Annotated in this window: 62 protein-coding genes and 1 pseudogene (1 of these 63 cut by a window edge); 44 read left to right on the forward strand and 19 right to left on the reverse strand. The window is 50.3% G+C overall.

The window, feature by feature from the left end:
- Positions 1 to 49 carry the 3' end of a YjiH family protein gene (locus tag Q9M42_RS12500; RefSeq protein WP_322526802.1) on the forward strand. It extends 1,418 nt beyond the left edge of the window, so the window shows 49 of its 1,467 coding nt (coding positions 1,419-1,467); the start codon falls outside the window, past its left edge; it ends in the stop codon at positions 47 to 49.
- A gap of 45 nt (positions 50 to 94) precedes the next feature.
- Here Q9M42_RS12500 and Q9M42_RS12505 read toward each other — a convergent pair whose 3' ends face one another.
- On the reverse strand, positions 95 to 844 hold the full coding sequence (locus Q9M42_RS12505; protein WP_322526803.1) for a GNAT family N-acetyltransferase: 750 nt from the start codon (positions 842 to 844) through the stop codon (positions 95 to 97).
- Positions 845 to 1,563: 719 nt separating this feature from the next.
- On the opposite strand from Q9M42_RS12505, the gene Q9M42_RS12510 reads away from it, so the two are divergent.
- Positions 1,564 to 1,809 carry a hypothetical protein gene (locus Q9M42_RS12510; protein WP_322526804.1) on the forward strand — a complete coding sequence of 82 codons (246 nt, stop codon included), beginning with the start codon at positions 1,564 to 1,566 and terminating at the stop codon, positions 1,807 to 1,809.
- 57 nt (positions 1,810 to 1,866) lie between these two features.
- Here the strand turns inward: Q9M42_RS12510 and Q9M42_RS12515 are convergent, their stop codons facing one another.
- Entirely contained in the window at positions 1,867 to 2,493 is a 627-nt protein-coding gene (locus Q9M42_RS12515; protein WP_322526805.1) for a uracil-DNA glycosylase, read from the reverse strand.
- Between the two features lie 92 nt (positions 2,494 to 2,585).
- Here Q9M42_RS12515 and Q9M42_RS12520 point away from each other — a divergent pair, with 92 nt between their 5' ends.
- The 4 genes from Q9M42_RS12520 (at position 2,586) to Q9M42_RS12535 (ending at position 5,686) form a co-directional block, all read left to right on the forward strand.
- On the forward strand, positions 2,586 to 3,314 hold the full coding sequence (locus Q9M42_RS12520) for a VC0807 family protein (RefSeq protein WP_322526806.1): 729 nt from the start codon (positions 2,586 to 2,588) through the stop codon (positions 3,312 to 3,314).
- Positions 3,315 to 3,453: 139 nt separating this feature from the next.
- Positions 3,454 to 4,218, forward strand: a complete 765-nt coding sequence (locus Q9M42_RS12525) for a sulfite exporter TauE/SafE family protein (protein ID WP_322526807.1) — start codon at positions 3,454 to 3,456, stop codon at positions 4,216 to 4,218.
- A gap of 131 nt (positions 4,219 to 4,349) precedes the next feature.
- A complete protein-coding gene (locus tag Q9M42_RS12530) occupies positions 4,350 to 4,793 on the forward strand; it encodes a class F sortase (RefSeq protein WP_322526808.1) in 444 nt (147 codons plus the stop codon).
- A 257-nt stretch (positions 4,794 to 5,050) separates the two neighbouring features.
- On the forward strand, positions 5,051 to 5,686 hold the full coding sequence (locus Q9M42_RS12535) for an NAD(P)-dependent oxidoreductase (protein ID WP_322526809.1): 636 nt from the start codon (positions 5,051 to 5,053) through the stop codon (positions 5,684 to 5,686).
- A 53-nt stretch (positions 5,687 to 5,739) separates the two neighbouring features.
- Here the strand turns inward: Q9M42_RS12535 and Q9M42_RS12540 are convergent, their stop codons facing one another.
- From Q9M42_RS12540 to trhA, 3 genes are all read right to left on the reverse strand, one after another.
- Positions 5,740 to 6,858 carry a 5-methyltetrahydropteroyltriglutamate--homocysteine S-methyltransferase gene (locus Q9M42_RS12540; protein WP_322526810.1) on the reverse strand — a complete coding sequence of 373 codons (1,119 nt, stop codon included), beginning with the start codon at positions 6,856 to 6,858 and terminating at the stop codon, positions 5,740 to 5,742.
- 73 nt (positions 6,859 to 6,931) lie between these two features.
- Positions 6,932 to 7,228, reverse strand: coding sequence for a hypothetical protein (locus Q9M42_RS12545; protein ID WP_322526811.1), 297 nt, complete (start codon positions 7,226 to 7,228; stop codon positions 6,932 to 6,934).
- Between the two features lie 114 nt (positions 7,229 to 7,342).
- Complete coding sequence (gene trhA, locus Q9M42_RS12550; RefSeq protein WP_322526812.1) at positions 7,343 to 7,990, reverse strand: PAQR family membrane homeostasis protein TrhA; 648 nt, start codon at positions 7,988 to 7,990, stop codon at positions 7,343 to 7,345.
- 159 nt (positions 7,991 to 8,149) lie between these two features.
- Between trhA and Q9M42_RS12555 the strand changes: the two genes are divergently transcribed.
- Complete coding sequence (locus Q9M42_RS12555; RefSeq protein ID WP_322526813.1) at positions 8,150 to 9,166, forward strand: zinc-binding alcohol dehydrogenase family protein; 1,017 nt, start codon at positions 8,150 to 8,152, stop codon at positions 9,164 to 9,166.
- 47 nt (positions 9,167 to 9,213) lie between these two features.
- Here the strand turns inward: Q9M42_RS12555 and Q9M42_RS12560 are convergent.
- Positions 9,214 to 10,805, reverse strand: a pseudogene (locus Q9M42_RS12560) (solute:sodium symporter family transporter).
- A 340-nt stretch (positions 10,806 to 11,145) separates the two neighbouring features.
- On the opposite strand from Q9M42_RS12560, the gene Q9M42_RS12565 reads away from it, so the two are divergent.
- Entirely contained in the window at positions 11,146 to 12,363 is a 1,218-nt protein-coding gene (locus Q9M42_RS12565; RefSeq protein WP_322526814.1) for an MFS transporter, read from the forward strand.
- Between the two features lie 50 nt (positions 12,364 to 12,413).
- Here the strand turns inward: Q9M42_RS12565 and Q9M42_RS12570 are convergent, their stop codons facing one another.
- Entirely contained in the window at positions 12,414 to 13,412 is a 999-nt protein-coding gene (locus Q9M42_RS12570; RefSeq protein ID WP_322526815.1) for an LLM class flavin-dependent oxidoreductase, read from the reverse strand.
- Between the two features lie 94 nt (positions 13,413 to 13,506).
- Here Q9M42_RS12570 and Q9M42_RS12575 point away from each other — a divergent pair, with 94 nt between their 5' ends.
- Positions 13,507 to 14,406 carry a hypothetical protein gene (locus Q9M42_RS12575; RefSeq protein WP_322526816.1) on the forward strand — a complete coding sequence of 300 codons (900 nt, stop codon included), beginning with the start codon at positions 13,507 to 13,509 and terminating at the stop codon, positions 14,404 to 14,406.
- Between the two features lie 9 nt (positions 14,407 to 14,415).
- On the opposite strand, the gene Q9M42_RS12580 is transcribed toward Q9M42_RS12575, so the two are convergent.
- Positions 14,416 to 14,958 (reverse strand): GbsR/MarR family transcriptional regulator, encoded by a 543-nt coding sequence (locus Q9M42_RS12580; RefSeq protein ID WP_322526817.1) that lies wholly within the window; start codon positions 14,956 to 14,958, stop codon positions 14,416 to 14,418.
- 257 nt (positions 14,959 to 15,215) lie between these two features.
- On the opposite strand from Q9M42_RS12580, the gene Q9M42_RS12585 reads away from it, so the two are divergent.
- The 3 genes from Q9M42_RS12585 to Q9M42_RS12595 are packed head-to-tail and all read left to right on the forward strand — an operon-like array spanning position 15,216 to position 18,254.
- The gene (locus Q9M42_RS12585; protein ID WP_322526818.1) at positions 15,216 to 16,412 is read left to right on the forward strand and encodes a quaternary amine ABC transporter ATP-binding protein; all 1,197 of its coding nucleotides are present in this window, start codon (positions 15,216 to 15,218) and stop codon (positions 16,410 to 16,412) included.
- A complete protein-coding gene (locus Q9M42_RS12590; protein ID WP_322526819.1) occupies positions 16,405 to 17,244 on the forward strand; it encodes an ABC transporter permease in 840 nt (279 codons plus the stop codon). Before Q9M42_RS12585 ends, Q9M42_RS12590 begins: the two co-directional genes overlap by 8 nt.
- 59 nt (positions 17,245 to 17,303) lie before the next feature.
- On the forward strand, positions 17,304 to 18,254 hold the full coding sequence (locus tag Q9M42_RS12595; protein WP_322526820.1) for a glycine betaine ABC transporter substrate-binding protein: 951 nt from the start codon (positions 17,304 to 17,306) through the stop codon (positions 18,252 to 18,254).
- 253 nt (positions 18,255 to 18,507) lie between these two features.
- On the opposite strand, the gene Q9M42_RS12600 is transcribed toward Q9M42_RS12595, so the two are convergent.
- Positions 18,508 to 18,747, reverse strand: coding sequence for a DUF362 domain-containing protein (locus tag Q9M42_RS12600; RefSeq protein WP_022793374.1), 240 nt, complete (start codon positions 18,745 to 18,747; stop codon positions 18,508 to 18,510).
- Positions 18,748 to 18,972: 225 nt separating this feature from the next.
- Between Q9M42_RS12600 and Q9M42_RS12605 the strand changes: the two genes are divergently transcribed.
- Positions 18,973 to 20,751 (forward strand): SLC13 family permease, encoded by a 1,779-nt coding sequence (locus tag Q9M42_RS12605; RefSeq protein ID WP_322526821.1) that lies wholly within the window; start codon positions 18,973 to 18,975, stop codon positions 20,749 to 20,751.
- A gap of 62 nt (positions 20,752 to 20,813) precedes the next feature.
- Positions 20,814 to 21,329 carry a VanZ family protein gene (locus Q9M42_RS12610; RefSeq protein ID WP_322526822.1) on the forward strand — a complete coding sequence of 172 codons (516 nt, stop codon included), beginning with the start codon at positions 20,814 to 20,816 and terminating at the stop codon, positions 21,327 to 21,329.
- 81 nt (positions 21,330 to 21,410) lie between these two features.
- Here Q9M42_RS12610 and Q9M42_RS12615 read toward each other — a convergent pair whose 3' ends face one another.
- Together Q9M42_RS12615 and Q9M42_RS12620 are read right to left on the reverse strand one after the other, a co-directional pair.
- On the reverse strand, positions 21,411 to 21,797 hold the full coding sequence (locus Q9M42_RS12615) for a single-stranded DNA-binding protein (RefSeq protein ID WP_322526823.1): 387 nt from the start codon (positions 21,795 to 21,797) through the stop codon (positions 21,411 to 21,413).
- An 18-nt stretch (positions 21,798 to 21,815) separates the two neighbouring features.
- Entirely contained in the window at positions 21,816 to 22,382 is a 567-nt protein-coding gene (locus Q9M42_RS12620; protein WP_322526824.1) for a transposase, read from the reverse strand.
- Positions 22,383 to 22,727: 345 nt separating this feature from the next.
- On the opposite strand from Q9M42_RS12620, the gene galU reads away from it, so the two are divergent.
- Positions 22,728 to 23,615, forward strand: a complete 888-nt coding sequence (gene galU, locus Q9M42_RS12625) for a UTP--glucose-1-phosphate uridylyltransferase GalU (RefSeq protein WP_322526825.1) — start codon at positions 22,728 to 22,730, stop codon at positions 23,613 to 23,615.
- An 80-nt stretch (positions 23,616 to 23,695) separates the two neighbouring features.
- Here the strand turns inward: galU and Q9M42_RS12630 are convergent, their stop codons facing one another.
- Entirely contained in the window at positions 23,696 to 24,631 is a 936-nt protein-coding gene (locus Q9M42_RS12630; RefSeq protein WP_322526826.1) for an accessory Sec system S-layer assembly protein, read from the reverse strand.
- A gap of 220 nt (positions 24,632 to 24,851) precedes the next feature.
- Here Q9M42_RS12630 and Q9M42_RS12635 point away from each other — a divergent pair, with 220 nt between their 5' ends.
- From Q9M42_RS12635 to Q9M42_RS12645, 3 genes are all read left to right on the forward strand, one after another.
- The gene (locus tag Q9M42_RS12635; protein WP_322526827.1) at positions 24,852 to 25,970 is read left to right on the forward strand and encodes a CAP-associated domain-containing protein; all 1,119 of its coding nucleotides are present in this window, start codon (positions 24,852 to 24,854) and stop codon (positions 25,968 to 25,970) included.
- A 4-nt stretch (positions 25,971 to 25,974) separates the two neighbouring features.
- Complete coding sequence (rbsK, locus tag Q9M42_RS12640) at positions 25,975 to 26,853, forward strand: ribokinase (RefSeq protein WP_322526828.1); 879 nt, start codon at positions 25,975 to 25,977, stop codon at positions 26,851 to 26,853.
- Between the two features lie 135 nt (positions 26,854 to 26,988).
- Positions 26,989 to 28,290, forward strand: a complete 1,302-nt coding sequence (locus Q9M42_RS12645) for a UDP-glucose dehydrogenase family protein (protein ID WP_322526829.1) — start codon at positions 26,989 to 26,991, stop codon at positions 28,288 to 28,290.
- 64 nt (positions 28,291 to 28,354) lie between these two features.
- Here the strand turns inward: Q9M42_RS12645 and Q9M42_RS12650 are convergent, their stop codons facing one another.
- Both Q9M42_RS12650 and Q9M42_RS12655 read right to left on the reverse strand, forming a co-directional pair.
- Positions 28,355 to 29,695, reverse strand: a complete 1,341-nt coding sequence (locus tag Q9M42_RS12650; RefSeq protein WP_322526830.1) for an LCP family protein — start codon at positions 29,693 to 29,695, stop codon at positions 28,355 to 28,357.
- 245 nt (positions 29,696 to 29,940) lie between these two features.
- Complete coding sequence (locus Q9M42_RS12655) at positions 29,941 to 30,579, reverse strand: YigZ family protein (RefSeq protein ID WP_322526831.1); 639 nt, start codon at positions 30,577 to 30,579, stop codon at positions 29,941 to 29,943.
- Positions 30,580 to 30,809: 230 nt separating this feature from the next.
- On the opposite strand from Q9M42_RS12655, the gene Q9M42_RS12660 reads away from it, so the two are divergent.
- The 15 genes from Q9M42_RS12660 (at position 30,810) to Q9M42_RS12730 (ending at position 42,131) form a co-directional block, all read left to right on the forward strand.
- Positions 30,810 to 31,943: a sensor histidine kinase gene (locus tag Q9M42_RS12660; RefSeq protein WP_322526901.1), complete on the forward strand. Its 1,134-nt coding sequence runs from the start codon at positions 30,810 to 30,812 to the stop codon at positions 31,941 to 31,943.
- Between the two features lie 59 nt (positions 31,944 to 32,002).
- Entirely contained in the window at positions 32,003 to 32,719 is a 717-nt protein-coding gene (locus tag Q9M42_RS12665) for a response regulator transcription factor (RefSeq protein ID WP_322526832.1), read from the forward strand.
- Positions 32,720 to 32,850: 131 nt separating this feature from the next.
- Complete coding sequence (locus tag Q9M42_RS12670) at positions 32,851 to 33,708, forward strand: DegV family protein (RefSeq protein ID WP_322526833.1); 858 nt, start codon at positions 32,851 to 32,853, stop codon at positions 33,706 to 33,708.
- A gap of 59 nt (positions 33,709 to 33,767) precedes the next feature.
- The gene (locus Q9M42_RS12675) at positions 33,768 to 35,225 is read left to right on the forward strand and encodes a DEAD/DEAH box helicase (protein WP_322526834.1); all 1,458 of its coding nucleotides are present in this window, start codon (positions 33,768 to 33,770) and stop codon (positions 35,223 to 35,225) included.
- A complete protein-coding gene (locus Q9M42_RS12680; protein ID WP_322526835.1) occupies positions 35,218 to 35,940 on the forward strand; it encodes a ComF family protein in 723 nt (240 codons plus the stop codon). The genes Q9M42_RS12675 and Q9M42_RS12680 overlap by 8 nt, the downstream gene beginning before the upstream one ends.
- A 58-nt stretch (positions 35,941 to 35,998) precedes the next feature.
- Complete coding sequence (locus Q9M42_RS12685; protein WP_322526836.1) at positions 35,999 to 36,403, forward strand: TIGR03826 family flagellar region protein; 405 nt, start codon at positions 35,999 to 36,001, stop codon at positions 36,401 to 36,403.
- Positions 36,404 to 36,536: 133 nt separating this feature from the next.
- Entirely contained in the window at positions 36,537 to 36,803 is a 267-nt protein-coding gene (flgM, locus tag Q9M42_RS12690; RefSeq protein WP_322526837.1) for a flagellar biosynthesis anti-sigma factor FlgM, read from the forward strand.
- A gap of 48 nt (positions 36,804 to 36,851) precedes the next feature.
- Positions 36,852 to 37,337, forward strand: a complete 486-nt coding sequence (locus tag Q9M42_RS12695; protein ID WP_322526838.1) for a flagellar protein FlgN — start codon at positions 36,852 to 36,854, stop codon at positions 37,335 to 37,337.
- Positions 37,338 to 37,370: 33 nt separating this feature from the next.
- Positions 37,371 to 38,972 carry a flagellar hook-associated protein FlgK gene (flgK, locus tag Q9M42_RS12700; RefSeq protein ID WP_322526839.1) on the forward strand — a complete coding sequence of 534 codons (1,602 nt, stop codon included), beginning with the start codon at positions 37,371 to 37,373 and terminating at the stop codon, positions 38,970 to 38,972.
- An 18-nt stretch (positions 38,973 to 38,990) separates the two neighbouring features.
- Positions 38,991 to 39,890 carry a flagellar hook-associated protein FlgL gene (gene flgL / locus Q9M42_RS12705; protein ID WP_322526840.1) on the forward strand — a complete coding sequence of 300 codons (900 nt, stop codon included), beginning with the start codon at positions 38,991 to 38,993 and terminating at the stop codon, positions 39,888 to 39,890.
- Positions 39,891 to 40,003: 113 nt separating this feature from the next.
- The gene (fliW, locus tag Q9M42_RS12710; protein ID WP_322526841.1) at positions 40,004 to 40,456 is read left to right on the forward strand and encodes a flagellar assembly protein FliW; all 453 of its coding nucleotides are present in this window, start codon (positions 40,004 to 40,006) and stop codon (positions 40,454 to 40,456) included.
- A complete protein-coding gene (csrA, locus tag Q9M42_RS12715; RefSeq protein ID WP_322526842.1) occupies positions 40,450 to 40,677 on the forward strand; it encodes a carbon storage regulator CsrA in 228 nt (75 codons plus the stop codon). The genes fliW and csrA overlap by 7 nt, the downstream gene beginning before the upstream one ends.
- Before the next feature lie 350 nt (positions 40,678 to 41,027).
- Entirely contained in the window at positions 41,028 to 41,732 is a 705-nt protein-coding gene (locus tag Q9M42_RS12720; protein ID WP_322526843.1) for a response regulator transcription factor, read from the forward strand.
- A complete protein-coding gene (locus Q9M42_RS12725) occupies positions 41,729 to 41,920 on the forward strand; it encodes a hypothetical protein (protein ID WP_322526844.1) in 192 nt (63 codons plus the stop codon). Before Q9M42_RS12720 ends, Q9M42_RS12725 begins: the two co-directional genes overlap by 4 nt.
- Before the next feature lie 13 nt (positions 41,921 to 41,933).
- Positions 41,934 to 42,131, forward strand: a complete 198-nt coding sequence (locus Q9M42_RS12730) for a hypothetical protein (protein ID WP_322526845.1) — start codon at positions 41,934 to 41,936, stop codon at positions 42,129 to 42,131.
- A 254-nt stretch (positions 42,132 to 42,385) separates the two neighbouring features.
- Here the strand turns inward: Q9M42_RS12730 and Q9M42_RS12735 are convergent, their stop codons facing one another.
- Positions 42,386 to 42,853, reverse strand: a complete 468-nt coding sequence (locus Q9M42_RS12735) for a competence protein ComK (RefSeq protein WP_322526846.1) — start codon at positions 42,851 to 42,853, stop codon at positions 42,386 to 42,388.
- 268 nt (positions 42,854 to 43,121) lie between these two features.
- Here Q9M42_RS12735 and Q9M42_RS12740 point away from each other — a divergent pair, with 268 nt between their 5' ends.
- The 7 genes from Q9M42_RS12740 to Q9M42_RS12770 all read left to right on the forward strand — a co-directional run bounded on the left by Q9M42_RS12740 (position 43,122) and on the right by Q9M42_RS12770 (position 49,748).
- Entirely contained in the window at positions 43,122 to 44,306 is a 1,185-nt protein-coding gene (locus tag Q9M42_RS12740) for a flagellin N-terminal helical domain-containing protein (RefSeq protein ID WP_322526847.1), read from the forward strand.
- Between the two features lie 180 nt (positions 44,307 to 44,486).
- A complete protein-coding gene (locus tag Q9M42_RS12745; RefSeq protein WP_322526848.1) occupies positions 44,487 to 45,680 on the forward strand; it encodes a flagellin N-terminal helical domain-containing protein in 1,194 nt (397 codons plus the stop codon).
- A 389-nt stretch (positions 45,681 to 46,069) separates the two neighbouring features.
- Positions 46,070 to 47,662 carry a hypothetical protein gene (locus Q9M42_RS12750; protein ID WP_322526849.1) on the forward strand — a complete coding sequence of 531 codons (1,593 nt, stop codon included), beginning with the start codon at positions 46,070 to 46,072 and terminating at the stop codon, positions 47,660 to 47,662.
- Positions 47,663 to 47,754: 92 nt separating this feature from the next.
- A complete protein-coding gene (locus tag Q9M42_RS12755; RefSeq protein ID WP_322526850.1) occupies positions 47,755 to 48,126 on the forward strand; it encodes a hypothetical protein in 372 nt (123 codons plus the stop codon).
- Between the two features lie 145 nt (positions 48,127 to 48,271).
- Entirely contained in the window at positions 48,272 to 48,457 is a 186-nt protein-coding gene (locus tag Q9M42_RS12760; protein WP_322526851.1) for a putative motility protein, read from the forward strand.
- A gap of 29 nt (positions 48,458 to 48,486) precedes the next feature.
- A complete protein-coding gene (locus tag Q9M42_RS12765) occupies positions 48,487 to 48,840 on the forward strand; it encodes a flagellar protein FlaG (RefSeq protein WP_322526852.1) in 354 nt (117 codons plus the stop codon).
- 137 nt (positions 48,841 to 48,977) lie between these two features.
- Entirely contained in the window at positions 48,978 to 49,748 is a 771-nt protein-coding gene (locus Q9M42_RS12770; RefSeq protein ID WP_322526853.1) for an acetoin reductase, read from the forward strand.
- 47 nt (positions 49,749 to 49,795) lie between these two features.
- Here the strand turns inward: Q9M42_RS12770 and Q9M42_RS12775 are convergent, their stop codons facing one another.
- The gene (locus Q9M42_RS12775; RefSeq protein WP_322526854.1) at positions 49,796 to 50,011 is read right to left on the reverse strand and encodes a hypothetical protein; all 216 of its coding nucleotides are present in this window, start codon (positions 50,009 to 50,011) and stop codon (positions 49,796 to 49,798) included.
- A gap of 102 nt (positions 50,012 to 50,113) precedes the next feature.
- On the opposite strand from Q9M42_RS12775, the gene Q9M42_RS12780 reads away from it, so the two are divergent.
- From Q9M42_RS12780 to dgoD, 4 genes are all read left to right on the forward strand, one after another.
- Positions 50,114 to 50,872 carry an IclR family transcriptional regulator gene (locus tag Q9M42_RS12780; protein ID WP_322526855.1) on the forward strand — a complete coding sequence of 253 codons (759 nt, stop codon included), beginning with the start codon at positions 50,114 to 50,116 and terminating at the stop codon, positions 50,870 to 50,872.
- Between the two features lie 125 nt (positions 50,873 to 50,997).
- Entirely contained in the window at positions 50,998 to 51,636 is a 639-nt protein-coding gene (locus Q9M42_RS12785; RefSeq protein ID WP_322526856.1) for a bifunctional 4-hydroxy-2-oxoglutarate aldolase/2-dehydro-3-deoxy-phosphogluconate aldolase, read from the forward strand.
- Positions 51,633 to 52,580 (forward strand): 2-dehydro-3-deoxygalactonokinase, encoded by a 948-nt coding sequence (locus Q9M42_RS12790; RefSeq protein ID WP_322526857.1) that lies wholly within the window; start codon positions 51,633 to 51,635, stop codon positions 52,578 to 52,580. Before Q9M42_RS12785 ends, Q9M42_RS12790 begins: the two co-directional genes overlap by 4 nt.
- Entirely contained in the window at positions 52,577 to 53,725 is a 1,149-nt protein-coding gene (gene dgoD, locus Q9M42_RS12795) for a galactonate dehydratase (RefSeq protein ID WP_322526858.1), read from the forward strand. The genes Q9M42_RS12790 and dgoD overlap by 4 nt, the downstream gene beginning before the upstream one ends.
- A 44-nt stretch (positions 53,726 to 53,769) precedes the next feature.
- Here the strand turns inward: dgoD and Q9M42_RS12800 are convergent, their stop codons facing one another.
- Genes Q9M42_RS12800 through Q9M42_RS12810 form a run of 3 tightly spaced genes read right to left on the reverse strand, consistent with a single transcriptional unit; the run spans position 53,770 to position 55,609 of the window.
- Positions 53,770 to 54,594 (reverse strand): alpha/beta fold hydrolase, encoded by an 825-nt coding sequence (locus tag Q9M42_RS12800; RefSeq protein WP_322526859.1) that lies wholly within the window; start codon positions 54,592 to 54,594, stop codon positions 53,770 to 53,772.
- Between the two features lie 6 nt (positions 54,595 to 54,600).
- Entirely contained in the window at positions 54,601 to 54,897 is a 297-nt protein-coding gene (locus tag Q9M42_RS12805) for a hypothetical protein (protein ID WP_322526860.1), read from the reverse strand.
- Between the two features lie 19 nt (positions 54,898 to 54,916).
- Complete coding sequence (locus Q9M42_RS12810; RefSeq protein WP_322526861.1) at positions 54,917 to 55,609, reverse strand: aspartate/glutamate racemase family protein; 693 nt, start codon at positions 55,607 to 55,609, stop codon at positions 54,917 to 54,919.
- Positions 55,610 to 55,981: the final 372 nt, after the last annotated feature.

Below are 55,981 nucleotides of genomic sequence, written 5' to 3' on the forward strand. Positions count from 1 at the left end.
CTTAATCGCCATCCCCATTATTGCTTTGTTTATGCATATGATGTACTGATCAAAAAAGACGCCTTTTGCGGGCGTCTTTTCGCTTGCACTCACGTTATTGAAAAATAGCGGTGTACTGAAAGCCGAGCCGTTTGTAGTTCTGCCTTCGGTACATGTCACGCGGGGTATCCTCCTGGTCTGCGACGAGAAAGATCGCTTTATCCGGAAAAAGGTTCATGGCAAACTGCTGAAGGGCGTGGCCGATGCCTTTTCGCTGCAGTTCATCGTGTACAAACAGGTTATCCATTTCTACAGCATGGTCGCCGGCAATCAGTTCCACAAAGCCGGCAGGTCGTCCGTGGTGGTAGGCGATCAGCTGAATAAACGAAGCATCATAAAACTGCTGTTCGAGCATGTGCTGTTTCTGGGCCGCATACGCTTCGCCGAGAGGGAGGTCCTGCTCAAGCTGCATCGCGAGAAAAGCGGGCAGGTTTTCAACATCGACGCGCTGGATATCGCATCCTTCAGGGTCTTTTTTTCGCGGAAAGTCATCCGGCCGGATGGCGTACAGCTCCATGACGCTCACATCATACAGGGTGCTGTGCAGATACTGATTTAATGCCAGTGGGAGCTCTGTATTCGGCGGAAAATGAAATTTCAAATGCTTTTGGCCCCGGGCTCTGTGAAAATCGCGTAAGTAAGCTTCGATTTCCTGGAAGTAATCAGGAGCCGGCATCTGTTTAAATGAAATAAAATTGCTGTCGAAATGATCCTTCCATTCCATGGAATGGTAGTGCCGGTAATCGCGGTGGTTTTCGATGAGCGACCCCGGAGTATGCACATGGTGAAACGTAATGGGAATCACGGATATCAGGCCTTTCAGTGGTGTAATAAAGAAATGTTATTTTACGGGAGCTGTTACGATAATAATTGTACTTTTGTCTTTTTCAAAATTCCAGTCGATAAAAATATCTTCCACTTTCGCACCTAAAAGGCCGGTAAAAAAATCCTCCTCCATGAATATTTCCTTTTCGAGCTCGCGTTTGGCAATTTTTAAAACGTCCTCGTATCTAAGGACAATCAGCCTTTTTCAATGGGTACGAGTATGCCGGTCCGTACAATCAGTATCGCCCGGTTGTTCACCTGTACCGCGATGCTCCTCGATGGAAGACATGAATTCGCGAAGGAAAACAATGGCATAGGTTCCCCAGGTTCACATAGGCCGCCTGGGGCCCTTTTCCAAAAGAATCCCTGAGAAGACGTCCAACGTAGCTCGCAATATCCTTTTGTTTCGCTTGAATATCAATCACTGGAATTCCCCTTTATTGTTAATATTTTATAATATATATAATAAAAAAGGTAGATATTTCATTATTTATATGATAATTTAAATATATTGATCATAAGATTGTTGGAAATAATGCCGACGTTTCGTGACTTTTTCTTAAGTATCAGCAGTAATATAAAATGCCAGTATCATCGGCCGTATGAGAAAAGACAGAGTGCTTTTTCTTCACAGCCAGTATCAAGAGCTTTCTTGGTGCTGGCTTTTTAGTCCACTAACCTCTGGAGGAGATGGGTAATATGGAGCTTCGATACGCGTACTGGTGCGATAGAAAATTAAGTGAAGTCATTGTCGGAAGGGAAACGGATTTGGATTATTTAAAGAAAAAGGGATACATGATTTATTTCTGTCGTGACAATGCTGAACTGTACAATGCCGTAAAAAGCTACCGGATGCAGGAGTGGATCATCACCATAGTATCTGAATTACCTGAATTTTCCGAACTTCTCCATCATGAATACACACGGGAAAATATGCATGTGTAATGCATTATTCCACCCAGTCACTATAACATACAAGCAGAACACAGAGCATTCCAGACCCTACGTGAACCTGGCACAAAGGCCGGCAAGGGCATAGAAATGCTGTCGGATCAAAGGTTCAAGTGACCGGTTATACAGGCTCGCTGCCGGATGATACAGCGGGAAAATCATATAGTGCTCCCGGCTCCATATGTACTCCTCCGCTGTAGCGTTCATCTGCCGAATAGGGGACATGAAGTATTTGCCGGCCGTATCAGGCATGCGCGGTGAACGCCCGAACAGCCGCCAGTACGGGGTGCGCCCCATCGGACACAGAATCTTCGGCGAAGCCGAGCGGATCTCCCAATCGAGAAGCGGGGCATGGGCCATAATTTCCTTTTGGTTCGGTGTGCGGTTATATTTGCGCGGGGCACCGGACGGCGTTTTGCCCCAACGGTACGGACGGCTTTTAATCGTGCGGGTGACGTAAATGCCCTCCAACGGAAATGGCAGAGCCTCCAAATAGGACAGAAACTGCCTCCCGGCGCGTCCGTCGTAAGGGCCGCCGCCTGTAATTTCCGTTTCACCCGGAGCCTCGCCGATCATCATGACGACAGGATCGACCGGGTTTGGCCCGTTAAGAAAACCTTCACACCGATGTCCCTCCATTCTTTTTTTCGCTTCTTTCACTGCGGCTTCTGGCAGCATATGTATTCCCTCCTGCATACGTCCTGACTTTTCTATACCCGGGCGCGAAATATTCCATACTTGTGATAGGATATATGAAGGAGGTGGGGCGCGTGCAGCAGAAGCACATTATGTGGTTTGACATTATATTTTACGTCGTGTTTCCAATCTTTATCTGGAACATGGCGCGGGATTATACAGGTGATTATATAGCGATGCTTATATCCTCGGTACCGGGGATTATTTATACAGTGTACCGCTTCGTACTGCTGAAAAAGGTGAATACGTTCGGGATCTATATGATCGCTACCCTGATTATCGGCACCGTCCTCGATCTTATTGCCGGCGGCGGATTGCAGCTTTTGTGGAATAATATTTACTACGATTTTGTTATGGGTGCGTTTTTTATTTTAACCGTCATTTTCATGCGGCCGATCTGGCTCTTTTTCACCGTTGATTTTATGGAGCTGCAGGGCGGGGACCGCCAGCAGCTGAAAAAGCAGTTTTACGTGCGCAAATACTTATGGGTGTTTCAGGCGATCACGCTGTTTTTTGCCCTTCGGGAATTTATTCTCGCGTTCGTTAAAATCTGGCTTGTGCAAAGCTATGGCGTGGAAGCCTTCGACGAAGGTATTATTCTGCGGCAGGTGCTTTCGTGGACCATGAGCTTTATCGCGGTTGTCGGGTTTATCTTTATTGCCAAATGGCTGCATGAAGACGGTATCGACGCCGGGGAAATCACCAACAGCGGTCAAAATGCCGAAAACGAAGAGCAGGACGGAGAAAAAGAGGAAGAAACGCTGGAAAACGAGCGGAAAAAAACATCTGATCAACGAACGTAAACAAAAAGCAGCCGGCGCCGGCTGCTTTTTTAGGTTGTTGGGAGGCGGATGGGGAATGGAAACGGGTGGAAATGACAGCCGGAAATCGGTAAAATAGCAGGGACATGTTTGTTTTTTACAGAAAGCGGGCTGCATACATATGGATGAGTTTTCATTATCGGTATTATTGTTTTTAGTTTTGATCGGTTTTCTCGCCGCATTTGTGGATGCGGTAGTCGGCGGGGGCGGGCTGATTGCCATGCCGGCGCTTCTGTTTACGGGTATGTCGCCGCAGACGGCGCTTGGAACGAATAAGCTTGCAGGCACGATGGGCTCCGGGACGAGTATGATTTCGTTTCTCCGGCACGGCCAGATTAATAAGCGCCTCGTGTTTACGCTTTTCCCCCTGGCGTTTGTGGGTTCGGTCCTGGGTGTAATCGTCGTGCAGCGGATCCCGCCCGATATTCTGGAGCCGATCATTTTAATTCTGCTTGTCGTGGTGACGATCTATACGCTTGTGAACAAAAATCTGGGCAGCCTGTCCACGTTTCAGAGCATCACTCGGAAGGTGTGGATCGTTGGTGCGCTTGTTGCTGTGATCCTCGGATTTTATGACGGCTTTCTCGGACCGGGGACGGGCTCGTTTTTGCTGTTTGCCTTTATTTTTCTTGGCTTCAACTTTGTCGAAGCTGCCGGAAACGCCAAGGTGCTGAATTTTGCAAGTAACATTGGCGGGCTGCTCGCGTTTATCTGGTTTGATTCGATTCATTATGCGTACGGTCTGCCGATGGGGGCTGCGATGATTGCCGGTGCATACGTCGGCGCAAATGTCGCCATTAAAAAAGGCTCGGCCTACGTGAAGATGCTGTTTATCATCGTAACCATCGCTTTAATCGCTAAAAACGCCTGGGATTATTTAATGTAAGAAGTCTTCAAAAGAAGGCTTTTTTATTTTTCTTAAATTTTTTTAAATAAAAGTGATCCAATCAAAAACTTCGTGCGTAAACTGAGTAGTTCTTGCAAAAAAGCATCATGCAGGTAAAGAAGGCAGGCGGTATGAAGCATTGGATAGTAACGGTGCTTACAGCTGCTGTGATATCTATCGCCATTGGCTTCGGTGTCTACGCCCTCCTTCCTGTATTTTCTCCGCCGCCGGAAACGGAAGTACTTTCGGGGGAACCGGCGGGAGAGGAAAAAGCTTCAGAAACAGATACGACCGCTCCGGCAGAAAAAGAAAGCGTGACCGGGGTGGAGGAAGTGGCTGCTTCTGCAGAAAAAGAGGATATATCGCTCTCTGACCCTGAAGAGTTATCTGTTCCATCCATCGATGTCTCGGCTCCCTTAGAGCCGGTAGGGGTTTTGGACAATGGACAGATGGGCGTACCCTCGAGCGAAAAAGGAGTAGCCTGGTTCGAGCCGGGTCCGGAGCCGGGAGAGAAAGGCAATGCCGTGATGGCAGGCCACGTAGATAGCATTGACGGACCTTCTGTATTTTTCTGATCACCTGCACCGGCACGTTCGAACAGGAACATGGGACGCATGATGAACGGCTCGTCATTTATACGAAGCTTACAGAAGAAAGTGAACAGAGGCTTTTGGCAGCAGATTAACACATCGATGGATATAAAGGAGAGCGATTGAGCAACCGGGGCCTCAATCGCTCTCCTTTTATTTATGTTTTCCCGACTGTGTTTGGGTTTGCCCTCCATCTCCGGTACAATGGAAAAAGCAGTGTGAACAAACAGGAGGGGACCGAAATGAAAATAGTTGTATTTGGCGCGACCGGAAACACCGGAAAACGGTTTGTCCGCAAAGCATTAAAAGAGGGCAGTGAAGTAGTAGTATACGCCCGGCAGCCGGAAAAATTATTGATTGATAATGAAAATTTAACTGTTCATGAAGGAAAAATTACGAATTATCAAAACGTCTACGACTCCCTGAAGGGCGCCGATGCGGTAGTCAGCCTGCTCGGCCGCAAGGAAGCAGCGAAGGGCACACCGCTCAGCACAGGAATGTCCCACATTGTAAACGCGATGCAGGAGCGGGGCATCAGCCGTCTTGTGGCTGTGACGAGCTCGGATGTAAAAACCCCACAGGACGGCACGTCCAAGCGGTTCAGTCTGCTTACCACGGGCTGGAAAGTGGCGAAGTTTAAAGGCTCGAATGAAAATGCGAATGCCGCTGATATTATCCGCCAGTCAAATCTGGACTGGACGCTCGTCCGGGTGCCGGTGCTTTCCGATAAGCCTTCCGGCGAAAACGCGCCGACCGCAGGCTATCCCGGCCGGCATGACCTGAAAAACACTCTCTACCGCCAGACACTGGTGGATTTTCTGTACGAACAGCTTGAAACGAGTGACTTCTCCAGGGAAGCTCCTGTATTGAGCAACTAAATACGATAAAAAGCAGGACCGAAAATTTTCGGTCCTGCTTTTTTTATTCTGTATTAGTCCTGCCACACATCTTTTGCGATGGTGACAACGTGCTCGAGCTTTTTCCACTGTTCGTCCTCGGTCAGAACATTGCCTTCCTCGGTCGAAGCGAACCCGCACTGCGGGCTCAGGCAGAGCTGCTCAAGCGGCACATATTCGGACGCTTCCATGATTCTTGATTTTACATCCTCCGCGTTTTCAAGCTCTCCGCTTTTGGAGGTGATCAGGCCGAGCACGACCTGCACATCCTCGCGGTTAATGAAACGGAGCGGTTTGAAATCGCCGGCCCGGTCGCTGTCATACTCAAGGAAAAAGCCGTCTACATTGACGCTGCCAAATAAAATATCAGCTACAGGCTCGTAGCCGCCGGAAGAGATCCATGTAGAGCGGAAGTTACCGCGGCAGATGTGCATCGTAATTGTCATATCCTCCGGCTTGTAGGCGACGGCTTCATTGACCGCCCGGGCATGGCGTTCCACCAGGGAACGATGGTCGATGCCCTCCTGATTCATACGCTCCACCTGTTCCTCGGAGCACAAATACGCCCAGGACGTGTCGTCGAGCTGCAGGTAGCGGCAGCCGGCGTCATAAAACGCCTGAATCGCTTTTTGATACGTCTTCGCCAGGTCGTCGATCATGTCTCCCGGCCCGTTGTAAAGATCGGTCTCAATCTCGCTTCGAAGGTGCAGCATGTTCGGGCTTGGTATCGTAAACTTTGCTTCGGTGCTGCCGGTGACCTGATGAAGGTAACGGAAATCCTCCAGCATCGGGTGCTTATCGCTGAAGTCAATTTTTCCGGTCACCTTGATGCCGCGGGCCTTCGTCTGTACGCCTTCAAACTGGATGCCGGAGTCTTTATCGTAGGCCTCCACACCAATTAAATCTTCAAGAAAATCAAAATGCCACCAGGCACGGCGAAATTCGCCGTCTGTGACAGCCTGAAGCCCCGTTTCTTCTTGCTTTTGAACGATGCGCTCGATTTCCTTATCCTCTACACGGCGCAGCTCGTCCGCAGAAATGGCTCCATTCGCGTAGCGTTCACGTGCTTCTTTGATAGCGACAGTACGCAAAAGGCTTCCTACCTGATCTGCCCGGTAGGGAGCTTTTGTCCGCCAGGATGCTGATTGTGCCATACTCTCTCTCCTTTAAAAACCATTAGTGAAATATCTTGAAGCTTATCAAAATTTTGAATAGAAGTAAATTGCTTCAGAGGGAGACGAGCCTTGAAATAACATATAAAAACAGTAAAAACAGAAGAAATAGGGCGATGCTTCCGGCAATCAGGGAATAGAGGAAGCGTTTTTTATTTTTCACTTCGGTATAAACGATGAAATACCTCAAGCCTGCGACTGTGAGACCGACTGGAACGATTAAAACGAGCGGATGAGTGACATAGGCAAGAAGCTCGCTGGAGGTAAAAAATAGCCTGATGGTCAGCAGCGCGGCATAGACAGCCAGAACAGCGAGAGCAGAATTGATATAGGTATGAGCACGTGTCGGCAAGCAAAAACATCCTTTTATATATATTTACTTTTATTCTTATCATAAACCCAGGTCTTTGTTAACGGGCAATGTAAAAAAAGCCCGTGCTGCTCGAAAAGCACGGGCTTTCGTCTGCTATAGAGGGATAACGTAGAAAAACACGGCAGAGAAATGGGCGGCGGAGCCGGCGAGAACAAAAAAGTGCCAGACGGCGTGATGGTAGGGAAAGCTCCGCCACATGTAAAAAATAGTGCCGGCGGTGTACAATACGCCTCCAATAACGAGCAGCACCAGGCCGCCGTAGGGAAGCGCGCTCACGAGCGCCGGCCAGGCGATAATAATGATCCACCCCATACCGATGTAAAAAACAGTCGACAGAATACGAAACCGCTTGGTGAAGAAGGCTTTAAAAATAATACCGATAAATGCAATGCCCCATACAACGCCGAACAAGACCCAGCTTAAGGTGCCGTGGAGTGCATGAAACAAAAACGGGGTATAGGTGCCTGCAATAAATAAGTAAATGGCAGAGTGATCTAAGACTTCAAACAAATCCTTGAGTCTGCCCGGGGGAAAGCTGTGAAGAAGGGTGGAGCATACGTAGGAGAGAAGCATAGATGTGCCGAAAATAGAAACGCTTACCACATGGAGGGCTGAAGCGTTCATGGAAGCGAAAACGATCATAATAATAAGCGCAGCAGCGCTCAGCAGAGCACCGATGCCGTGCGTGACTGCGTTAGCGAATTCCTCCCGTTTAGTAAACGTGTGGGTTTGGTCCTGCATACGCCGCCTTCTTTCATTGAGAATAGTTTCTTCATTATAACTCATTTTCAGCAGAGTTTCGAACAGGTATAAATGGCTGTGGATTTGTTTGCCGGATAGAACGGGGCGGGTATGAGAATTCAGAACGGCTTTAACCAAGTGAGGAAAGAAGGGACCATAATGAAAGCAATAGGGTTTAAAAAACATCTTCCCATTGAAGAAGAAGCAAGCTTTGAAATGTTTGAAGTGTCAAAACCGGAACCGAAGGGCCGGGATCTGCTGGTGCGTGTCCAGGCGGTTTCCGTAAATCCGGTGGATACAAAAATCCGCGGAGGAAATGAAGGAAAGGAAGAAGCAGAGCCGCAGATTCTCGGGTTTGACGCAGCCGGTGTCGTAGAATCGGTGGGCGAAGAGGCGTCGCTGTTTCAGCCCGGCGATGAAGTGTATTACGCCGGAAGCAATCAGCGGTCCGGCTCCAACCAGGAGTATCACCTGGTAGATGAGCGGGTAGTGGGCAGACGACCTGCGCAGCTGTCTATGGCCGAAAGTGCTGCAATGCCTTTAACTGCTATTACGGCGTACGAAGCGTTGTTCGACCGGATCGGAATTGTACCGGAACGGGATCGCGGAGCGTCTGTACTCGTGTTAAACGGCGCCGGCGGCGTGGGCTCCATTGCGATTCAGCTCGCCAAATGGGCCGGTCTTGATGTAGTCGCTACTGCTTCACGTGAAGAAACCACTGCCTGGTGCGAACAGATGGGGGCAGACAAAGTGATTAACCATCACCAGCCTCTGTTCAAGCAGCTCCAGGAGGCAGGATATGACGGGGTCGACTATATTCTCTGTTTCACCGATACGGCTCAGCACTGGACGGGGATGGCCGAGTGCATCCGTCCGCAGGGAACCATCTGTTCCATTGTGGAAACAGAAGAGCCGCTTCCGCTTACCGACCTGCAGGCAAAAAGTGCCGCCTTTATGTGGGAGTTTATGTTCACGCGTCCGATGTACCAGACGGAGGATATGATCCGGCAGCACGTCATTCTGGGTGAACTGGCTGACCTGTTTGATCAGGGAACGATCAAGCCGACGCTCACCAAAACACTGACACCACTGAACGCCGAACAGATGAAAGAAGCGCACCAGCGGGTGGAGGCTGGTAAAGCGATCGGTAAAATTGTTCTTGAACACTGGGAGTAAATGAAAACGCACCGCAGCCTATCCGGCTGCGGTGCTCTTTTTTGAGATTAGGAGGCGACTCCGAGAGGGGAGAAGATTACATAAAGAATACCGATGCCGATAACGAGGCCGGCGGCAGCCGGCTTGGCATATTTCCACGGCACCATATCTACGGGCGCTTCGTTTTTGAATTCGAAAGGCTCCTCCATCGGTTTGAATTTCCCGGCAACGAGCATTACAATAACGCTGAGTGGAAACAGCACACTCAGTACATAAAGGAAGTTGAGCTCTCCGATAAAGATTTTACTTGCGCCGTACAAAATGATGTGTACCGGTACAGCCACCTTTGCGGCAAACGGTGATACGTTTTTTGTATAAAAGCCGACAACCATAATGGCGAGCACCGGAATGTTGAAGAACCCGAACATTTCCTGCAGATAATTGTACAGCCCTGACGGGGCAAACAAAATAAAGGGAGAGATAAAAATGGAGACAATAGCGACAACCATTGCAAACCGCTGGCCGGAACGAACGAGGGCTGCTTCATCGGCATCCGGATGAAACAACGGTTTATATAAATCAAGCGTAAACAGCGTAATGACGCTGTTGATGCCTCCGTTAAATGAACTCAGGACAGCTCCGAACAAAATAGCTGCGAACACGCCGGTCAGTACTGGCGGCAGCAAGTCGGTCACGAGCGTCGGATAGGCGGCGTCTCCATTCGCGAGGCTGCTGCCATACAAATGATAGGCGATGACGCCAGGAAGTACGAGGTAAAAGGCACCGAACAATTTAAATAAGGCAGTAATCATGACACCCTTCTGGCCTTCTTTTAAATTACGTGCTGCAAGTGGACGCTGAACGATGGCCTGATTGATACAAAAATAAAAAAGGTTATTAAACAAAAGCCCCATAAATATTGTCGGCCACGGCACCTGTGCGTCGTTGCTGCCGTCGATGGCGTTTAATTTATCTGTATGCTCCGAGGTGAGCGTCCCAACCCCGTTAAACATATTGCCATTGCCAAGCGCCATGAGCCCGAGCACGAGAATAAGGATACCGCCGGCAATTAATCCGACGCCGTACAGTGAATCAGCGGAGGCAATAGCCTTCAGACCGCCGAACACAATATAAAGCATGCCGACAAGCCCGATGCCGGCAGAAACGATTAAAACGGTGAAAAACTGGCTCGTGCCGAGCACGCCTGAAATATCAAATATTTGGTCAAGCACGAGGGAGCCGGAATAAAGCACGGTCGGCAGGAACGAGGAGGCAAATCCGAGCAGCATAAGTAATGAAACGATCTGCCTCGTCCGCTGATCATAGCGTTTTTCAAGAAATTCGGTAACGGTAGTTACTCCCGCCCGTAAGTATTTAGGTAAAAACATAAATGCCATAAAAATGAGCGCTACTGGTGTAGTAACCTCCCAGGCCATCGAAGCCATCGAGCCAGTGTACGTCTCTGCCCGCTAAGTCCAACAAGCTGCTCGGTGGAGAGATTGGCAAGCAGGGTGGACGAACCGATGGTGAGCGCCATCAGACTGCGGCCGCCGAGAAAATAGCCCTCCTGGCTCTGCATGTTAATGCTTTTCGTCCGGTAGGCGGCGTAGCCGGCAATAGCGATAGTGATAAGTATGAATGTAAAAAGTGAAAACATGATGTCCCTTCTTTCCTGCTGTGTGAGTTTATCGAAACGTTTTGAATAGTGCGGACGAAAAAAGGTTTACCCCTGCTAATTTCTGCGCAAACCCCTGATAACAGGCAATTGTATAAAAAACATCATAAAGATGAATGCATAAAATAAATAAAAATATTGATAAAAAGGAAATGATAACCCTTACATGATAAAAATCAAAAAATCAACAGAAAAAATGTGACAATTATGTGTCGTAAGCGTTTTACAGTCTAGACGCATGAAAGTCCAGCCTATAGAATAAGAACTCGTTGTGGGAGAAACAGAGTGAAAAATTCATTAATCAATATATCAAGGAGGGATAACAATGATCGTACGCAATGGCCAAACGTTCCGCCCAATGGTGATGATTGCCATGTTTATGATTTCTACGTTCGCTATCGGTACTACTGAATATGTCGCCATGGGGATTTTGTCGAATGTGTCTGACTCCTTTGGCATCACGATTTCTGCCGCGGGTCTGATTGTCAGCATGTATGCGCTCGGCGTCGCCGTGCTCTCGCCAATTGCCATATCTCTTCTGGTGAAGTTTCCAAGGAAGTATGTATTAATTGGATTGATGCTGTTATTTATCGGTTCAAGCGTGGCCAGCGCCCTGGCACCAAACTATACGGTTCTGCTGTGTGCACGCGTCTTCTCTGCGCTGATGCACGGGCCGTTCTTTGCCATTGCGATGGTTATGGCAAGTGAAGTTGTCCCTCCATCGAAAAAATCCGGAGCGGTGGCTGCCATTAATGGCGGACTGACGATTTCCTTAATGATTGGTGTACCGTTCGGTGCATATATCGGAGATTTATTTGACTGGCGCATAGTGTTTGCTGGTATTGCCGGACTCGGCGTGATAAGCCTGCTCGGAATTATCTTTTATGTACCAAACATGAATGCTGAAGAACCGACATCGATGAGAAAAGAGCTTGGTGTTTTCAAAAGAAAGCAGGTGTTGTTTGCACTCGCTATTACAGTATTCGGCTATTCAGGTGTTTTCACCGCCTATACGTATATTGAGCCCCTGCTTCAGGATATAACAGGCTTTGGTCCGGCAGGTATAACGCTTTCCCTATTTTTATTCGGGGTCGGAGGCGTTCTGGGCAATATGCTTTCGGGACGTCTGAATGCAGAGTCCCTGCTGAAGCCGCTGATGGTTGTGATGGCTTCGCTGACCGTGATTCTGTCGACGCTCACCTTAACGAGTACCATTCCCTGGCTTGCGCCGGTATCGGTGCTTCTGCTGGGGATGGGAGCCTTTGGTACAGTACCAATTCTGCAGACAACGGTCATCCGGGCAGCAGAGGGGGCGCCTTCGATTGCAAGTGCGTCCGCGGTCTCTGCCTTTAACCTGGCGAACGCCTTTGGCGCCTGGGTTGGTGGTGTTGTGATCAGTCTCGGTTTGAGCCTGCCGATGATCGGCATGGCCGGTGCTGTCATTACGCTATTAGGTCTGATGCTTTCGTGGATCTCCTTCCGTTCAAGCGAAAAAGAATCCCAGGAAAGCAGCCAGGGAGTACCGGCAGCAGATTCTTATTAGAAAAACTAAAAATCCGCACGCTCAATTTTCGAGCGTGCGGATTTTTTTGTTTAAAGATTGGCGGCAATATCGGCAGCGTATTGGAAAGATTTCTTTTTTGCTTCAAAATCATAAATGTTGGTAATACCCATCAGTTCATCGAGCCCGAGCTTATCCCGCAGTTCACGCAGCTGTTTTTGCACAGCAGCCGGGGAGCCGACAACAGCGCGCCGCCGATTCTCCTGCACTTTTTCCCATTCTTCCTGGGTCCAGGAGCCGGGGTCTATACTCTCCGGGGCGGGCACTTTTGTATTTGTCCCCTTTTCGACATTTAAAAGCCACTGGTCCTGGCTTAGCGCCAGGTGCTCAGCCTCTTCATCGTTAGCCGCGCAGACAATAAATACACAGGCAGCGGTCACCGGCCGGGGCTGTCGGGCGCTTGGGACAAAAGAAGCGTGATATTTACGGACCGCCTCCACGCCCTGGTCCGGGCTGATAAACTGACCGAACATGAAGCCGGTACTTTGTTTTCCGGCGTCCCTGGCGCCGCGCTCGGACAAACCGAGTACCCAGGTTTCCGGCAGGGAGCTGCTCATTGGGGAGGCTTTAATCGAAGCATAAGGGTGATCCCCGGGAAGGGAGCGGTCAATAAACCCCTGGACCTCCTGAAGAAGGCGGGGGAAGGCGGAAAGGCTTTTTTTATTGCCATCTGTCAGGGCTTCCCGGATGGTGTTGCCCCCGCCGGGAGATCTTCCGATACCAAGGTCGATCCGTCCGGGGAATAATGCTTCAAGCACTTTAAAGTTTTCTGCTACTTTGTACGGGCTGTACTGCGGAAGTAAAACGCCTCCCGAGCCTATACGGATGGTTGCAGTGACACTAGCGAGATGCGACATCAGAATTTCCGGCGATGAGCCGGCCAGGCCGCTGGTGCTATGGTGCTCGGCTACCCAAAAGCGGTGAAATCCCCACTTCTCCGCCATTTGAACGAGCTCACGGGTATGCTCGAAGGCTTTTTCGGGGGTCTCGCCTTCTGCAATCGGTGATTGATCAAGAATACTGATATTCATCTGCGTTCCTCCAGCTAAACAGAATGCTTTTCTATGCTAGTCCAGTGTAAAAGAAAAACGAAAAAATCTACAGTAAATGAAATGGGGAAGACCAATGAACACAGAACCGGTCCGTCGTTGGATTCAACAGGTATACGGTATAGAAGCAGCTTCGCCCGGGCAACGAAGAGCCAGGCGCTATAGTGTAAGGGATACAGAAGGATTGGAGTGGGAGCTTGTGACCGGTGAGCTTGTGCTTCCGGAAAACGATACGGTCCGGTGGCTTGAAGCTGACAATAATATAAGCATCAAACAGACAAGAAAGGGAGATAAACTGGCGGATGCCGGGGAGGCTGGCTGGGCCTATATGTATCAGAAGAAGCCGTTAAGCCGTGGACAAGCTGGTAAGGAAGAAGCACATTACCGGCAGCTTGGCGCCTGTCTGGCAGAAAAGCACTGCAGCTGGCCTGAGAAACTGTCGCTAAAAGATAAAGACAGCGTTTTGCTGGCGGAGCAGACTATAAAGGCAGAATACCGGCAAATGGAGCTGCTGCTTCCAAAAGGCCAGACGATGATCCGGCAAAGCATCGATGCACTGTTTCCTGTGATCGAGCGTGCAGCCCTTCAGTCGGAGGACATAGGTTTTGTTTTCAGAGAAATAAATAGGGATCAGGAAAATGCAGGGGGCGGAGTTTTGTGTCCAGGAGCGATGCCGGGGGTTCATGTAAGCATATATGATCTTGCTGCGCTGCTGCGGGACATTCTGCTTTCCTTTTCCGGCGAACAGGACTATCACCCCTTTGCCCGAATGGTTTTTAATGAGCTGCTCGCTGGCTATGATAGCGTACGAAGCATACCGCTTTCTTCGCTGCAGCAGTTTGCGAATATTCTGGAATGGCACGACCTGTATCAGTATGCCCTCCTCTGGCGAAGAGATGTCACGGGGGCAGAGGCGGCAGTCAGAGTAAGGGAGCAGATCCGGCTTGAGCACCGGCTGCCGTTGCTAGAAATTTAAAGGCGGGAATTACTTCAGGGGGATCATCGTAAAAATTTCACCGCTTTCAAAAATGCGGATCACTTCATCAAGCCATTCGTAATAGCTCAGGGCGTAATTGATTTTTTCAAGATTGTGCTGAAGCTCTTCGATAAGGAGCGGATCCTCCGCTTCCTCTAAGCAGGATTCAAACTCCTCTTTGGCGCGGCGGGCTGCATTTTGATTATTATCCGAGGCCTCTCTCCAGCGGTTTACAAAAACAGAGGTAAATGATTGATACCAGTCGTCGTTGGATTGGTACAGATCCTTGCGTACTCCCTTTTCCCATACCCGTTCGACCATGCCTGCATCCATGAGGGCCCGTATACCGGTACTCATACTCATTTTACTCATGCCCAGTGCCTCGCTCATATCGTCGAGTGTCATGGGGCGTTCGGCAAACAACATGGTGCCGTACAGGCGTCCGTTTGTATCGGAAACACCATACAGGCCCATGTTCTGGGCAATCGTGGAAATGAACTGATTTTTTGCTTCATCCAGCTTATTCTGAATATGCTGCTGCTCCCTTTCCATCCGGAACCCCCTTTTTGCATGTATGCTTAAAGTTTAGCAAATTGCTGTAAAATAAAAAAATTGAATATTCGGTCGTTAACTCTTCTAATCAGTAGATAATGATAGATACAAGTATATAACGTATGTACAGTATATACTTTATGCTCAAAACGGCCTAAAATGGCGTGATAAAAGTTTTGTAACTTTTATCCTAATAATATATAGTAAAAGAGTGATAATCAATTTAGACAGAGACATAGTAAATGAGGTGTAAAACGTTGGCGAAGATACAAGTGGAGAACTTAACCAAGGTCTTCGGCAAACGCCCGGGCCGTGCAATTAAACTGCTGGAACAGGGGAAATCGAAAGACGAAATCCTGGAAGAAACCGGCTGCACGGTTGGCGTGAACCGGAGCAACTTTTCGGTGGAGGCCGGAGAAATATTTGTGATCATGGGACTTTCCGGAAGCGGAAAATCTACGCTTGTGAGACTTTTGAACCGGTTAATTGATCCGACCGAAGGAAGTGTCTGGGTGGACGGTGATGATCTAGCCCGTATGGACGACAAAGGGTTGAGAGCGGTGCGCAGGGAAAAAATGAGCATGGTTTTCCAACAATTCGGACTATTTCCGTTCCGGACGATTCTCGATAATGTAGCTTATGGCCTGGAAATTCAGGGACTCGAGGAGCAGGAGAAAAAGAAAAAAGCAGATGAAGCTCTGCAGCTGGTAGGTCTCGGCGGCTACGGCAATATGTACCCGGACGAATTGTCCGGCGGGATGCAGCAGCGCGTAGGTTTGGCAAGAGCTTTGGCAGCGGATACCGACATTCTGCTGATGGATGAAGCCTTCTCGGCACTCGACCCTCTGATCCGGAAGGAAATGCAGGATGAGCTGCTCGAGCTGCAGGGCCGGATGAAAAAAACGATCGTGTTTATTACCCACGATCTGGACGAAGCACTGCGGCTCGGGGACCGGATTACGATCATGAAAGACGGGCGGGTGGTCCAGATCGGTACACCGGAGGACATTCTTCAGAACCCGGCTGATGACTACGTGGCCAAATTCGTGGAAGACGTAGACCGCTCCAAGGTATTTACCGCAGAAGCTGTCATGAAACGGCCGGAAGTACTTACGATCGATAAAGACGGGCCACGGGTGGCACTGCAGCGCATGAAAAAAGAAGGCATTTCGAGCCTGTATGTAACGAATAAAGACCGCACGCTGCTCGGAATTGTCCATGCCGATGAAGTATCGGAGCTGGTGGAACAGGGTTCTGAAGATGTGCGAAGCATTCTGCATGAAGACGTGCCTACGGTACAAAGGGATACGGTAGTCAAGGAAATGATCGAGCTGCTTACATACAAAAACACACCAGTAGCCGTCGTTGATGAAAATAACAAGATAATAGGCATAGTTGTAAGAGGCTCTGTCATGGCGCTGCTTTCCGGTAAGGAGGTGTCGGCCGTTGAGTAACATGACGCCGCTGCCGGTTGCTGCATGGATTGATGCGTTTGTCGAATGGCTGACCCAGGCCGAATTTATCTTCGGTCCTCTCACCGATTTTATTGGCTATCTAATCAGCGGATTTGAATGGTTTTTCGGCATCTTTCCGCCGTGGCTGCTGCTACTGATTATGGTGGGGTTAACGTTCTGGTTTGCCGGAAGAAAAATCGGACTTACCGTGTTTGTCCTGCTCGGACTGCTGCTCATCTGGAACCTGGGCTACTGGGAGGACATGGTGCTGACGCTTGCGATTGTGCTGACCGCCGGAGTGATTTCCATTGTTATCGGGGTGCCGGTTGGCATCTGGATGTCCAGGAGCTCCGCAGTTGAGGGCACGATCAAACCGGTGCTCGACTTTATGCAGACGATGCCTGCCTTTGTGTACCTGATCCCGGCCGTTGCTTTTTTCGGCATCGGGATGGTGCCGGGCGTCGTCGCCTCGGTTATTTTTGCGATGCCGCCGACGATCCGCTTTACGAATCTCGGGATCCGGCAGGTGCCGACGGAAATTATCGAAGCGTCAGAGGCGTTCGGGTCGACGGGCAACCAGAAGCTGTTTAAGGTGCAGCTGCCGATGGCAAAAACGACAATCATGGCCGGGATTAACCAGACGATCATGCTGGCGCTGTCGATGGTCGTTATTGCCTCGATGATCGGGGCGGACGGCCTCGGGACGGCGGTGTACTTTGCGGTCGGCCGGAACGATGTCGGCGGCGGCTTTGAAGCCGGCCTTGCGATCGTGATTGTAGCGATCATTCTGGACCGGTTGACGCAGGGCTTTGGAGCAAGCAAGCGAAAATAGGTATATCTCCCGGAACAGGGAGTATCCATACAATTAAGAACAAAAGGGGAGTAATTCACATGGGAAAGTTATGGAAAAAAGCTGGTTTAGGCGCAGCCGGAATTTCAATGGCAGCGGTGATGACCGCCTGCGGAGGCGGAGGCGGCGGGGATTCAGAGGAATCCGGCGGATCTGACGATTCCGGATCGAGTGAAGAATCCTCTTCCGGCGGCGGTTTTGGTGAAGAAGTGGACTACACGATTACTGGTATTGATGCCGGTGCTGGTATTATGTCTCAAAGCGAACAGGCCATCGAAGATTACGGTCTCAGCAACTGGAATCTGCAGTCGAGCTCCGGTGCAGCGATGACTAGCGCACTCGGAGATGCGATTGAAAACGAAGAGCCGATTATTGTTACCGGCTGGACTCCGCACTGGAAATTTGCAGAATATGATCTGAAGTATTTGGAAGACCCGGAAGGCTCCTTCGGTGACGGTGATGATATTCATACTGTTGTACGCCAGGGACTTGAAGAGGATATGCCGGGAGCGTATCAGTTCCTCGATCAGTTCCAGTGGGAAGCAGAGAATATGGAAGAGATCATGGTAGAGATCCAGGATGGCGCTGAGCCGGCTGAAGCCGCTGCTACATGGGTTGATGAAAACGAAGATATGGTATCTGAATGGACCAACGGCGTGGAAGAGGTTGACGGCGAAGCGATCGAACTCGTCTATGTTGCCTGGGACTCTGAAATTGCGTCCACTAACGTAGTCGGAGAAGTGCTCACCGATCTTGGCTACGACGTAACATTAACGCAGCTTGAAGCTGGGCCAATGTTTGCAGCTGTTGCTGACGGCGAAGCAGACGGCATGGTTGCCGGCTGGTTCCCGAACACGCACGCAAGCCAGATGGAAGAATACGGCGATGACTATGAAGACCTTGGTGCGAACCTCGAAGGCGCTATTACCGGCCTGGTCGTTCCGGAATACATGGACATTGAATCCATCGAAGACCTTGAAGCAGAAGAATAAGTATAGCGATAAGCCGGAGCTCTCAGGAGCTTCGGTTTTATTTTTTTTATACATACCAAATGCCCACAGGTATCTGCCTGCGGGCATCAGGAAGTGGCACAGTTATGAACCGGGCCAGCAGATATTACTGGCTTCAGATGGTTCAATAATCGAGGTATGGGGTGGGGTAGTAATGGTATACCCGTTTTCCCCCGGTTTAATCTGCCTAATTGTAAAAATATAAAAATCCCGCTGATGGAAAGCGGGATTCGATTTATTCTGTACCGAAATATTGTTTTGCTTTCTCCAGATACGGTTCTGTTTCCGGTGTCAGTTCAGTATCCTCGATGATAGCTTCTACTGGACAGACAACTACACAGGCACCACAGTCGATACAGACGTCTGGGTCAATATAAAATTGCTCTTTTCCTTCTTCAATACAGTCTACAGGACAAACATCCACGCATTCCCCTGCTTTTTCCTCTATACATGGCGATGTAATGACGAATGCCATTTTGGTTCACCTCTTTTCAAAGTATTTCAAGAGATTTATGATTACGCGCCGAAAAACTGTCTCTCCATTGAAGAAAGCCAGCGCCTAGTAAGAAACCTCTCTTTCTCTAGTGTAAAACATATAGTGTTCCTTTACAATTACTTGGCGATAAGTATAATAGGTTGTGAGTCTAAAATTGATTAAACATATTAAAATACTATGGATTATAAAAAGGGAGGTGACGGCGTGTCCTGGGAGATTGTATGGGTGCTGATTATCGTATTGGCGATGATTGGTGCTCTGATGAAGGAAATAGCGCGGCCGGGGATTATTTTTTTATTCGTTCTTTCACTGCTGCTTATCACAGGGATTATTACACCACAACAGGGGCTGAAGGGGTTTGCCAACCAGGGCATGCTGACTGTGGGCCTTCTTTGTATTGTGGCAGGTGCCGTCCAGCAGACCGGCATCGTAGACCGGTTCGTTGAAGGAGTACTGAGTAAAGGCCGTACCCCTAGAGGGTCGCTAATGAAAATGCTCGTGCCCTCGGCGCTTATGAGCGGTTTTCTGAATAATACGCCGATTGTAGCGACGTTTTCGCCGCTTGTGAAACGATGGTGCGAGAAATATGATCTGGCGCCTTCCAAATTCCTGCTTCCCCTGTCCTACGCCACGATCATCGGGGGCACGATTACACTGATAGGAACGTCCACCAACCTCGTCGTGCACGGGCTCCTGCTGGAGCGGGGATACGCGGGGTTTCATTTTTTTCAGCTCGCATTAATCGGCATACCGGCTACAATTGCTGTCACCATCTTTATTTTAACGGTAGGCATAAAGATTCTCCCGGACCGTAAGCCGCCGCTGTTTTACCAGAAGGAGGGCCGCCGGAAATACATGCTCAAGCTCGAAATCACCCCCGATTATAAGCATCTCGGATACACGCTGAAACGGGCGGGCTTTATTAATGATCCATCTCTGCAGCTGCTGGCTGTGCTGCCAAACGGGGAAGCAGAAAGCAGGGAGGCCGGCGAACAACACATTCTTAAGCCGGGTGACTGTCTGATGGTATACGGAGACCTGGCCCAGATAGCGGTGCTCGAAAATACGGATGGTCTCGATATTAGAACGGAAACGAGTGAGAAAAAAACGGCTGAAGAGCCGAATGACCGCAAGCTGATGGAAGTAATGGTAACCCACTACTCCAACATTCTATTTACAAAGCTAAAGGATATTTTCTTTGACCAGCGATTTGATGCTGCGATTATCGGCATCCATCGTTATGATGAGAGCTATTCGCCCGAAATGAAAGAAATGGTGGTAAAGCCGGGAGATACACTCCTCCTGCTGGCTGGACCAGAATTTGAACAAAAAACGAGCGCCCATAATGACTTTCACGTACTGAAAAACAGCGTGAATCCTTTTTTGAAGGGACCGAGATGGAAAAGCTGGCTCCCGCTCGTCATGATGATGCTGATGGTGGGACTCGCTGCCCTGCAGATTATTCCTATTTTTTATGCAGCGCTGATCGCCGTCGCCGGACTGCTCCTGACAGGCTCGCTTTCGCTGATGGATGCCCACCGGTATCTTCCATATGAAGTACTGATCGTCATTGCTGCTGCCTTTGGGCTCGGGGAAGCGATGATGAGCACAGGTGCAGCCCCGCTTCTCGCAGAACGGATGATTGACTGGTTTATGCCATTCGGGGTGCTCGGAGTGTTTACAGCCCTGTATGTTTTGACAAATGTGTTTACCGAAGTGGTAACCAACAATGCGGCGGCCATCGTGATGCTCCCGGTGGCACTGGAAACAGCGGATATTTTGTCTGTCTCTCCGCTGGCAGTTGCGGTAATTGTTGCAATTGCAGCGTCCGCGAGCTTTATTACGCCAATTGGCTACCAGACGAATCTATTTGTGTATACGCAGGGCGGCTACCGGTTCACGGATTTTATGAAAATCGGCGCGCCGGTGAGTCTGATTGTTATGGTCATTACCATCAGTATTACATGGACGGTATGGGGTTAAAAGCTGGAAAAGCGCCAGCAGGTTTTTTATACTGAAAATAAAGAAGAAAGAAGGTAAGCACCTTGGATATACGTGCAGAAAGTCTGTCCGCGCATAAATGGCTGTTTGCACTGCCGCTTGCAGGTGCTGTACTAACCATTCTCATTTCAACTTCCATGCCGTACCAGCAGCAGGACATTCGTCCGTGGCTCGAGCATATACCGTTTGAGCGGCTGCAGCCATACGTATCTGTGCCGTCCTTTTCGTATGGCGGGGATCCGGTAAGTGTAGCTGCATCGGGTGTGGAAGGCTATGTGGAATTTTTTATCCGCAAGGCAAGCCACGTGTTTATGTTCACCGCTATATTTCTGGCGGCTCTGCTCGCAGTGTACCCGTACCGCCTGCCGTTTTGGGGAAAGCTCGCCGGGGCCTATGGGTTTGTATTTATGTTTGCCATGCTTGACGAGTTACGGCAGCACTTCAGCCCGGACAGGCATGGCATGTGGCAGGATGTTGCTCTCGACATGGCCGGAGTGTCCGCTGCGGCAGTGATTGTTGTTTTGTGCTGGCTGTGGAGGTACGGATCGCGGTTTATGTAAAAAGTCCCCTGCAGAGGAGTGCGGGGGACTTTATTTATGAAAGAGGGGGTAATGCGAGGGATAAAGCAGGGGAAAAGACTGTTACATACCGGCAGGAAAAGGCTCAGTGCTTAAGCCGATGCTTTCCGGCGGTGCCTCAGAAGCGCCTGGCTGCAGCTTTAAAAACCGGACGTCTTCAGCGTTTACTTCGACCACCTGCACGCGCTTGTTGTCCTTGTTGTCGTACAGCCGGGTATTAATTCTTCCTTTCACACCGACCATAGCGCCTTTGTGGCAGTATTCGCACGTTGTTTCCGCCTGGCGCCGCCATACGGTGACAGGCACAAAATCGGCGTCGTATTCCCCTTCCTGGTTGCGAAAGGACCGCTGAACAGCAAGGGTGAAGTTGCATACCGGGGTCCCGTCCTTCGTATAGGTTAATTCGGGATCGCGGGTGAATCTGCCGACAAGCGTCACCTGGTTAAACATGTAATCACTCCTGAATAGTTAGTGGGTCTGGGTTACAGACGTGTGGTATAAAAATTGGTGAAAGTATTCATGTCTTGGAGAAGGAAAAAAGCCAAGAGTGCGTTCGAGGGATAAAAAGGGATGTCTCGGGGCGTACTCGGGCTGCGGCGCAAGGTAGTCCCGTGCGCTGCACCACCGGTAAGAGCCGGGGTAGGAATGATCCAGCTTCTCAGAAGGAAGCAGGTGTATTCGGCGGCTCTGTTCAAAAAAGGACGTTTCGTCAGGGAGAAGTTCGGAATGGTAACGGGTCTGAAAAACAGGGCCATGGGTCTCATAATAGCGCCGGTAGTGCATGGCATAGGACGCATGCAGCTCGCGCATAATGGTCGAGATGGAGACGTACGTGGATTCAGCCAGCAGATGAATGCTGTCTGGAAGCAGACAGTAGGCGTGAAGGTCGAGCTTTGTGGTATTGATTACTTTGGCTAATAAGTATACGTATTGTTTATAGTCTTTTTCATCGGGAAATAAGGTGCGGTTGGAAGCCCCAGCTGCAGTAATGTAATAGACGGTGCCAGGAAACCAAAGGCGTTCTTCCCGGGGCACGGGCATACACCTCTTTCGTTAAAAATTTGTAGGGAGTATTTCACCAAGAGGAGGGGGTTGGTGAAAATAAGGCCGCAGACAGGACCTTGGGAGCAGAAAAAAACGCGGTTTCGCCTCCTTTCGTGTTAGAATATAACTACTATACCATATATTCCAACAAAAGGAAGAAGCAGAATGTGACAACACTTTGGGAGACCTGCCCTGCTTTTGGAAAATTTAAGCAGGCCGATTTTGTTCCATGTGTTTGTATTTCCTATTCGTTATGGTATGTTGAATACAGCTTGATTTGTCTTGTATTTGACATGCGTGCAAGGCACGCATCACAGTTATCAGGGAGGAAAAAAGATGAAAGTACGTAAAGCTATTATTCCGGCCGCAGGGCTCGGAACACGTTTTCTGCCGGCGACAAAGGCGCAGCCGAAGGAAATGCTTCCGATTGTGGACAAACCCACTATTCAATACATAGTAGAAGAAGCGATTGCTGCCGGCATTGAAGACATTATTATTGTAAGCGGACGTGGTAAGCGCGCGATTGAGGACCACTTCGACGTTTCGTATGAGCTCGAGCAGACGCTTGAAAAGAAAAACAAAACGAAGCAGCTTGAGGAGGTCCAGCAGATCTCCAATATGGCAAATATCCACTACATTCGCCAGAAAGAGCCGAAGGGCCTCGGACACGCCATCTGGTGCGCCCACCGTTTTATCGGGGACGAGCCGTTTGCTGTACTTCTTGGGGATGATATTGTGCATTCGGACGAGCCGTGCATGAAGCAGCTGACAGACGTCTTTGATAAATACCAGAGCTCGGTCGTCGGTGTGCAGCAGGTACCGGATCAGGACGTTTCCAAGTACGGCATCATTGATCCGAAAAGCGAGGAAGAAGCTGGCGTGCATAAAGTCCAGGGCTTAAAGGAAAAGCCGGATCTTGCGGATGCTCCGTCCAACTATGCGGTAATGGGACGCTACGTTCTGACACCGGAAATCTTCGACATTCTCGAAACGCTGCCGCCCGGCTCCGGCAATGAGATCCAGCTGACGGATGCCATTACGAAGCTGAATGAAAGCCAGGACGTGCTGGCGTATGAATTTGACGGCGTACGATACGATGTCGGCGATAAGTTCGGTTTTGTTAAAGCGACGATCGACTTCGCGCTCGACCGGGAAGATCTGCGCGAGCAGCTCGAGGATTACCTGCAGAATAATATTCTGCAAAAAGAAACGGATAAAAAATAATCATGCGGAATGAAAAAGCCGACGGGCACTGGCCTGGCGGCTTTTTTGCGTAAAAAAAGAGCCCGATTTGGGCTCCTTCGTTACGCGTTGTCTTCATTTTGTTTCTTTTTAATCGGATATGCTCTCCATTTGGAAAGGTCAATTTCCTCTTTTTTCAGCAGACGGTGCGGAAAAACAAACGTCCATGGCCGGCTTGAGAACGGCTGCACGGCAAAATCGTCGAGCTTAAATCCGCCCCGGGCAATGACTTCTTCGTGCGCATCCTCCACCTGCAGTGGCACGTTGTCGAGCTTGAGCTCATTGTTGCCTCCGTTGCGGATGAGAAGCGTTACATGCAGGTCACCGTTTTCCGACTGGACGGCACGCATGCCCATGAAGTTGACCTCACCGGGACGCGGCGGCTTCATGTCACGGATCATGTCCTTCAGCTTGTCCACCTGCTGGCCGCTGAGCGCACTTTTCCAGCTGTCAGCAAGATCAAGATGGTGTTCGCGCTTTGGTTTTTCCACGTGAAAGCCGATTTTCCATCCGTCTTTAGGAAGTTCCTGCTGAAGCTGTTCCTTAGGAGCGAAATAAAAGTTCCATGGCCGGGCACTTCTTGGCGGAATGTCGCCGACACCGCTTAAATCCACTTTCTTTTTCGCGATTACCTGGTTGTCATTACTCATTAGAAGCACCGTGGACTGCTTTAAACGGATAGTTTTTTCTGCGCCGTTGCGGATAAAGGCGGTAACAAGCATCAATCCGTTTTCATCCCGCTGTGCGCTGATGCCCGAAAGCGCAACCTGTCCGGGCTTAAGAGGAGGAGCTTCGCCGTTTAAAAAGCGCAGGTAATATTCATCCTCTTCCGGAATTTCGGCGTCCGGATGCAGACTGAGGGTCGTTTCTACGGTCCGTCCGCTATCATCATGTGCTTCGTCTATGGTTTCCTCATCAGCCGGGGTTTGGTCTGTCAGTTCGTCTGGTTTAACAGCGTCACCCTGGGACGATTGCTTTTTTTTACCGAATAAAGCCATACTTTTTCACCCTTTTATAAATGTCATAGTTATAAAGTTTGTTGTATAAATGTACTGGCGTTAAAGATAGTCTGTACGTCCTTATAGTATATCATTCTGCCGAAGGACTTTTAAGGGGGATCTCCAAATGCAAGTTAATATTCCCGCAGGCCTTTTTCCTGTACAATTAATATATACGAGTAAAACAAACAATAAATGAGCAAATAGAGGAGTTATGCACATGAAAAGTCTGGTTGGTACGGCGGTGTTATTGGCTCTGTTGGCAGCGTTCGTAGTTTACAGCCCGGCGGATTCTCCCTGGAGCGGTGTTAAAGACCGTCTCGAGGAAGCAGGGGGCACGACATACGAGGGGACGGAAACGCAGGGCGAACGAATGGCCCTGTTTTTATCCAATCTGCTCGGGGAAAACCTGCAGGCGGATGAAACGAGCGGAGGGGCTCCAGAGGCTGGCACTGTGGAAACGGAAGTGCCCGAAGGAACAGGAGACTGGGAGGTTGCAGGCGTGAGTCTTGGAGACAGTCTTGAAGAAGTAGAAACGGCACGCGGTGAAGCGAAAGACGTGCAGGCCGGCAGCTATTCGTTCGACTGGCATATTTATTACGACGACGATTATGAGCAGTATGCCCAGTACGGGATTGAGGATGGACGCGTGGTGGCGCTTTATTCCAACCAGCAGACGTGGCAGGACGATGAAGGAAACGGCTGGGGCACCGGGCGCAATGTTATCCAGGATACGTACGGGGAATCCATGGAGACGGTGACCCGCGGAAACGTCCGAACGGAAACAGATGAACAGCAGCAGGGCGTCTACGAGGTGCAGGAAGGCTTTGCGACCTTTTTCTATGACGTCCATGAGGAAAACAGGGTGAACGCTCTGCTGCTGGTAGATAAAGAGGTGGAAAGGAACTCGTCGTTCTATACCGAAGAGTCCGAAGAAGCGCGGGATTCGTATGAACGGCTCGTATGGCACTTGACTAACGCCCAGCGTGTACAGCTCGGCCGGGACACGCTCGTCTACAATGAGCCGGTGGCAGCTGTTGCAAGAGCGCACAGTGAAAACATGGCTGAAAATCAGTTTTTCGATCATGTGAATCCGGAAGGCCAGTCGCCGTTTGACCGCCTCGAAAGTGATGGCATCCGCTACGTACAGGCTGCTGAAAATATCGCCTCCGGCCAACGGGCGCCGCTGTATGCCACAGCCGGATGGATGAATTCGTATGAAGGGCACCGCGAAGCGATGCTTGGCAATTACGACGGTCTCGGTGTCGGCGTGGCATTCGACGACGAAAACCGGCCGTTTTATACGCAGAATTTTGTTAGTCCAAGCAGGGAGAGATAGATAGATGCCGGCAAATATAGTGGTTGTTGGAAGTATTAACATGGATCTGGTCACCACAGCGGAACGTATGCCTTCCCGGGGAGAAACAATCCTCGGGGAAGGCTTTCATACATATTTTGGCGGGAAAGGGGCCAATCAGGCAGTGGCCGCTGCCCGCCTCGGCGCCCAGGTGTCGATGGTCGGAGCGGTTGGAAGCGATGCATTCGGCACAGAATATTTGGAGCATTTGCGAACCGAGGGCATCAATACAGAGCACGTCCGCACGCGCACGGACCTTTCGAGCGGTGTGGCTGTAATTATTGTATCTGAAGGAGACAATTGCATTATTGTGACCCCGGGGGCAAACGCTACGGTCAGTCCTGATGATATCGAAGAAAGCCGGTCGCTCCTGAGAGAGGCTGACGCAGTGCTCGTACAGCTTGAAATCCCAGTGCCGGCGGTGGAGAGGGTGCTTCAAACCGCTGAGGAGGAGCAGACCCCGGTTATTTTAAACCCAGCGCCAATGCAGCCGCTGTCCCCGGCGTATTGGGGTAAAGCCTCCTATCTGACACCAAACGAGCGGGAGTTTGAACAACTGAGGGAGACGTACCCGACGATTGCCGACCACCTTGAAAATGTAGTGATCACGAAGGGGGCGGAGGGAGCATCAATTATCCGGGCAGATGGCAGCGAGGCCGTTATTCCGGTGCGGACGGCGGACGTGCGGGACACCACAGGGGCAGGTGATACCTTTAATGGAGCGTTTGCGACAGCAGTGGCAGAAGGGATGCCGCTTGAAGAGGCCTGCCGGTTTGCCAATGCCGCCTCGGCGCTTTCTGTCGAAAAGGAAGGAGCACAGACCGGCATGCCGGTGCGCTCGCAGGTCGAAAATCGGGACCTTTAATATGTATGCAGAAGTGAATGTAGAATAACTGGTAAAATATGATACAATAAAATTTGGCAATAACGCTTAAACAATAAGCGGTCATTCACGCGTATAATAGAACGAAAATACATAAATTAAAGGTTGGGGAGATGTATGAAGCTAACAGTAGTAGGCACCGGCTATGTAGGTCTTGTATCAGGAACAAGCTTTGCAGAGCTTGGCAATGACGTAATCTGTGTGGATAAAATTCCGGAGAAGGTGGACCGGCTGAACAATGGGGAAATCCCGATTTATGAGCCGGGGCTCAAAGAACTTGTGGACTCAAACCGGGCAGCGGGACGACTGCAGTTTACGACAGAGCTGAAGCCTGCCGTACAGGCATCAGACGTGGTGGTTATTGCTGTCGGGACGCCGGAGTCGGAAACGGGGGCTGCCAACATGTCCTACGTGTACGGCGTGGCGGACGAAATCGGGGAAGCGGTAAATGATGATAAATTCCGCGTCGTGGTGAATAAATCGACGGTACCGGTAGGGACTGCAGACCGCGTGCGCAGACTGATTGCGGACAAAAATCCGGAGGCACAGATCGAAGTATGCTCGGTGCCGGAATTTCTCCGGGAAGGATCAGCTGTGAAGGATACATTCAATCCTGACCGTGTCATTATCGGTACAAATTCCGACAAAGCAGCGGGCATTTTAACAGAGCTGCACCAGCCGCTTACAGACAACATCGTCGTGACGGATCCGCGCAGCTCCGAAATGATTAAATACGCCTCCAACGCCTTTCTTGCCACGAAGATCTCTTTTGTGAATGAAGTGGCGAACATCTGCGATTACTACGGGGCAGATATCAATGCGGTTACACGCGGGATGGGAATGGACAACCGGATCGGTCCGAAGTTTTTGAACGCGGGGATCGGATACGGGGGCTCCTGCTTCCCGAAAGACGTCAAAGCGATCAAGCACCTGGCAGAGGTGAAAGGATATTATCCGCAGCTGCTGCAGGCCGTCAATGACGTGAACGAAAAGCAGAGCCTGCGCATGGTGGACCACCTGAATGTGATTTTTAACGAAGACATCCGCAATATTACGGTGGCGCTTCTCGGACTGGCGTTCAAGCCGAACACAGACGATATGCGGGAAGCTCCGTCGCTGAAAATCATCCGTTCGCTCCAGGAATACGGTGTGAAGGTGCGTGCCTTTGACCCGGTAGCAGAAGACAATGCCAAGCAGCTGCTCGAGGGAGACATCTACTTCGCAGAAAGCGCGCTGGATGCCTGCGAAGGTGCAGACGCGGCTATGCTTGTGACAGAGTGGGAAGAATGCCTGCAGGTCACGCCGGAGAAATTAAAAAGCATCATGAACAAGCCAGTCATGATTGACGGCAGAAATGCATTTGAAGCCAGGGAATTTAAAGAAGCCGGCTTTATTTATCACGGCATCGGCCGAAAATAGTTATAGAAAAGCCCGAAAGGAGAAGATGCTCCTTCCGGGCTTTTTTGTGCTGAAAAATGTTTGTTTAAGGTGTTGTTTCCTCGTAGCTTTCCTCTTCGGCTGGCGCTTCTTCGTACGACTCCTCTTCCGCCGGCGCTTCTTCTTCTGTAGCCGGCTCTTCGTAGGATTCATCAGCCGGTGCTTCTTCTTCTGTGGCCGGCTCTTCGTAGGATTCATCAGCCGGCGCTTCTTCTTCTGTGGCCGGCTCCTCGTAGGATTCATCAGCCGGTGCTTCTTCTTCGGTTGGCGCTTCTTCGTAGGATTCTTCAGCTGGCGCCTCTTCTTCCGTGGCCGGCTCCTCGTAGGATTCATCAGCCGGCGCTTCTTCTTCTGTGGCCGGCTCTTCGTAGGATTCATCAGCGGGAGCTTCATTATTAGCCTGCGTCCCCGGTAGGGCGAGCGGTTCCTCTGAAGCCGGGAGGTCCAGCTGCTTACGCAGGTTATTGGACGTTTCGAGAGTCGCCTCTGGATTAAGCTGGTAGTAATAAATGCCGTTGATCGTCGTGTCTGACCCCTGCAGCTGGCTGGAATCAATTTCGTTTAGGGAATCGGCGTACTGCTGCAGAGCGATCATGTTGCCGAACGTGAAGTTGGTGCTGACATTTTCACTGACGCTGTCAAATACATCATCGTAGTTGTCGATGGACTCGATAGAACCGGCTTTTTTGATCAGGCTTTCAAGTACTTCCTGCTGACGTTCGCCGCGTCCAAGATCGCCCCGTGGGTCTTCTTTTCTCATCCGCACGTATTTCAGCGCTTCTTCACCGTTCAGTGTTGCCGGGCCTTCTTCAAACTCTGTTCCTTCCTCCGAGAAATCAAACGGCACATCGACGTCGACGCCGTCAAGATCATTGATAATGTCAGTAAAAGCCGCGAAATCTGATTTCACGTAATAATCAATTGGGATGTTCAGGGTGTTTTCAACAGTCTGAACCGCTAAATCCGTTCCACCGTAAGCATTGGCGTGCGCGATTTTGTTTTCGCCATTTCCTTCAATGTTTACGAGTGAATCTCTCGGAATACTCACAAGCTTCACTTTTTTGGAATCCTTATTAAATGTACCGACGACCATCGCATCAGACCGTCCGTCCATGGAGCCATCTTCACGGTCATCCACTCCAAGGAATAAAACCGAGAAGCTGTCCTCCGAAGGATCAACGGCCTGGTCGCGGAGATCCGATTTTTCACCGCGTTCGAGTTCTTCCTCTGTGTCAGCAGACACGCTGTTCAACTGCTGGAGGAAGTAGGCGGAAGCGCCGCCTGCAAGCAGCAGAAAAAGCAAAGCAACGATGGCTGTGGTTTTCCAGATGAAGGCTTTCTTTCTTCGTTGACGAAGGTTTCTCCGTTGAGACGTTGAGCTTGGCATGTCGGCACTTCTCCTTTAGATTGTATAATGATCTTAGTATAGAAAACGGCAGAAAGCTTCTGCGGACAAGCTATTATATAAAAATCAGCTGAAATGGGAGCATTTTGAAAAATATTGTATTCTTTCATTGTATCCGAGGCAGAAACGATAGTAAATAAAATAAACCTCTGGTACGAAAACTATTTCTGGGCCGGAAACGTATTTGACACGGAGCGCTTCGTATTACCGGGGAAATAAATGAAAGACTACGAGGGTTCTTCGGTTTCCACGAAGGCCTGCTTCCCTTCCTCTATGACGGCCTGTCCGCTACTTATATTCACAAGCCACTCCCGGCACGTTTCCGTCTCTTCGGCAGGAGCGTAAAGATGAAGCTTCACCTGCTCTTCGTAGTCAATGGCGTCAAGAATATAAGAGGACTTCCGGGCTTCGTGTTCCAGTTTGCCGAGCAGGCTGTAGTCGGCAGAGACTATGAGCTCCTGCATCAGTGTACGGCGCACGATGCCGATATGATTCAGTGCCTCGGAAACCGAGGAGCCGTAGGCGCGGATGAGTCCGCCGGCGCCAAGCTTTATTCCGCCGAAGTAGCGGGTGACAACGACGACAGTGTCTTTCAGCTCCCGTTTTTTCAGCACCTCGAGCATTGGTACTCCGGCAGTGCCGTTCGGCTCACCGTCATCATTGGCCTTTTGAATATGGTCCTGCTCGCCGATCAGATAAGCCGAACAGTTGTGGGCGGCGTTCCAGTGCTCTTTTTTTATCTGCTCTATGAATGAATGAGCGGTTACTTCGTCCTCTGCGCGGGTAATATGGGTAATAAAGCGTGATTTATTTATGGTAAATTCATGATGTCCGCTCTGTTTAATGGTACGATATGAAGTAAGCATACGGTAACATTCCTCCTAGGTAATGTTATTACCGTATAATATGATTGTAATGGTTGCAATATTTTGGCCAGTATATAACAGGAAATGGGCGAAAACGAAACAAAATAAGAGGTAAATATGTAAATTTGTGATTTTTCATTACATAGCGGAATAGGTCCAAACGAATATGCTAAACTATTCATGAACCGTTCCAAACGGTATTGAAAATTCGCAGGCAAGTATAGAGGGTGATGGTAGCCTTGCGAAACGCAGCAGACTTAGATCAAATTATTGACCAAATGCTTCAGACAGTAGAGAAAAGCAAAGAAGAAATTTTTGAGATTAGTGAAACCTCCAGAAAAGAACTTCACACACTCCAAGAAGAGTTGAAGGAAATACAGGAACACATTTCTGAAACGATTGAACGCTCCGATCAGCTCGAGGTTGAAGCCAGGGTCGCAAGAAATCAGTTAGCAGAGGTAAGCAAACGGTTTCGGCAGTTCAGTGATGAAGAAGTGCAGAAGGTGTATGAAAAAGCCAACGAATCGCAGGTAAATCTCGCTGTGGTGCGCCAGGAGGAAAAACGCCTCCGCGACCGCAGGGACAATATCGAACGCCGCCTGATTCAACTGGATGAAACCATTGAACGGGCTGAAACGCTTGTTTCCCAGGTAGGCATTGTGTATAACTTTCTTGCCGGTGATCTGCAGGACGTCGGGGAGTTTGTTGAAAACGCCCGGGAAAAGCATGAGTTCGGCCTGCAGATCATTGAAGCGCAGGAGGACGAGCGCAAGCGGGTGGCTCGTGAAATTCACGACGGCCCGGCACAGACGCTCGCGCACGTGCTGCTCCGCTCGGAGCTTGTTGAGAAAATCTCCCGTGAAAAAAGCGCGGAGGAAGCCATTCAAGAGTTCAGGGAGCTGCGTGTCCTGATCCGCTCGAGCCTCGGGGAAGTGCGCAGGATCATTTACGACCTGCGCCCGATGGCGATTGATGACCTTGGCCTCGTGCCGACGCTGCAGAAGTATCTGCGCCACCTTGAAGACAACACGGGCATGGTGACAGAGTTTACCACAAAGGGGAAAGAAGCAAGAGTCGCCCCGAACCTTGAGATCGGACTGTTCCGCATTGTACAGGAGGCAGCCCAGAATGCCTACAAGCACGCCAAACCGGACCTTCTTCGGGTACAGCTCGAACAGCGGCCGACGAGTATTACGATTTTAATCAAGGATGACGGCAAAGGGTTCGACGTGCAAAAGGAACGGGACAAATCATTCGGCCTACTCGGCATGAGAGAGCGTGTGAACGCGCTGGGCGGGGAGCTGACGATTGATTCCGTGGTCGGCCAGGGTACGAGAGTGAAGGTGTTTGTGCCGGTTCATTAAAACAAAAGGCTGCATTAAATAACCAAAAGATAAGTGAAGCGAAGAAAGGATGAGAACGTATGCAAGAACGTATCGATGAAAAAATCAAATTGCTGTTAATTGATGACCATCAGCTTTTCCGTGAAGGCGTTAAACGCATTCTGGATATGGAAGAAAACTTTGAGATTGTTGCAGAAGGCAGTGACGGAGAAGAAGCGTTTGCTCTTGTCAACGATTATCATCCGGACGTTGTGCTGATGGATATCAACATGCCGGGTGTTAACGGCGTCGAAGCAACCAAGACGCTGATCGAGCGCCACCCGGATTTGAAGGTTCTTATTTTGAGCATTCACGACGATGAGTCGTACGTGACGCACGTACTAAAAACAGGAGCTTCCGGCTACCTGCTGAAGGAAATGGATGCCGATGCCCTGATTGAAGCAGTGAAGGTGGTCGGCTCCGGCGGCGCCTACATTCATCCTAAGGTAACGCAGAACCTGATTAACGAATACCGCCGGCTTGCCCATGAAGGCGACGATCACGGCACGGACGATACCGAAATCGGCTACAAAGAGGTCGAGTATCGTAAGCCGCTCCATATTCTGACGCGCCGCGAATGCGAAGTGCTTCAGCTGATGACAGACGGCTACAGCAACCGGATGATCGGTGAGTCGCTCTATATCAGTGAAAAAACGGTGAAAAACCACGTGAGTAACATCCTGCAGAAAATGAATGTGAATGACCGGACGCAGGCGGTTGTCGAATCCATCAAAAAGGGCTGGGTTAAAGTCCGCTAAATAAGCAAAGGCTGCCGGTGTAATATCGGCAGCTTTTTTGCGCTTTGGCATTGACTTCCGGCGGGAAGTCCGTAAAATGAAAACGAACTCATACATGCCTGTTATAGACAGAACGAAAGGAGAGGGCCTGTTTGCCAAATATCGCCGTAGTTACTGACAGCACCTCGTGCCTGAACCCGGAAGAACTCAAGCAGTGGGACATTCACGAAATTCCGCTCAATGTGGTGGTGAATGAAGAAACGATGCCGGAAACGGACTGGGACGCTGCGACGTATTTCCAGACGATGAGAAATTCGGAAACGCTTCCGACCACGTCACAGCCGTCGCCGGGAAAAATGGAGGACCTTTACCGGGAGCTTGCCCGGGAGACCGATGACATTATTTCGATTCATTTAAGCAGCGGGATCAGCGGTACGCATCAGACAGCTGTCGCCGTTGCGGTGGACCTTGAAGACACCGTTCGTGTACACTGCTACGACTCGGAGATCAGCGCCCGGGCCCAGGGCTATTATGTATTGACTGCCGCTCGGATGGCTTCTGAAGGATACAGTGTAGCGGACATTTTTGCCGAGCTTGATAAAATCAAAGAAACGATGCGGGCGTATTTTATTGTCGAAGACCTGCGTCACCTGCAGCGGGGCGGTCGTCTGAGCGGAGCGCAGGCCATGGTCGGCAGTATGCTGCGCATCAAGCCGGTGCTCGAATTTACTGACAAAAAGATTGTGCCGTATGAAAAAGTGCGCACATCCAAAAAAGCGCTCGCCCGTATTCAGTCCCTCTTTTTGGAGGAAGCGGCCAAGGGTCCGCTTGAAGCAAGTGTCCTCCACGCAAACGCAGAAGAGGCCGGGGAAGCCTTCCGCCGGCAGCTTCAGGAAGCTTCGCCGGAATCCAGGATCGTTCTCGAACACCTCGGGCCGGTGATTGGCACCCATCTCGGTGAAAACGCCATCGGACTCGCCTGGTACCGTCCTGAAGCCCTCTCCAAGTAATTCCGGCGGCCCCCGGGCCGCCTCCTCTTTTAACCCTCCCACGAAAGGAATCACCTCCTATGAGTATGCTATTCACCTGGTTTACCGGCAGCAAACGGCCGGACTCAGCTTTTCCTTCCTTTTCCCCTGTTTCTCAGCCTTTCAACACTTCGTTACCTGAATACGAACAGATGCAGAATCACTGTGCCGGCCGGGCGCTTCTCGCGCAGGAGCTGCCGTACGATCAAAAAATAGTCGAGACCTATGTGCAGGCAGGAGTGCTGCAGAAGGTGAGCGCCATTACACAGCAGGGCTCTTTTTGGCGGTGCCTGCGCTGCAGCAATCAAAGCCCCGGCCTGTTCGGCTCACATGCATGTGCCTGCGGACGCAAAAGGTGCGTCTACTGCCGGGAGTGTCTGGAAATGGGGCGAGTGTCATCCTGCACGCCGCTTTACTTCTGGACGGGCACCGAAGCGGCTCCGGTATTTTCTGATCCGCTTGCATGGAATGGCCGTCTGTCTTCCGGACAGGAGCGGGCGTCCTGTGCCGCGATAGAGGCCAGCAGGCGGAAGCAGGAGCTGTACATCTGGGCGGTGTGCGGCGCGGGCAAAACCGAAATGATGTTTCAGGCGGTGGCTGAGGCGCTTGCCCGGGGGGAACGGGTGCTGTGGGCGACGCCGCGGACGGACGTCGTGCGTGAGCTGTACCCGCGTCTTGCGGGGGTGTTTCCCGACGTGCCAACTGCAGCCTGGTATGCCGGCAGTCTCGACGCACGGCCGGAGGCGCGTCTTGTACTCGCAACGGCGCACCAGGCGCGCCGGTTTAAGGGCGCCTTTGATGTGGCGGTCATTGACGAGGTGGACGCGTTTCCATACGTGTTTGACCCGGGTCTACAGCAGGCTGTGCGGGAGGCGTGCCGACAGGAAAAGGCGGTTATTTATTTAAGCGCCACGCCCGGAAGAAACGAACAGCGGCGGATGAAAAGCGGAGATCTGGCGTATGTAAGGGTTCCGCGCCGGTTTCACGGACAGCCGCTTCCGGTGCCTGTGTGCCGGTGGGCCGGAAACTGGAAGCTGCAGCTCTCCCGCGGGCGGCTGCCGCATGCACTGGTGCAGTGGTGCCGGGCACGGGACGAGGATTTCCCGCTCTTTATATTTGTTCCGTCGGTGGCGGTTATACGACCAGCGGTGGAAGCCATCCGGACAGAAGGCTTTCGCTGCGACGGTGTGCACGCTGAAGACGAAAAGCGTGAGGAAAAAATTACTGCTTTTCGGGATGGGAACATTGATATTCTCGTTACAACGACGATTCTGGAGCGAGGCGTTACGATTCCGAAGGCTGATGTGGCAGTGCTTGGCGCCGACGATGATATTTTCACCGAAAGCGCCCTCGTGCAGATTGCCGGCAGAGCCGGACGGAACCCGGAAAGACCCGAGGGCGATGTCGTTTTCTTTCATTACGGCCGTACGAAGGCGATACAGCAGACGATCCGTCATATCCAGACGATGAACCGGGAGGAGGCGGCGTCCAATGAATGACGGTTCTTTTTTATCCTTTGCACGCGGATACTGCCTTTCCTGCCGGGAGCGACTGCAGACGTCGTGGACGTACCATAACCTGTTTACCCTGTTTACGTGGAGAGCAGAACCGCTGTGCGAAACCTGCACCGGGCAGCTGCCTGTCATTACCGGGGCGGCGTGTCCGGAGTGCTCAGCGCCGGGGCACATAGACGCGTGTTCCGACTGCCTCAGATGGCGCCGGCGGACTAAGACTGGTGGATGGGTAAAAAACGTATCGCTGCTTCACTACGACGAGTGGATGCAGGCGTGGACGACCCGGTGGAAATTCCGCGGAGATGCGGTAATGGGCGCAGCATTTTATCACAGTCTTCGCCGTGCGTACCGGAAGCATTTTCGGGGCTTCGTGCCGGTTCCCATTCCGATTACACCAGAACGGATGGCAGAACGCCGGTTTAATCAGGCGGAGGTGCTTGCGGCGGGTCTTCAAGTGCCGTACGCTTCGGCGCTCGAACTCCCGAACGGAGAGGGCGGCAAACAAAGCAAGCAGACGAAGCGGGAGCGGATGCACACCGTGCGCGGATTTACCGTGTCTGCTCCTGACAAAATTATTGGCCGGAACGTTCTGATCATTGACGACATTTACACGACCGGGGCGACGGTCCGCGAAGCGGCGACTGTTCTTGAGGCAGCAGGAGCTGGTTCTACGGCTTCGCTTACATTGATCCGGGCTTAAACTCCGTGCCGATAGTGCCGATATAAGAAGCAACAATGAATCAAAGGAGAAACGAGCTATGGGCGAATTAAAAAACTGTCCGTCATGCGGCAATTTGTTTGTACAGGCGCTCCGTGCTGTCTGTCCGGCGTGTCACCGGGCGGAGGAAGAGCGGTTCCAGAAGGTATACACATACGTAAGAAAAAGCAAGCACCGCCAGTCAACGATTCTGGAGGTCACCGAAGCGACTGGGGTCAGCGAGGAAAATATTTTCCGCTACATCCGTGAAGGACGCCTGAACCTGGCGCATCTGCCGAACTTCAGCTATCCGTGCGAGGGCTGCGGCGAACCAATCCGTGAGCATCGGCTCTGCCGAACGTGCAGCGGTCGTATTTCTTCGGGGCTCGAGGCCGAGGAGAAGCAAAGAGAGTGGGAAGCCAGACAGGTTAAGGATAAACGGTCGACGTACCGGGCGTGGGAATAATGAATGAGTCAAAAAGCGTGTATGTATGTTAAAATTTAAGTCTTAAGTACCAAGGAAAACACCGGCGGAATAACCGATATAAATAGTAACAAATCAGCCGGAGAGAAACGTCCGGATGGGAGGGAATCAACAGATGAAAATTCATTCCGCGCATTCCGCTAATGCCATATACCGCAGCCAGGCCGCCCAGCAGCAGAAGCTGCCACAGGGGGAACAGGCAGGAAAAAAAGATTCTGTCGAAATTTCAAACGCAGCTAAAGAGCTGCAGCAGTCGGAGGCGATTGACCCGGCCCGCAGGGAAAAGGTTGAACAGCTGAAAGCCCAAATTGAAAACGGCACGTACGAAGTACGACCGGAGCAGACGGCAAAGAAAATGCAGGACTACTGGAACAATCAGTAACAGGCCGGTAAACGGCCTGTTGATACATATACATAAAGGAGCGGTCGCATGAGCGTACAGAACATAGCAGAGCAGCTGAGTGCCCTGATTGAAGAGCACCGGGTGCTTCTCGGCATATCCGAACAGAAAACGCAGACGCTGAAAACAGGTGACGCCAGTGTCCTGCAGCAGCTAGTCCGCGACGAACGCCGCCAGGTGCAGCGTATTACCCGGATCGAGCGGGAGCGCCACCAGCAGGCCGCAGCGCTTGCAGGTGTCAGCCCGGATGACGCTGTATCCATCGAGGCATTAAAGCCGTTGGCAGAGGTGGACGAGCGTACGAAGCTCGAAGCACTGCAGTACGAGCTGATTCAGGTGATGACAGCCCTGCAGCATCAGGAGGAGCTGAACCGGGCGATGCTTGAGGATGCAATGAAATACACGCGGGTGATGCTGAGCGCCATGCAGCCGCAGGAGTCCACGCAGTACGACCGGAAGGGTCTGGCGCCGCAGCAAACGAAACGGGAATACTCGGTCTTTGATTCACGGGCATAAGCAGCAGGTACATAGAAACGAGGAGGAAAAGGCATGACTTCGACATTCATGGGGCTTGAAACAGCGAAACGGGCGCTCACGGCCCAGCAGCACGCGCTGCAGACGACAGGACATAACATTGCCAATGCCAATACGCCGGGGTTCACGCGGCAGCGGGTCGACCTGCAGCAGAGTGATGCTTTTTCGAAAGCCGGCATGAACCAGCCGAGCACGCCGGGCCAGATGGGCACCGGGGTGGACTCCAACACGGTCGCGCGCATACGCGATCAGTATCTTGACGTGCAGTACCGGGGTGAAAATGCGAAGCTCGGCTACTGGGAAACGAAAAACGAAAACCTTTCCCGCATGGAGGACCTCATGAACGAGCCGACCGATGAAGGCGTTGCGAACGCGATGGACGAATTCTGGAAATCGCTGCAGGACCTGTCATCGAATCCGGAAGACTCCGGCGCGCGTTCGGTCGTGCGCCAGCGCGGGGAAGCGATGGTGGACACCTTTTCCTACATATCGAATTCGCTTCAGGCGAACAAAACCGACCTTGATGCCCAGATTGATAATGAAACCGGCCAGTTTAACTCGCTGCTCAGCCAGATCAGCAGCGTAAACGAACAGATTGCCGGGGTGGAGCCGCACGGCAAGGTGCCAAACGACCTGTATGACGAACGCGACCGACTGATTGATGGGCTGTCGGAGATGGCGACCGTGGAGGTGAAGCGCAATCCGAGCGGTGGGAAAGCGAACAGCAACGCCGAGGGCACCGTCGATATTTTCATGACGAGCGATACCGGTGACCGGCTGCAGAAGCTTGTAGACGGCAATGCGCTCGCGTACCAGGAAGTGATTGTGGAAAAATCCGACGGCCGGGAGGGTCATGTGGAAACGGTGAGCTTTGAGTGGGCGAACGGCAAAGCGGGCACCAACATCCCTGATCCTTCGGACAGCGTCAATGCGTTTATGCAGTCGAGCGGCAGCATGCAGGGCCTGCACGAGGCTTACGGCTACAGGAACGAAGACTCCGGAGAGGTGGAAGGCCTGTATACGGACATGCTGGATAACATCGACACGATGGTTACGACTTTCGCAAACGCACTGAATGACACCCACCGGGAAGGGTGGACGATGAACGACGTGGAAACGGGCACAAAAGGCGAGAGCGTTGACTTTTTCAGCTTTGACCCGGCTGTCCTTGAATCCAAGGGTGCTGCCAGTGCGCTGCGCGTGAGCGGTGACGTAAAGAACGATTTAAATAATATCGCAGCCGCTTCCGTCTCGGAAAACGGCACGGGCTATGCAGGTAACGGCTCCAACGCGCTGAACCTGGCGAATGTAAAAGATGCTGATTTAAACTTTGGCGCAGGAAACGAAAACTCCACCAGCGTGCAGCGGTTCTACCAGGGCGTGATTGGCCAGATGGCGGTGGACGCGAGTGAAGCGAAGCAGAAAACAAGCATTACCCAGTCACTCACCTCGAGTGCTGACGATCGCCGTATGTCGGTAAGCGGGGTAAGCATGGATGAGGAAATGGCCAGCATGATCCAGTTTCAGCACGCCTACAATGCAGCATCCCGGAGTGTAACGACATTCGATGAAATGCTCGACCGCATCATCAACAACATGGGTCTGGTCGGCCGTTAAGAAAAGGAGGAAAATGATATGCGAGTCACCCAGCAGATGATGAGCCAGCGCTCCACCGGCCACATCAGCCAGAGCTATGATCAGATGATGAATCTGCAGGACCAGCTTTCCACCGGTAAAAAAATTACCCGAGCCTCCCAGGATCCGGTCGTTGCCATGAATGGGATGCGCTACCGTTCCCAGGTCGGCGAGGTGGAGCAGTTTGAGCGGAACGTCGGCGAAGCGCACAACTGGCTCGACTCGAGCGATGCCGCTCTCGGAGAAGCAACCCAGGTAATACAGCGGGTGCGGGAGCTAGTCACTCAGGCGTCCAACGACACGTACGAAGGCGAACAGCGCGGCAATATTGCCAAAGAAATCAGTGAATTAAAGGAACAGCTGATCAGCTCCGCTAACTCGAAGGTCGGTGATAAATATATTTTCAACGGCTCCAATACGACAAATCCTCCGATTGATAAGGAAGCCACGGCAGACGGCGTAACAGCGGAAAGCTTCACGGGCCACGGCGATGCGGTGGAAATGGAGCTCATGAAGGGCATTAACATCGAGGTGAGTTCGGAGCCGGGCGGGGTTTTTAATGAGCAGCTTTTTGCCGAACTCGAACAGCTGCAGACCGATCTGGAAAATCCGGATACGACCGGCGAGGATCTGCAGGGATATCTGGGCACGCTTGACGAGCAGATGAACAGCATCGTAAATGAGCGGGCCGAACTCGGCGCGCGCTCGAACAGGATTGAAATGATTGAAAGCCGGCTCGCCGACCAAAAGGTCATTTCCAACAAAATCATGTCCAACAATGAAGACGCTGATCTTGAAGAAGTGATTACCAATTTAACGAACCAGCAAACCGTGCACCAAGCGGCGCTCGCCTCGGCCGGACGGATTATGCAGACGACGCTCCTGGACTTTTTAAGATAAAATTTTATAAAATGTGGGAAAATCTGTTTTATTATGAAGAGCGATTCAGTATACTGGTCTTTGTGACTGTCATCTGTTTCGCGTAGGCATTCAATTTACAGGGAGGCAGAATAGTGGAAATCGAAACGAAGCATTTAGGTGCTGTCACAATCGAAGAAGAAGATATTACCCGTTTTCCGCAGGGCATTCCGGCGTTTGAAGACGAACGCGACTTTGTGTTTCTTCCGTTCGACGACAGCGGCAGCCTGTTTATAATGCAGTCGGTGCAAAATGCGCACATTGCGTTTATTACAGCTGATCCGTTTGTGTTTTTTCCGGACTATGAGCTCGAAGTACCGGATACCGTCACGGAACAGCTGCATATCGAAAACCCGGAGCAGGTACTTGTCTATGTCACACTGACGCTTGCGAACACACTCGAAGAAAGTACGGCGAACCTGCAGGCACCGCTTATTATCAACGTCGAACAGAAGCTCGGCAAGCAGTGGCCGATGGCGCGGTCGCCGTATGAGACGAAGCATCTGCTGTTCCAGCGGACGCAGAAAGAAGGCACAGGATCATGTTAGTACTCACACGAAAGAAAAAAGAATCGATTCGTGTCGGGGATGACATCTCGATCACTGTACTCGGAATAGAAGGAGACCAGGTGAAGCTGGGGATCGATGCCCCGGAGCATGTTGATATCCACCGCCAGGAAGTATATGTCTCTATCCAGCAGGAAAACCGGCAGTCGCTCGCAGGAGATATTACGCTTTTACAGAAATTATCGGAAAATATCAAAAAATAATTAAATGGCTATTCATTCACTACACACAACTAACGAACTAATAAAAATACTAAAAAATATGGAAATGTATCTAAAAAATGAACAATAAGGAAAAATAATAGTTCTTTATTCATATTTATGATATAATTAATTTACGATAAGTGGAAAATGCCTAGGGTCATAGGGCTTCTTGTCGGATTCCGCAAAGTAAAGGTAGAATTTGTATACGGTCGTTCGAGTTCAGGGGATTGGTTGTCCTGCTGCAGTTTACAGAGAGAAATCAACAGACAAAAACGCAGAGGGCATGCTTGGGGAAAGTGTGTTCAACAAAAATAACATCACTTTCGGTGAGGTCTCAGGAGGAATACATAATGGCCAGGACTTACAGTCGCAACATCCCGGGAAGCAGAGTACCGATTTTATTTATCGACCTGCAGGGATCAGAAGTACTGCCGCAGGCAGCAGAATCAATGGGGAAGCTGGCTGTGCGCACGAATGGGGAAGAGTGGACCACGCTCATGCAGCGCGGTCTGCAGAAGGACACGCTTTATTACACAGCATGCAGTGATCTAGATGCGTTTGTACGTCTTCAGGAAGCAAAACGGGCCGGGTCCGCGTGCAGGATTGGTGTGAACCTGCCGGAGCGGCTCCGTCATTTGGTGGATGAATTCATCTGCCAGGATGTGACGTTGCTTCTCGCCGCCGAGCGCGACGAAGAAGACTGGCGCAAGCATTTTATGCGCGCCACGCAGTTTCAGACGTACATCGACCCGGTATTTCAGCCGCAGGTCGTGGAACGGTACCGTCGCATGAACCAGCTGCAGGAAGAACCACCCGAACAGCAGCTCGAACTCGATGTGCATAAAGCACGCGGCACGCTGTCGGAAGCAGAAATCCGGATTTTGGAAAAAATCCTCGAAGGCAAAAGCAACCGCAAAATTGCCGAGGAATGCTTTCTGGCCGTCGCCACCGTAAATAACCACGTCAGCCACCTGACGAAAAAAATGCAGGCCAACGACCGCACGCATACTATTAAGCGCGCGATTGAAGAAAACTGGGTCGAGTTTATCACGTGATAGAAAAGCGGAGGTCCGCCGTTCAGGAGTCTCGTACGGCTGAACACGCCCTGCCTGGACTTGTTGTCAAACAAGGAAGGCAGGGCAGGGTCAACGGAACGAGCGACTGCGGACCGAAGCTGGACAGATCGAAAGGCGAAGCCACCCTGAACAGCCGCTCCGGACGGCTGGCGAAAACCTGGATGTAAGCGTCGACAGACGGTGAAGCCAGGGTGCAGCCAATGGACTGGACGGCTGGGGGGCGTAGCTAGCTATCATGAAAGGTGGAGAGCGTTTGATCACCATCCGGGATGGCTCGAGGCTTTCGGTCGGCTTAAGACGAAGTCGCAAACGATCCGAAACAGCGAATGGACCCGGATGGTAACGCTCGGAGCTGGGCAGCGAAAATTTGCCGCTTGAGTCTAAGTTAAATAACCCGAGGGTTCAAGCGGCGGAATTCACGCAACAAAAATGCCATGCTTTATAACTTAGCACGGCATTATTTTTAGTATTATTAGCGAACATGCTAATGCAGCCTTGAAACTACTTCTTAGGATTATAGCATCGTAGCTAGACAGCAACGTCGCTGAACTTTTTAGGCATTATACTTTTCTAACCAAGCAAACATCAACAGAGCGGGAGCCCCTATACTCCTTGCTCTGTTTTTTTGCTTTTTAAGCGGTAAACATGCTCTGGCAGTGGCCAGTGCGAAACAGCTGCTGCTGGATCATAAAGGTACTCGCTTTTGTCGGGAGCGACGTACCGTCGGTAAACTGGATTAATGTGCCGTCATCCGAAGTAACAAACTGTCCGGGTTGCACATGGTTATAAAAAATCCATATGTTTTCCGGATCGCGCAGCGATGAAATCGGAAACGCATAAATACCTTCTGATGGATTCACCGGAACTGGCAGCTTTTTTCGGATATGTAAGTAATGCTTTACCGCTTCGCTACGTCCTTCGAAAGAAGATCCTCCCCGTAAGCATCCTCGTTTAATAATAGCGGTGGGCGTACACGAAGCTGGAATACGGGCCCCATCCTTTTCCCATATAATACTTTTTGCCTCTCCTTCAAAATTTGGCACAATCGCCATCGTATTTTCGTTTACCTCATACTCATCTAGTATTATTGTCTTCTGCATATTTAAACACCTCTGTTCAATTATTTTCCCAACTGCTCTGATCCATAAATAAGTATACGAATGCTATGTGAAAATAACTAGTACTTTTTGCATAATATAACTAAAAGAATATTTTTAAGAAATTTATAGAAAAAGCTAAAGCTTTCTTTTAAGCAGACGATATTATGTTTAGCGAGAAAGTTTATGAAAAAAGAGGCCTCTTACATGATTAACATGATCGCGCTGTTTTACAAGGATGTAAAATACATTATTTCATGGAGGAAATAAAATGATCATTAATCATAACTTAGGTGCAATGAATGCTCATCGTCAATTAGGTGCCAACCAAAACAACATGAGTGATTCTATGGAGAAGCTCTCATCCGGTCTTCGGATTAACCGGGCTGGGGATGATGCAGCTGGTCTTGCAATCAGTGAAAAAATGCGCGGGCAAATCCGTGGTTTGGAACAAGCGAACCGTAATGCACAAGACGGTGTATCTATGATTCAAACTGCGGAAGGTGCTTTGAATGAAACGCATGATATTCTGCAACGGATGCGTGAGTTGGCAACCCAGGCAGCAAACGACACAAATACGGAAACAGATCGAAATGAAATCCAGAAAGAAGTAAACTCCTTAACGTCCGAAATTAACCGTATTGGTAATACCACAGAATTTAACACACAAAAACTTCTTAATGGTGAAAAAGATTCTTCTACGACTGGATCAGCAGCTAGTTTAACATTCGATTTAGCTGATATGGATGGTGGAGATGTAGAAGTATTAGGCCAAACAGTGGCCTTTGATACTGACGAAGATACTACTGCTACAGCTATTAAAACAGCTATCGATGGCGATACAGATTTGAGTGCGAAATACGATGTTTCGGTTACAAATAGCGAAGTTACGATCACAAACAAAACAAACGAAGCCGATGCTGAGTTATCAGCTGACCTTTCGGGAGCTACGAATGTCGCAGACGATACGACAACCAAGACCGATGGAGCTGAAGACGGAGCTGAAATTAAATATCAAATTGGAGCGAACCAAAATCAAAGCCTTTCTTTAAATATTTCTGATATGAGAGCTGCAGCCCTAGATATTACTACCACAGGTACTGATGAAAAATTAGGTGTAACAAACGGTACGAATAGTACTGTTACAGAACAAGCACTCGATCTTTCTACGCACGATAAAGCTTCAGAAGCTATTACTAAAATCCAGTCAGCAATTGATACAGTCTCCGCTGAACGTTCTCAACTGGGTGCAAACCAAAATCGTTTAGAGCATACGATCAATAACCTAGGAACTTCGGCAGAGAACTTGCAGTCCGCTGAATCTCGAATCCGTGATGTAGACATGGCGAAAGAAATGATGAATATGACTAAAAATAATATCCTTTCCCAGGCTTCCCAGTCGATGCTCGCCCAGGCGAATCAGCAGCCACAATCTGTATTGCAGCTTTTACAATAAAATTTAATATAATATTGCTAATCCCTTGTCTATCAATGACAAGGGATTTTTGTGGTTAGAAAATAAATATTTTTATTAAACATGTGATATCAACTGTCGATATTAGGTGTGTAAGAGACAAAAAATAGTCTTTTACATTCACAAGGATGTGGATAGATTTTAAATTCAAGGAGGAAAAACATGATTATTAACAACAACATTGGAGCAATGAACGCCCATCGCCAAATGGGGGCCAATCAGGAAGCTCAAGGGAATTCCATGGAGAAACTCTCCTCAGGCTTACGAATTAACCGTGCAGGAGATGACGCTGCAGGACTTGCAATTAGCGAGAAAATGCGTGGGCAAATCCGAGGTTTGGAACAGGCAGATCGAAATGCTCAGGACGGCGTTTCCATGATTCAAACAGCTGAGGGAGCTCTGAATGAATCGCATAGTATTTTACAGCGTATGCGAGAACTTTCTGTACAGTCTGCAAATGATACAAACACAGAATCAGATCGCCAGGAACTACAAAAAGAATTTGATCAATTAGGAGAAGAAATTGATCGGATTTCGGGTCAAACTGAATTCAATACTCAAAAATTATTATCTGGTGGAGAAAAATCTGTTATTACTGATACTGCCTCAGCTCAAGAAGGAGAACTAAGCGTAGAGTCGGGAATAATGCCAGGGGATGTCAATTTAGAACAAACGAACACATATGCGTCTGATGACACTCTTGAGAGTGTAGAATTTACAATCGATGACGGGAATGGTTCTAAATCTGTTTCGATTGATGCAGCCGATGTAGGGGGAACCGATGACGGAGCCGCTGTTGAACTGAATGGGGTTTCTTATAGAATCGACGCTAGTGGTGTGGATACCAGCGATGGGACTGAAGGAGAAACGGATGTAGGTAACGATGATTTTTCTGAAGACAGTAAAACAGGTATTCAGGACGCCTCTTTCACTTTTCAGATAGGCGCTAACGATGATCAAAATATTGAATTGTCAATTAACAAAATGTCTACAGATTCTTTAGGGGCAAATGGAAATGAAATTAGTGAACTTGTATCTGATGAAGGAGAAACTAATGGGGCTTTAACAAGCCAAGAAAGTGCTAATAAAGCGATTGAAAGTTTAGATGCAGCTATTCAACAAGTGTCTGCAGAACGTTCTCAATTGGGTGCAAGCCAAAATCGCTTAGAGCACACTATTAACAATCTTGGCACATCAGCTGAAAACCTTCAGTCTGCAGAGTCTCGTATTCGTGACGTAGATATGGCGAAAGAAATGATGGACAACACAAAAAATAACATTCTTTCCCAGGCTTCCCAATCTATGCTTGCGCAGGCTAACCAACAACCACAGCAAGTGCTTCAATTGCTACAATAAAACTTATTTTTATCGGAGAGGTTCTAGTGTTAAAGCTGGAGCCTCTTTTTACATAATCGTTTAATTTTTATACGTAAAAAGTATTGATCAAATGTAAGGGCAAGTTTATGTAGAGCAAATACAGAACTGCTAGCAGAGAGTTTTTTAGATTTTGATGGTTCTTTTCCTATTGATAAGTAAGTCATTGGTGTCTTTCTATTGGGGGCTAAACAAAACTATTGAATTAGAATTAAAAACTTTTTTATAAAAAGGTTGTGATTAGGGTGTTTGAGGTACTTATTTTTATTGTACTAGCAGGGGCAGGGGGGTATTGCGTCTGGAGGTACTGGCGGGAAAAGAGGTATTCTAACAATATTGCAGCTATTCTGCCAGCTGAATCACAATTGCGAATGGAAATCCCGATAAATAATGTGAACAATAAACAGATAAACCAATCGTCTATACCGAAGTTCATCCACGGATGGAAAGAGGCAGCAGGAATAGGAGTCGTTGGTTCTGCTCCGTCTATGTATTATTTTTCACAGATTGATCCGACGGTTATGGATGCTTTGGATTTCGCTTTTGCAGAAGATTTATCAAACTTTAATACGCTAGTGGATCATATCGACGATAAATACTTTGATGTGTTAAATACGTCGGGGGCAGAGGGATGGATGACGAGGTTTGAAGGATACGTCATGGAAATGCATTCAGTAGATGTGCTGGAAAATATGGGGTACGAGGTGGAATTGCCAGAGACAGCAAACCAGGAAGGCTGGGATGTGCTTCTGGATGGTGAACCTTGGCAAATAAAAGGTGGCCAGTCTCCTGAAGTGATTGCCGAACATTTCGAAAAGTACCCCGATATTCCTGTGATCACCAATGCTGATTTAGGGGCTCATTATGAAGGGTATGACAATGTGATGGTACTGGATGATGTTTCTGCTGAAACAATACAAGAAATAGCGGGGGAGAGCTTGAATGCTGTGAACCAGCTTGATTCTACAATGGGAGCGGGCATCCCGGTAGTGAGTCTAATTATCTCGACTTACCGGGAAGTGAAACTTCATAACCAGAATAAAACGGACTTGGGAGCATCTGTGAAAAATGTAGGGCTTGATGTTGCAGGCGTTGGTGTTGGCGGTTTCGCCGGAGCGCTAATAGGGGCGTTTATAGGTGGTTTTGGAGGTTCTTTTGGCTTTATGGTTGGAGGACTTATCGGAGGTATAGTTGGTGCTGTTGTTGGGAAATCAGGGTCGAACGCTGTGAAGGAAATCGCTATGAAAGAGGCGTTTCATGACTATGAATGTAAAGTTAACAAAGCTCAGTATTTGTTGGCTCGAGAACAGGAAAAGGCCCAGTCAACTCTAAAGGAAATGGTTGCCGGGGTAAATCAAGATTTGAACCAGGCAAATGAAAAGCTTCAGGAAGTATATAAGCAAAAATTTGAGCATCAAAAAATTCACGTTGTAGAAAAACAGCGCTTATTCCTGGAAGAAGTCCCTACTGTTTTAAGATCCATTAAACAGGAGCTTTATGAAATAGAAAGAAAATTGGATGAAGAATATGAAAGACCGTCTTTTCTAAAGAGGATGATTTGTCCGAGCTATGAAGACGTAGCTTACAGGAAAACAAAATTATGGTTTAAAGAACGTTATAGGATTCTGGATAGAGCGCTGACAAAGTTTTCAGAGGAAAAATGGAAGCAAGACATGCAGGGGACATATGCTGAAGCTATTGAATTTTTTAAGTATTATGAGGTGAATTCACAAAACTTAGAAAAAATCCTGGAGAGTACTATTCAAGAAGCAGAGAAAGCAGATAGTAACCGGGACAAAATGAAGAAAGACTTCTACCTTCATGTATTACAAGCAGAAGAGACAATCAGGCAGAAAGCAAAACAGTCATTTGAGACATTAGCTGAAAAAGCTGTAATAGAAAAACAGCGAATCAGTAAAGCTTACGATAACTATATGTACGAGCGGGGGAAACTAGGGCGTTAATAATTATAAATTTATGTTTGTAAACTTATTATATGAGATTTGTAGATTTACGACGATAGAATATTAAATAAAATTCAGAAAGCAGGTATCCCATGGAAAACTATCTAGATGTCATGAAACAAAACCTGGGCATTACCGAAACAATGTTAGAAGGTTTGATCTATGTTCAAAAACAACTCAGCAAAAGAAGTTATCCCGAAGCGGTTCAGCTTATGGAAGATATAATTCTTAGCTTCACTGCGGTAGAACGATCATCACGATCGGTACTAAGAAATATCGAAAACACTGAGGTGGCAGAGAAATACTTCACCAACGTTTGCGCGAATTTAGATTTAGTCGTCACTCATTTAGAAAGCCGCTCCTACGCCAAACTTCAGGAAGTTTTCCAATTTACCTTAATTCCTAACATTAAGAAACTGCAACGTGAGCTGGAGCGGCACTTCCAGCCATACGTATTATCTTAAACACTACACTCCTGCGAATTTTTGCCGATACTATAAACAACTGAGGCACTTTCACCCAACATGAGCATACATCCAGAGGTTCCGGCGTCCCGGGGCCTTTTTTATACTTTTATGGAAGGGAGGTGATGGTATCGATGTCGGCAGTGTGTCAATCATAAGCAGTCAACTGCAGGCGCAGCAGCAGGCGAACATATCGCTCATGCGTCAGTCGATGGATACGGCGTCGAAGCAGAGTGCCGAGCTGTTCGATGACATGGCTGGCGGTAACCAGGCCGGGACGATGCAGAGCGTCGTTTCAGGTAAAGGCCAGTCGATCGACGTAAAGGGATAGGGATCATCCCAGGAGGAGGTAGGCGGGAGATGGATGTTTCTATTCGATCAGCCGGAGGCGAAGGAGCTTCGCCGAAGCGGGAGGCGGGTGTTGTAGACGCTTCAAAAGTAACGCCGAACGAATTGGTGGCAGCAGAAACCAATTCCGCACTTCACGTGACAAAGAAGGAAGTGGAAAAATCAGTCGAAACGTTGAGTGCGATTCTCGATCCGCATTTAACACGGTTGAAGTTTAACGTGCACGAAGACACGGAGCGGGTGTACGTGCAGGTAATCGACCGCGAGACAGAGGAGGTCGTGCGGGAAATTCCGCCCGAATCGCTTCTCGATTTTAATGCTTCAATCCTTCGCCAGGCCGGGCTGTTGGTAGACGAAAAATGGTAAGTGAAAAGCGTCTTTCTTCGGGAGGACGTTTTTTAGTGATAAAAGTTTTGATTCTTTAGTCATGATTTAGGTTTATGGAAAGGGGCGAAAAGGTAAGGAGTATTAGTTTGAATCTATTATATGGAGGGTGAGATTAAATGAGTAAAACAGCAGTCGTTACCGGATCGGGCCAGGGAATTGGGAAAGGTATTGCGACGCGTCTTGCGAAAGATGGATTCAACCTTGTGATCAGCGATATTGATAAAGAGAAAATGGAGGAAACGGTGCAGGCCATCAAAGACAGTGGCAATGAAGCCCTGGCTGTGGAAGCCAATGTAACGAGCAGGCAGGACATTAACGACCTAGTGAAAAAAGCCGTGGACCATTTCGGAAGCGTGGATGTGTTCGTAAATAATGCAGGCATTGACCACGTTGCTCCGCTATTAAAAGTAGAGGAAGAAGACATCGAGAAAATTTTCGCGGTGAATGTGAACGGCGTTATTTTTGGGATTCAGGCAGCGGCCGAACAGATGAAAAAACAAGGTGGCGGCAAAATTATTAACGCGTGCAGTATTGCCGGCCATAAAGGCTTTCCGATGCTCGGCATTTATTCAGCTACCAAGTTTGCGGTTAAAGGTTTAACGCAGGCCTCCGCGCAGGAACTGGCGCCGGACAACATTACCGTTAACGCCTACTGCCCTGGCGTGGTCGGAACGAGTATGTGGGAGCGCATCGATGCCCGGATGGTCGAAGAGATGGGGCTCGAAAAACCAGGCGATGCATTCGAGAAATTCACCGCCGGAATTGCTCTGGGACGCCCGCAGACACCAGAGGACGTAGCTAATTTTGTTTCGTACCTGGCTTCTCCGGACTCGGATTACATGACCGGCCAGGCCGTCCTGATCGACGGCGGAATTGTTTACAATTAATAGTATGCTTAAATCATCTGCGTCTATCCTTCAGGATAGGCGCTTTTTTATTCCTCTTCCCGATACTTCCGGAACTTCCGTACGGAACCAACACAAAGAAGCAGGGCAATAGCTGCCGCCAGACTTATCTTGCTGACCATACTCGGAGGCTCTCCGGTAGAAAGACCGTCAATACCGATCAGCATCGCAAACATCACAGCAAAATTACCAATAATACTCGTAATCAGATTCCAGTGCTCATCCACAAACATGCGGGAATACATATGAACCTCCTTTCCTTACTTTTCCATTTGTCATGTAGTTTTATACTAACATACGAGAAAAATATGCTACGATGACTGCAGTACTGAAAGGAGGAAGGCTGCATGAATACAAACGGAGTCCAGGCCGTCGATCGCGCTCTCCGTATTATTGACCTGCTCGCGGAAGCACCGGAGGGTTTGGGCGTGACAGAGCTTGCGAACCGCCTGGACGTTGCCAAAAGCACCGTGCACCGGCTGTTGGCATCGCTTCTACAGAAGGGCTATGTGAAGCAGGGAAACGAGCGCGACGTGTATACGCTCGGGTTCACTTTCATGGAAATGGGCGAGCGGGTGGCGGAATCCATCGATGTGCGAAAAGCGGCTGGAGAAATCATTCATGACCTCGCGAAGGCGACAAAAAGCACGGTGCACCTCGTGCAGCTTGAAGGCGCCCAGGTCGTCTATATTGACAAAGTGGAAACGTACGCGCGGTTGCGGCTGTTTTCCCGCGTCGGGCGCAAAGCGCCTCTCTACTGCACCGGCGTCGGCAAAGCGCTGCTTGCGTTTCAGCCCCGGCACGTGCAGAACAAGCTGGTGGACGAGCAGGAAATGATCCAGCACACACAGCATACGATTACGTCCAAAGAAGACATGATGACCGAACTAAAACAAATCGCGCAGGAAGGCGTGTCCTATGACCGGGAGGAGCACGAGCTTGGTGTTACCTGTGTAGCGGCTCCCATTTTTGATTTCCACCGGCGGGCAGTGGCGGCGGTGAGTGTAACGATGCCGCACATGAACGCAGAAACAATCGACTGGGAAAAAACCGTTCAGCAGGTGCGGCGGGCGGCGGCAGCCATATCGCAGGAGCTTGGCCATTAAAAGAACGCTTTCAATCTGTCGCGTGGTCTGCTACACTGTAAGCGACATTTCCCGCAGGAGATTTTCTTTTTATTCATAATACGGAACATTGTTCCTTAATAAGGAACAAAAGGAGGGCGACGGCTATGAGTATTATTCAGACGATTGAACAGGAGAAAATAGTGCCGATTATTCGCAGCAGCGACAAAACGCAGCTGCAGCAGGTGATTGAATCGTTATACGCCGGCGGGGCCCGGGTGCTCGAAGTAACGATGAACACGCCGGGTGCGCTTGCGGCGATTGAATGGGCGAAGGCTACCCACAGCGATCTGCACATTGGCGCGGGCACAGTGCTGGACGCCGAATCCGCGCGCACCGCCATTTTATCCGGCGCGGAATTTCTGCTCGCCCCGACGCTTGATGCAAAAACGATTGAAACAGGCAGCCGCTACGGCGTTCCGGTCATTCCGGGTGTACTGACACCGACCGAAATTCTGCAGGCGACCGAAGCCGGAGCGGAAATGGTGAAAATTTTCCCAATCCGCGCGTTCGGAGCCTCCTATTTGAAGGACGTGCACGGTCCGCTCCCGCACGTACGTGCGATGGCGGTCGGCGGCGTGTCGCTCGACAACATGCAGGACTACCTGCAGAACGGCTGGCATGCGGTCGGTCTTGGCAGCCAGGTGGTGGACCCGAAAGCGATTGAACGCGGAGACATGAAGCAGCTGACCCGCAACATGGAAAAAGCCCGCGGCATTCTCCGGGAGGGAGGCGGAAGCCAATGAACGTGATTGTCATTGACGGTGGTACCACCAACACGCGCATCCGGGTCGTGGATACGGAAACACTTGAGGTCAAAAAACGCGTGTCGCTCGACCAGGGCGTGCGCAACCAGGCGATGGAGCAGGACTTTTCGCTTCTTGAGCGGCTGATTGATAACGAGCTGGACACGCTGGCTGCCCACTTTACGTTCCGCGACGTGGTCGGCTATGGCATGCTGACGGCGAACATCGGCATGCGCGAGGTGCCCCACGCCCCGTCGCCGCTCACAATGGAGGAGCTCGCCGAGCGTACGGTGCACGAGCGCTACAATGCCCGGCGCTGGCACTGGATTACCGGCATGAAAAACGGTGAGGAGCCGGTCGATGTGATGCGCGGCGAAGAGGTCGAAGCGTTCGGCATGCTGCGTCATACGCCGGCTGAAGGCAGCGGCCTGATCATTCTGCCGGGCTCTCATACCAAATACATCCGGGTTGAAGACGGCTCGCGGCTGCTCAGCTGCACATCCACCCTGGCCGGCGAAACGCTCTCCGCGCTCCGGACATCCACGATTTTATCCGATTCGGTCGGGCCGAAGCTCGTGGAATCGCTCGAGCCGGAGGTGCTGATGGAGGGCTGGGACCTGGCGGAAACGGAAGGGTTCACGCGCGCGGCGTATTACGTGCGCCTGCGCCACCTGTTTGCTGATTACACCGAAAACGCACGGGCGAATCTGTTGCTCGGTGCAGTGCTGTACGAGGATATGAAAGCATTTGAACATGCCGCTGATGGTTCTGACTGGCTGTATCTTGGCGGCCACGGGGCGATGCAGGAGGCGTACCGGCATGTGCTCGAGCAAAAGCAGGAGCGCCCGATCTATGTCTTTACGAAACACGATCTTGAAAAAGCGTCGCTTCAGGGAGCCCTGCAGCTCGCCAATCTGGAACAAACGAAAGGGGAATCCCGATGAAAATCCGATCCTACGAACTATTTCAGGTGCCGCCGCGGTGGCTGTTTCTAAAAATTACGACTGACGAAGGCCTCGAAGGCTGGGGCGAGCCAATCGTGGAAGGCCGTGCTGCTTCGGTTAAGGCGGCCGTTGATGAACTGATGGAATACATGATCGGGGAAGATCCGATGCGGATTGAGGACCACTGGAACAAGCTGTACCGCTCCGGCTTCTACCGCGGCGGACCGATTCACATGAGCGCGCTCGCCGGCATTGACCAGGCGCTCTGGGATATTAAGGGCAAGTTCTACAACGCTCCGATTTATGACCTGATGGGCGGCGCCTGCCGGGACAATATCAACATCTACTCCTGGATCGGCGGAGACCGTCCAAGCGACGTCGGGGCAGCGGCGAAGGAAACTGTGGATTCCGGCTTCCGGGCAATTAAAATGAACGGCACGGAGGAAATGCAGTACATCGATACATTCGATAAGGTGGAAGAAGCGGTCGCCCGCGTAGCAGCCGTCCGGGAAGCCGTCGGTACAGGCGTCGGCATCGGCATCGACTTTCACGGACGCGTGCACCGGCCGATGGCGAAGGTGATCGCCAAGGAGCTGGAGCCGTACCATCCGATGTTTATCGAAGAGCCGGTGCTGACCGAAAACATGGAGGCGCTGCAGGAGCTGCGCCAGCATACGCACATTCCGATTGCGACCGGCGAGCGTATGTATTCGCGCTGGGAGTTTAAAAATATTCTGGCAAACGGATGGGTCGATATTATCCAGCCGGACCTATCGCACGCCGGCGGCATCACGGAAGGCAAAAAAATCGCGACGATGGCAGAAGCTTATGACGTCGCGCTGGCGCCCCACTGCCCACTCGGACCGATTGCGCTCGCATCCTGCCTGCAGGTGGACGCTACAAGCCACAACGCCTTCATCCAGGAGCAGAGCCTCGGCATTCACTACAACCAGAGCAACGACCTGCTCGACTACATTGAAGACAAAAGTGTATTTGCCTATGAGGACGGAGCGGTGAAAATGCCGCAGGGACCGGGCCTTGGCATCACGATCAATGAAGACTACGTGCGCGAGCGCGCCAAGGAAAGCCACAACTGGAAAAACCCGGTGTGGCGGCATAAAGACGGTACGATTGCCGAATGGTAACAAGAAATCCAGCATGCTCTCCCAAAAGAGCGTGCTGGATATTTTTATCCTCTGCGTAAAAAGTCGGTGATACAGGCAAGCAGGTGCGCCGGGGCGTCCTCCTGCACAAGATGGCCGGCATCTGGGATGGGCTCCAGACGGGAGGCCGGAATAGCTTTATGAAGCGTATGGGCGCGGTCGACCGGAATCCAGGCATCGTTTTCGCCCCACACAATCAAGGCCGGGACAGAAACGTCTCCGTACCGGGGTTCAATTTCATCCGTGTACTTTTGGTCGGCCTGGGCCATCTGCCGGTAAAAGGCGGGCTGTTTCTCCATGCCGAGCCACGGCGCTTTAATACCCGCAAGCGTTTCTGCCGTCATAGGCTTGTAGGCCGCGCCCTGGACGTAGGCCTCGACCATCGCTTCGTGGATAAAGTCCGGAATGCCCTGAAAGGCTTCCGTATGATTGGACACGTGGGTAAAAAACGATGAGCCCCACGGCGCCACAGCAACCGGATCGATCAGAATCATCCGTTGAAAGGAACGCCCGTTTAACAGATGGGCACGCAGCACGGTGGTGCCGCCAAAGTCATGGCCGATAATGATAGGGGCATCAAGGCTCCAGGCGTTCAGCAGCTCGTCCAGGATCTGGTTCTGCACGCCGAGCGAGACGTCCTGCCCGTTACGCTTTTCCGACTGGCCGTATCCAAGCAGATCATAGTAGTAGACGGTATATGAGCGTTCCAAAGCGGGAAGCAGGTGGCGCCAGTTAAACGACGACCACGGTGTGCCGTGGACGAGCACGAGCGGCGGCCCGCTGCCCTGCACATCATAGCGTACATTTCCATGCGTCGTACGGATTTTTTTTGTTAAGCTCCAGTGCTGCATGAAAGCTCACCCCTTTGAAGTTTTTAATGCTTTTCGGATGCCGAGTAAGCAAAGACCGGTTCCGGCACCGAGCCATACCATGGCAGCGAGAAATACGAAGCTGAGAGCAGTGATGGGGTTTGAAGCTTCCCACCAGCCGTAGGCAGCTGCACCGGCAGCAGACAGCAGCAGAAGCGCACAGACAATAGTGACGACAAGTCCTGGCCGCCTCCGTTTCCGGGCAAGCAGCCGGCTGAATACGACCAGAAGCGCAGCGGTTAAAAAGACAGCGCCCATCACGCCGTAATGCTGAAACCATTCCATGATCATACCTCCATAGCGTTTAGTTGCCGAGTGCCTTGTTCACAGCTTCAAGGGCGTGGACGCGGGTCGTATCGATCACCGGCAGATCCGTATCCTCCGGAGCGATCAGCATGCCGAGCTCCGTGCAGCCTAAAACGATACCCTCCGCCCCGTTTTCCCGCAGCTGCGTCATCACCTCGAGCATATAGCTTTTGGATACTGGGCGGATGATACCGTGGCAGAGCTCTTCAAAAATGATGCGGTTAATCTCCGTACGCGCCTCCGGGCCGGGAACTTTTACCCCGAGGCCGCCTTCCTGCAGGCCGCCGGTGTAAAACGTTTCCTCCATCGTGTATCTAGTGCCGAGCAGCCCGACACGGGTAAGGTTCTGCCGCCGGATATCACGAACGGCTGCTTCTGCAATGTGGAGAACCGGCACATTTATGTAATCTTCGATCGTTCCGATGACCTTGTGCATCGTGTTGGTGCAGAGCACAATAGAGTCGGCACCTCCCCGTTCAAGAGCTTTGGCCGCTTCTCCGAGCAGTTCCCCGGCTGCTTTCCAGCTGCCTGCGGCCTGCATTTGTTCAATCTCTTCAAAGTCGACGCTGTACAGGAGACACCGGGCCGAATGCAGGCGGCCGAGCCGGCGGTTTACCTCCTCATTAATCAGCTGATAGTACAGCGCGGAGGACTCCCAGCTCATGCCTCCGAGCAGTCCGATAGTTTGCATAGCCTTCACTCCTTTTCCAATGGTATCTTTCTGCCGTTACATGCTTAATATTACTATTTTTGTCATACTTAATTGGCGCACCATACAAACTGTGTTATGATTAAGGTATAAGTAAATAGCTTTAGTATAAAAATGGAAACTGAATTTTAGCTTAAGGCGGTTAGCATTATGGACAAAAGCGCCAGTCAATGCACTGCCAGTGAAACGATATTTTGGTGTATACGAATGATCATATACGATAAACCAAAGCCTGAAAAGCCCGCGTCTGTATTTCTGCGACCGGAGCTTGGAATAACAAGAAATACTTTTCAACACAGAGTGAGCGGAAATCTTCAGACAATCAGCGCTGATAGATAAGCTGCAGAGATCAAC

The organism is Marinococcus luteus (genome assembly GCF_034497705.1).
Classification (GTDB): Bacteria; Bacillota; Bacilli; order Bacillales; family Marinococcaceae; genus Marinococcus; species Marinococcus luteus_A.

Coding starts and splice junctions, on each gene's coding strand:
- Q9M42_RS12595 (WP_322526820.1), top strand. CDS start 17,304: ATGGGAAAGTTATGGAAAAAAGCTGGTTTAGGCGCAGCCGGAATTTCA.
- Q9M42_RS12630 (WP_322526826.1), bottom strand. CDS start 24,631: ATGGCTTTATTCGGTAAAAAAAAGCAATCGTCCCAGGGTGACGCTGTT.
- Q9M42_RS12680 (WP_322526835.1), top strand. CDS start 35,218: ATGAATGACGGTTCTTTTTTATCCTTTGCACGCGGATACTGCCTTTCC.
- galU (WP_322526825.1), top strand. CDS start 22,728: ATGAAAGTACGTAAAGCTATTATTCCGGCCGCAGGGCTCGGAACACGT.
- Q9M42_RS12540 (WP_322526810.1), bottom strand. CDS start 6,858: ATGGCACAATCAGCATCCTGGCGGACAAAAGCTCCCTACCGGGCAGAT.
- Q9M42_RS12805 (WP_322526860.1), bottom strand. CDS start 54,897: ATGGAATGGTTTCAGCATTACGGCGTGATGGGCGCTGTCTTTTTAACC.
- Q9M42_RS12675 (WP_322526834.1), top strand. CDS start 33,768: ATGAGTATGCTATTCACCTGGTTTACCGGCAGCAAACGGCCGGACTCA.
- Q9M42_RS12645 (WP_322526829.1), top strand. CDS start 26,989: ATGAAGCTAACAGTAGTAGGCACCGGCTATGTAGGTCTTGTATCAGGA.
- Q9M42_RS12660 (WP_322526901.1), top strand. CDS start 30,810: ATGGTAGCCTTGCGAAACGCAGCAGACTTAGATCAAATTATTGACCAA.
- Q9M42_RS12755 (WP_322526850.1), top strand. CDS start 47,755: ATGGAAAACTATCTAGATGTCATGAAACAAAACCTGGGCATTACCGAA.
- Q9M42_RS12775 (WP_322526854.1), bottom strand. CDS start 50,011: ATGTATTCCCGCATGTTTGTGGATGAGCACTGGAATCTGATTACGAGT.
- Q9M42_RS12635 (WP_322526827.1), top strand. CDS start 24,852: ATGAAAAGTCTGGTTGGTACGGCGGTGTTATTGGCTCTGTTGGCAGCG.
- csrA (WP_322526842.1), top strand. CDS start 40,450: ATGTTAGTACTCACACGAAAGAAAAAAGAATCGATTCGTGTCGGGGAT.
- Q9M42_RS12525 (WP_322526807.1), top strand. CDS start 3,454: ATGGATGAGTTTTCATTATCGGTATTATTGTTTTTAGTTTTGATCGGT.
- dgoD (WP_322526858.1), top strand. CDS start 52,577: ATGAAAATCCGATCCTACGAACTATTTCAGGTGCCGCCGCGGTGGCTG.
- Q9M42_RS12785 (WP_322526856.1), top strand. CDS start 50,998: ATGAGTATTATTCAGACGATTGAACAGGAGAAAATAGTGCCGATTATT.
- Q9M42_RS12570 (WP_322526815.1), bottom strand. CDS start 13,412: ATGAATATCAGTATTCTTGATCAATCACCGATTGCAGAAGGCGAGACC.
- Q9M42_RS12735 (WP_322526846.1), bottom strand. CDS start 42,853: ATGCAGAAGACAATAATACTAGATGAGTATGAGGTAAACGAAAATACG.
- Q9M42_RS12720 (WP_322526843.1), top strand. CDS start 41,028: ATGGCCAGGACTTACAGTCGCAACATCCCGGGAAGCAGAGTACCGATT.
- Q9M42_RS12510 (WP_322526804.1), top strand. CDS start 1,564: ATGGAGCTTCGATACGCGTACTGGTGCGATAGAAAATTAAGTGAAGTC.
- flgK (WP_322526839.1), top strand. CDS start 37,371: ATGACTTCGACATTCATGGGGCTTGAAACAGCGAAACGGGCGCTCACG.
- Q9M42_RS12750 (WP_322526849.1), top strand. CDS start 46,070: ATGGAAATCCCGATAAATAATGTGAACAATAAACAGATAAACCAATCG.
- Q9M42_RS12615 (WP_322526823.1), bottom strand. CDS start 21,797: ATGTTTAACCAGGTGACGCTTGTCGGCAGATTCACCCGCGATCCCGAA.
- trhA (WP_322526812.1), bottom strand. CDS start 7,990: ATGCAGGACCAAACCCACACGTTTACTAAACGGGAGGAATTCGCTAAC.
- Q9M42_RS12810 (WP_322526861.1), bottom strand. CDS start 55,609: ATGCAAACTATCGGACTGCTCGGAGGCATGAGCTGGGAGTCCTCCGCG.
- Q9M42_RS12515 (WP_322526805.1), bottom strand. CDS start 2,493: ATGCTGCCAGAAGCCGCAGTGAAAGAAGCGAAAAAAAGAATGGAGGGA.
- Q9M42_RS12555 (WP_322526813.1), top strand. CDS start 8,150: ATGAAAGCAATAGGGTTTAAAAAACATCTTCCCATTGAAGAAGAAGCA.
- Q9M42_RS12765 (WP_322526852.1), top strand. CDS start 48,487: ATGGATGTTTCTATTCGATCAGCCGGAGGCGAAGGAGCTTCGCCGAAG.
- Q9M42_RS12665 (WP_322526832.1), top strand. CDS start 32,003: ATGCAAGAACGTATCGATGAAAAAATCAAATTGCTGTTAATTGATGAC.
- flgM (WP_322526837.1), top strand. CDS start 36,537: ATGAAAATTCATTCCGCGCATTCCGCTAATGCCATATACCGCAGCCAG.
- Q9M42_RS12745 (WP_322526848.1), top strand. CDS start 44,487: ATGATTATTAACAACAACATTGGAGCAATGAACGCCCATCGCCAAATG.
- Q9M42_RS12695 (WP_322526838.1), top strand. CDS start 36,852: ATGAGCGTACAGAACATAGCAGAGCAGCTGAGTGCCCTGATTGAAGAG.
- Q9M42_RS12600 (WP_022793374.1), bottom strand. CDS start 18,747: ATGGCATTCGTCATTACATCGCCATGTATAGAGGAAAAAGCAGGGGAA.
- Q9M42_RS12565 (WP_322526814.1), top strand. CDS start 11,146: ATGATCGTACGCAATGGCCAAACGTTCCGCCCAATGGTGATGATTGCC.
- Q9M42_RS12790 (WP_322526857.1), top strand. CDS start 51,633: ATGAACGTGATTGTCATTGACGGTGGTACCACCAACACGCGCATCCGG.
- Q9M42_RS12535 (WP_322526809.1), top strand. CDS start 5,051: ATGAAAATAGTTGTATTTGGCGCGACCGGAAACACCGGAAAACGGTTT.
- Q9M42_RS12770 (WP_322526853.1), top strand. CDS start 48,978: ATGAGTAAAACAGCAGTCGTTACCGGATCGGGCCAGGGAATTGGGAAA.
- Q9M42_RS12580 (WP_322526817.1), bottom strand. CDS start 14,958: ATGGAAAGGGAGCAGCAGCATATTCAGAATAAGCTGGATGAAGCAAAA.
- Q9M42_RS12575 (WP_322526816.1), top strand. CDS start 13,507: ATGAACACAGAACCGGTCCGTCGTTGGATTCAACAGGTATACGGTATA.
- rbsK (WP_322526828.1), top strand. CDS start 25,975: ATGCCGGCAAATATAGTGGTTGTTGGAAGTATTAACATGGATCTGGTC.
- Q9M42_RS12655 (WP_322526831.1), bottom strand. CDS start 30,579: ATGCTTACTTCATATCGTACCATTAAACAGAGCGGACATCATGAATTT.
- Q9M42_RS12650 (WP_322526830.1), bottom strand. CDS start 29,695: ATGCCAAGCTCAACGTCTCAACGGAGAAACCTTCGTCAACGAAGAAAG.
- Q9M42_RS12530 (WP_322526808.1), top strand. CDS start 4,350: ATGAAGCATTGGATAGTAACGGTGCTTACAGCTGCTGTGATATCTATC.
- Q9M42_RS12780 (WP_322526855.1), top strand. CDS start 50,114: ATGAATACAAACGGAGTCCAGGCCGTCGATCGCGCTCTCCGTATTATT.
- flgL (WP_322526840.1), top strand. CDS start 38,991: ATGCGAGTCACCCAGCAGATGATGAGCCAGCGCTCCACCGGCCACATC.
- Q9M42_RS12685 (WP_322526836.1), top strand. CDS start 35,999: ATGGGCGAATTAAAAAACTGTCCGTCATGCGGCAATTTGTTTGTACAG.
- Q9M42_RS12740 (WP_322526847.1), top strand. CDS start 43,122: ATGATCATTAATCATAACTTAGGTGCAATGAATGCTCATCGTCAATTA.
- Q9M42_RS12800 (WP_322526859.1), bottom strand. CDS start 54,594: ATGCAGCACTGGAGCTTAACAAAAAAAATCCGTACGACGCATGGAAAT.